Origin of the sequence: Morganella sp. BCCO 40_0007 (genome assembly GCF_032989665.1) — a bacterium.
Taxonomy (GTDB): domain Bacteria; phylum Pseudomonadota; class Gammaproteobacteria; order Enterobacterales; family Enterobacteriaceae; genus Morganella; species Morganella sibonii.
In genome coordinates this window covers 1-57671 of the sequence record NZ_JAVBIN010000009.1, presented here as the reverse complement: position 1 = coordinate 57671, position 57671 = coordinate 1, and the positions used below count along the sequence as shown (strand labels likewise).

Below are 57671 nucleotides of genomic sequence, written 5' to 3'. Positions count from 1 at the left end.
GTAGGTCATATAACGGAAAATGCCGCACGGTGAGGAACCGCGCGGCATTTTTGGTTGGATGGATAAAAGAGTGTTTTTTGTTACGGGTATTACATTGAACCTGGTACTTAAGGTACAACCGAAGCTGACTTACTACTTCATACTTACCGCTTTCTAACACTAAAACCGATCAACAAATCAATCAGTTAACACCATCAGTAAAGGGATCCTTTACTCTTCATCTTTCCTCCCTTTGTTGCCCTGAATTCTGCCGGACGCTGTGTGTTGTCCTTGTTCTTTCAGTATAGAAGAGAAAAATAATTTATCCCGGAAATACCCCGATTAATTTTCAATTTTCTCTGTATTCTTTATTTTTGCTGATCCCCGTCACGAATTTCAGGGGTATCCAGCATCAGCAGATGCTGAACCAGATCCACACATTCAAGAAAACGGGTGTCATAGTCCCCCGATGTCACATGGACAAACTTAATGCCGTTTTCCCGCAGCATACTGATAAGCAGATCCTGAAACGCTTTGCGGTCATTATCACTGCCGAGGCTGCGTAACCCGTCTGCCACCCACGGTGTGTTATTTTCCAGCAGGATCACCAGATCAAAGCGGTATTCCGCAATCAGCGCCTGCACAAACGGATGTTCTTTGCCTTCATACCGTTTGCAAAACGCCTGTGTCGTGACAAAATCCGTATCCACAAAAGCAACTTTATTCGCATATTTTACTGCAAAATCAATGTACTGTGCATGTCCCAGTGCGATTTTGTCATAATCGGAATATTGCAGCGCCATTTCATCGCCGCCCAGATGGGAAAACACGTAATCACGTCCGTATTCCCAGGCACTGGTGGTATTGAACATATTCGCCAGTTTATTGACGAGTGTGGATTTACCACTGGATTCCCCGCCGAGCACCGCCACAGTCCGCACAAAGAAAGGTTTTACCTCTGTCGGGATATAGTCCCAGTAGCGGAATGGCGCCTGACGGATCTGCCGTCCGCTGATATTCATAAAGGTGCGTTCCGGGTCGATAAGCACCGTTTCGATACCGAACGATTCACGGTAACGCGGCACATCCGCTTTCTCACCTGAATAAATAAAATCCGGCATGATCCCTTTTTCCCGCATAAACTGGCACACACCCTGACTCCAGTGTTCCCAGCCGTGCGGATACGGGTCATAAGCATGCTCATCAAATGAGTGAATACGGATATTTTTCTGATACTTAAACGTTTGCAGCAGCCAGCGCAGACGGTCACTGACTGTCGGCTGCTGAGACATAGAACTGTTGATAAATAACGCCTTATCACGCGGCTCGTCATGGCAGAGGATCACATGCAGCTCATCCACCTGGCTGCACGCACGCTGGATCAGGTAGATATGCCCGGTATGCAGCGGATAAAACTTGCCGAACACCACCCCGACGCTCTTTTTCTTCAGCGGATAATCCAGTCCCAGCGCGCTGTGCAGACTGGCCAGTTTCTGGCCGCCGGGACTTTTGATTTTGTTGTTAATCAGCTGACTGAGATACCCTTTGGTCACCCCGCACTGATCCGCCAGTTGCTGAAGTGTCACACCCGCCTGCTTAATCGCTTGTTTCAGATAGGAAAAATCCGTCATTCTCTGCTGCCTCACTTATTCCAGTTCATCCAGTACAGACAGGGCATCCGATAATTTTTTCACTCCAAACACCTGCATGCCCGGCGGCGGATTTTTCGGGCGGTTAGCATTCGGCACAATCGCCCGTTTGAAGCCGTGTTTGGCCGCTTCCGAGATCCGCTCCTGGCCGCTCGGTACCGGGCGGATCTCCCCCGCCAGTCCGACTTCACCGAAAATCACCACATCACGCGGGATCGGCCGGTCACGGAAACTGGACACCAGCGAGAGCAGCAATGCCAGATCCGCACTGGTTTCCGTCACTTTTACCCCGCCGACCACGTTGACGAACACATCCTGATCCGACATCTGCAATCCGCCGTGACGGTGCAGCACAGCCAGCAGGATCGCCAGCCGGTTCTGCTCCAGCCCGACCGCCACACGGCGCGGATTCGACATCATCGAGTGATCCACCAGCGCCTGGATTTCCACCAGCAGCGGACGCGTGCCTTCCCAGACCACCATCACTGAACTGCCGGACGTGATTTCATCCCCGCGGCTCAGGAAAATGGCAGACGGGTTGCTCACCTCGCGCAGCCCCTGCTCCGTCATGGCAAACACACCCAGCTCATTCACCGCACCAAAGCGGTTTTTATGGCTGCGCAGCGTACGGAAACGGGAATCGGCCTCGCCGTCGAGCATGACCGAGCAGTCAATACAGTGCTCAAGCACTTTCGGCCCGGCCAGAGAGCCGTCTTTGGTGACGTGACCGACCATAATGATCGCCACGCCGCGGGTTTTGGCAAAGCGGGTCAGATAAGCCGCGGTTTCCCGCACCTGTGCCACACTGCCCGGCGAAGACTGAATATCCGCCATGTGCATCACCTGGATGGAGTCGATCACCATCAGCTTCGGCTGTTCCTGCTCTGCGATCAGGCAAATCTGCTCAATCGCCGTTTCCGACAGCATATTGAGGTTGTCCATCGGCAGTCCGAGACGGTGCGCCCGCATCGCCACCTGCTGCAGGGATTCCTCCCCCGTGACATACAGGGTTTTCATCTGCGCGGCGAGCTGACACATAGTCTGTAACAGCAGAGTACTTTTCCCGGCGCCCGGATTACCGCCGATCAGAATGGCACTGCCCGGCACCACGCCGCCGCCCAGCACGCGATCAAATTCTTTGAAACCGGTGGAAAAACGCGGCAGTTCCTCAAGACTGATTTCCGACAGCTTCTGCACTTTGCTGATGCCGCTTTGTCCGGCATAACCGCTGAGACGGTCACTGCGCGCCGCCGGAGATGAAACGGAAGCCAGCCGGACTTCCGTGATGGTATTCCACGCCTGACACGCGGTACACTGCCCCTGCCAGCGGGGATAATCCGCCCCGCACTCATTACAGACAAAGGCGCGTTTTGCTGGTTTTGCCACTCGTGACCCCGTAATAACTGATAAATTAACGTTCTTCGTGTTTCAGACCACCGCTGAGGGTGCACATCACCCCCATCAGATCGGCGTGGCGGATAGCCACTTTCGCCCGTGCATAGACTTTCGGTTTGGCATGGAATGCAATGCCGAGACCGGCTTTTTTCAGCATTTTCAGGTCATTGGCACCATCACCGATAGCCACGGTCTGTTCTAACGGAATATTGAGAAATTCCGCCAGTTTCACCAGCGCCTGTGCTTTGTATTTGGCATCCACCACCGGGCCTTTGACTTTGCCGGTCAGTTTGCCGTCTTTAATTTCCAGCTGATTGGCATAGACGGCAATCAGGCGCAGGGAATCTTTTAAGTGATTGGCGTAGAAAGTAAATCCGCCGGAGGCAATCGCGACATGCCAGTCCATCGCCTGGAGTTTGCGTACCAGGCTGGTCAGCCCCGGCATCAGCGGCAGTGTATCCAGTACCTGCTGTAAAATAGCGGCATCCGCCCCGGCCAGCAGGCCGACACGCGCTTTGAGGCTTTCGCTGAAATCCAGCTCGCCCTGCATCGCTCTTTCTGTCACTTCCGCAACTTCATCACCGACCCCGGCCAGCCGGGCAATTTCATCGATACATTCGATTTGGATCGCAGTGGAATCCATATCCATCATCAATAATCCCGGAGAGCGCAATTTCGGAATATTTCCCAGCGGCACCACATCCATCTGAAATTCATCGGCCACACGCTTGATACGCCCGGTCAGGCTGCCCGCAATCCGGACCACCTGATAGTCATCAATCCGCCATGACGAGACCACCACAATTGCCGCTCCCAGACGGTGCTGGAAGTCGCTGATCCGTGCTTTATCCAGCCCGCGCCCGTACAGCAGCCAGCCGCTGTCGCCCGCCCGGTAATCCAGCGGCATGACCTCATCACCGCTCAGGGAAAGAGGAAGACCCGGCCATTTATGGATTTCATTCGGCAAATAACAGTAGGTCAGACTCGTCGACATCAACAGATACTCCTATAATCCCTGATAATATTCATGATGGTAGCAGATAAAAATTGCCGCTTCTGGCAATATGGTGGCGACAACGGAAAAACGGATAAACAATGGCCAAAACGAAGTTAACATTCCGGCTGCACAAAACAGCCATTATTCTGATTTGTCTCGCCCTGATGGTCTGTCTGTTACAGGGTGTGTCTTATTTCAGCCGCGTACACCAGCAGTCGTCAATGGATCAGTTTAATGAACTGGCCTATTCACTGGCACAGCAGGTGGCGTTTAACCTTTCCGATGCTATAGACGATAACGGGAAAGTGCTCAATAAGAAACAGATTACGGCAAATTTAGAGCAACTGACCACCAACAGCCGTATTCTCGATGCCACAGTATATCAGGATGACGGGGTGCAGATAGCAGGCAGCGGCGAGAGTATTACTGTCCGTGACCGGCTGGCGCTGGACGGACAAAAAGCCGGCAGTTACTTTAACCATCAGATTGTCGCCGCTATCCCCGGGAAAAAAGGCCCGAAAGGCTTTCTGCGTCTGACCATTGATACTCACCGGCTGGCCACGGAATCCACTCAGGTGGATAACACCACGAACCTGCTGCGGGTAATGTTACTTCTCGCTCTCGGCATCGGTTTTGTCCTGGCTAATAATCTGCTGCAACTGACCCCGAGCCGCTGGCAACAATCTCTGTATCTGCTGACCGCTAATCTGAAAAATGAAGATGAGAAGCAGGGAAGTAAAACGGAAGATAAAGAAAAGGGGGAATAATTTCCCCTTTCTTTTACCGGTGCTGCAATACCTGCCAGGTCAGCAGGCCGAGCCAGGTCATCAGCAGGGAACTGATGACATGCAGGGCGATTTCGGCCATGCCGTGGTGGATACGTCCGGCCTGAAAGGCCTGCACAATCTCCAGTGAGAACGTCGAGAATGTCGATAACGCACCGCAGAACCCGGTGACAATAAACAGCCGCCATTCCGCCGGGAGTGTCGGGTGCGAGGAGAAAAATGCCACGGCCAGACCGATAATATAACCGGCAATAATATTGGCGAGATACGTCCCCAATGGCATCATCGCCAGTACCGGGTTGAATTTATTACTCAACACCCAGCGGCCGAGGCCGCCGAGTACTGATCCTGCGGAAATGCTGAGGATCACATTTAACATAGAAAAACCTTACGCCATTTTTATTTCAATGTTTCTGTGTTTATGCGCATTTCTTTAAAATGTCAATCTGAACAAGCCCGCACACTTCATCCAGCAGCTTGATTACTTCCACACTCATCCCGACCATCATGGCATCCGCCGAATTACTTTCCGGCTGTGCATTGATCTTCTGATGCAGCTCATGTGTGCTGGCACGCAGTGCCTGAAGCTTCTCCATCGTGTCATCATCTTTTCCCTGCACAAAAATATCAGAGAGCAGTTTCATAATTTCACTGTTACTTTTCTGTAACTGCACAATGTAAGGATTCTCGGTATTCAGCGCGTGAGCGAAGTAGTTTTTACTGAAGGTGTCTGTCAGCAGTTCCAGTATCGCCACCAGCCGCCGGATGCGTCCGTGAATGGCCGTAAAAGTGGCTGCCGGGACATGAGTTTCTTTGACGGACGGTGCAATATAGGTATTACAGGCCAATAACGTCGATAACGTATCTTTCAGCTGATTATCCCATCGCTCCGGGTCTGTGCTGTTCAGTTTCATGATGTGCTCATCATATAATCTGGCGGTATCGCGCAGAATGGTACTGATATTCATCCGCCAGAACACAAACCCTTTCAGCGGCAGAATCGCCGAGAAGACCAGCGCCAGAATGGAGCCGCCCACAGTCTGCGCCGAACGGATAAGCGCGGAGTCCATATCCCCGACAGGTGCAGTGGCAACGATACTGATGGTCATCCCGATCAGCATCCCGACATACATGTTTTTGCCCAGCGCAATCAGGCCGCAGACAAACATTGCAATCGTTGCCAGCGCCAGCATCAGCGGAAAAGAGTGGGTTTCCGTGTACAGCAACAGCATCCCTATCAGTGAGCCGATAACGGTGCCGAGCGTGCGCTGCATTGAACGGATCAGCACATTTCCCCAGTACGGCATCGGCATCAGGATAGAGATAAGTGTCATGATAATGTAATCGAGCTTATCGCTGTGTAATTCCCGGAACACCATAAACGTCAGTGTAAATGCCAGTGCAATGCGGATGCCGTGCAGCTGTTTAAACCGGGAATAAAAGAATGACTGAGCCCGGGTGATCCCGTGGCTCAGATTTATTTTTTTTTCTTTATGCTTCACAACCGGCCCTGCTTATGGCGCTTTGGCTAATAAGATGTCAGCCATGACGCTGTTATTGATGTTCTCGCCGCACAGCATTTTCATCAGCACTTCACTGCCGAGTTGTGACAGGGAGAAGGTCATATCCGCATGCAGCAGGCGCATTTTGTCGCGGTTCTCTTCCTGATTCACCACCGTCACGGTTTTCACGCCCTCACCGGCCAGCTGTTTTACCGCCAGCAGGGCAAAGGTGTTATCCGCGTCATTATCACTGATGGCCATCACACAGCGGGCGTCTTTCACATTCGCTTCATTCAGGGTCACCGCATCCGCGCTGTCACCGGCAACGGCCACCGTACCATCAGGGAAATGCGTTTTTTCGTCATCAGAACAGATCACGACCACCTGCAAACCGCGTTTTTTCAGGCCCTTATAGATATTGACCGCCAGCGGATTCGCGCCGATAACAACATAATGCTCTTTCATGTGCAGCAACCTCTTTTTGACAATCTCGCGTGTGCCGCGCAGAACGACACCCACAATGTACACAATAGATGTGGTGAAAATAGTGATACCAAACACCACCACTGTCAGGGTAAACATCCGCGCTTCCACGCTGATCGGGATGATATCCCCGAAGCCGACGGTGGTCATACAGACCAGGGCAAAATAGAACGCTGCTGAGATGTCAGTAACATGCGGCTGGAACTCATTGCCGAGATACAGGGTGCCGAAAACGGAATACACCACCAGCAGGATAATACTGCTGACCGCCACCACGCCGGCACTGGTCAGGCTGTGATGCGGGAACTGCCGCCACAGACAGCCGCAGGCAATCAGCAGCGCCAGTGAGAACAGCCCCTGAAGTGTGTATTCATGTGCCAGCCCCAGATCCATCAGTACCATCGTGAGCAGGATAAACAGGGAGAACAGCCAGGCAATACGTGCACCTGTCATCATCAGCAGCGCCAGCAGCGCCAGCAGCAGCCCCAGCATAAAGCGGGGAATATCCAGTAATTTTATAAACCCGAGCGACTGTAACCACGCGGTGAAGCCGCCGTCCTGCCAGGCAATGTCTCCGGTATAGGAAAACAGAACCGGCGACAGGATCATCACCCCGTCAATAAACAGCAGCACCGACAGGATCACCCGCAGACTCAGTAATTTATGTAATCCTGTCTTCAGTAGATTACTCTGCATATCTCTCCCCTTTTACTGACGGTGTTCCGGCATGATGTCCTGATTCGGCACCAGGAACAGCCAGGAGGCCAGAACGAACGGCATGGTCAGTGTCGGAATGCCGAACGGCGATACCACCACATCCAGTGCGCCCTGGACAAACACCGTGAAAATCACACCCACAACGGTATACACCAGCACTTTAAAGCTCGGTTTGTTAAATGTGGAGCCCAGCGCAATCGCGGTTAACACGGCGCTGAATGAGTAAAGCCCCGTATGGACGCTGCCGAAATCGGCTTTCAGGAATGACGCCACACCAAAGGCCAGCAGTGAACCGAGCACCGCAAAGATCGCCGCCCATACAGAGCTGACCGCCAGACCGATCACAAACAGTATTCCGACAGTGATGCTGCTCAGCAGGAAGACTTCGGATACACCGCGGAATATATCCGGGATCAGATCGGAATACGGGATACCGGCGATCGGCGCCACATACTGATCCGGCAGTGCCGGTCCCGGCAGGCTGACACCCTTGATACCGAAGAAACTGTAGCTGGCCAGCAGGATAGTCCAGGTCACCAGCACGAAAGGCGCGGTCAGTGCTGCCACCTTCCAGTTTTTCAGAAAATCGGTCAGTGAGATGGTGGCGATCACTGCCACGATACTGCCGAGCACAATAGCCGCCCACATAAACGCTGAATTTTCCAGGAAAGTCGGCAGTGCAACACCGACCAGACAGCCGTTATAGCCGTACAGTCCGGCGCGCAGTGAGGTGACATCCATTTTGCTGACGTACGCGGTCAGCGTGGATACGACCGTACCGAGCAGACAGCCCCAGCCGACAGCCGGAATGCCTTCACTGTACGCACCAATAAAAATAGCCGCGAAGAAGAACAGCCCGGTCAGCGGGTTGTTCTGAAACATCACCTGTGCGCAGCCGCGCAGTGTGATATCAATAAAATGTATGACAGGATTGGATCCGGCCAGTTTATTCCAGCCGTTCTGACTGACTGTTGAAGTTGCCATTGTCTTTCCCTTGAAGGTGAACCAGACAAAGGGACTGATTATGCTGATAATAATCAGTCCCCTGAGTAACTACCGGTATCATCCTGCGGCGCATCAGCGCCACAGGAACGGTTTCTGCAATGTGATGCCGAGGATCTCTTCCCGGGCGATTTGCCAGAAATAACGAACAGCTTCTTTGGTTTTCGGGCTGTCGATTCCCAGCACTTTGAAGACCAGGCCGCACTCGTTCGGCAACTGCGTTGCGCCGAATGCAACCTCTTCATCCGTGTCATAACGGGCTTCCAGGCGTTCCAGAATACGGGCATGATGCTCTTTCGGTGTCAGTAAAATCACATTACCGAAGACATCAAAGCCTCCCATCACGCCGACGACATTCAAGGCTTCTTTTTTCGGTTCCAGAATGTATTTTTCAACAAATAATTCTTTCCCCTCACTGTCTTCCGCCCTGATCTTTGATGAGAAAATATCAAATCCGAATTGTTCGTCCGGATGGTGATATTTCCGTCCTGACATCAGGATCTCGGAATAGATCATCGTGGCCGTCGGATCAATCGTTATCTGTGTATCCGTTAAAAACCGAGCATTACGGTGCGGAATAATCGGGTCCGGCATAAACTCCAGATAACCGCCCGCTTCCACCACCACGTTCTGGTACTGCGTGGCGTAGTTCGCCTCCATCATGTGGATTTTGGTGGCAGACTGTGTGGTGACATGGGCACACGCCCCTTCTTCCACAATCAGATCCAGCGCCTGGCGGTCGCCCTGTAACAGGCAGCCGGAGGTGGAAATCATGGTGACACACGGCATTTGCGGCATCATTTCATCCCAGTACAGCGCGCGCTGCACCAGAGAGGGCACACGGCGCTCCATTTCCACCATTTCACTGCGGTATTCCCGTTTGGCAAACCGCAGTTTCAGATAGCCGCTTTTCCCGATGGCACCACTTTGCATCTGTTTTGGCTCATCCTGGTAAGGCGCCATTTCCGGCGCCTTTTCCCCTAAGAGATGAGCCCGGAGACGTGTCGGCGTCCCCGCAATCTCAGCCCTCAGTTGTGTCATGCTTTCGCTCCCGCCTGATGGGTGAACAGGAATTTATCCATGATCATATCCACCAGCTCAATCACACCTTCGCCGGTTTTGCAGTTGGTCATGACATACGGACGGTTACCGCGCACCACTTTGGTGTCACTTTCCATAACTTCCAGGCTCGCGCCGACGTACGGCGCCAGGTCGATTTTGTTGATCACCAGGATATCCGCCTGTACCAGGCCCGGTCCGTTTTTACGCGGAATTTTTTCCCCTTCCGCCACATCGATAACATAGATGTAGAAGTCAGCGAGTGCCGGGCTGAAGGTCAGTGTCAGGTTGTCGCCGCCGCTTTCGATCATGATGACGTCACTGTCCGGGAAGCGCTCTTCCATATCTTCCACAGCGGCAATGTTCATACTCGGATCTTCGCGTACCGCGGTGTGCGGACAGGCACCGGTTTCAACGCCGAGGATTTTCTCTTCGTCGAGGATACCTTTCAGGGTACGTTTGACCTGTTTCGCATCTTCGGTGGTCACGATGTCATTGGTGATGATTAACGGTTTGATCCCGCGTTCAATCAGGATCGGAGTGATCACCTCAATAATCGCCGTTTTACCTGAGCCAACAGGGCCGCCGATGCCGATCCGTGTCATTTTTTTCATCAATATACTCCCGGAAATAAGTCAGCCGCCTGTCAGTTCATAAACAGGCGGACAAAAGATTTGGTATGAACTGCCGCAAGAACATCGATCACCGGCACATAGGAAGACATCTGTTCAATGTCGCCGCAGGCTGCAATATCGCAGAAGGTTTCAATGTCGTTGTTCAGCTCAAATAAAATGTGCTGTGTTTCAAAGTGCGTAATCCGCATCAGGCGCATGGCGGCGCTGAGGATCGTCATCGCGATCCCGTACTGATGCATGACCACCACTTCGCGCTCGCCGATACCCTGTACCGCCATCACAATGGCCTGAGTCACAGGCTGTGTGCCGGGGGTATCCCCGCTTTTAATCTGCGCCAGCCACCAGGCCACGAGCGGATCGTCAAAAATATGGACGGAAATCTCCGCCAGCTTTTTCCCCATCCGCGTTGCCATCAGACGGGCTTCTTCATTCAGTTTGCGGTTATTCACCGCCCGATCGACCCGCAGGATGGCATCATTGTCACCCGCCAGTACAGCGCGGTGTGCCGCGACAACGGCAATACCGTCACCACTGGCCGCCTGTTTCAGCGCAGTGCGGACAAACCCTTTCAGGGTTTCTGCATCATGTACCACGCCCGTCTGAATCGCCGATTCCACACCGTTTGAGAAAGTAAAGGCGCCGACGGGAAGTGCCGAATCACCAAACTGCATGATCCGGATAAGATCAGCCGCTTTCATCACACGTTCTCCCGTTCCGGTCTGTCAGTGTTTGTGGTCATGGTCGTGATCATGGTGATGATCATGGCCGTGGTCGTGACTGTGGTCATGATCATGGCTGTGTCCGTGATCGTGGCCGTGTGAATGTGAGTGCCCGTGGTTATGTGCCACATGCACATGAGTATCGGTTTCTTCCGCGCCGCCGAACAGCAGACGGGATTCTGAGTTGGTCAGGATCGGCAGAATAGTTTCGCCTTTGACGAAGGCAAACGTATCGTTGCCGAAACCGTGGGTGCGCATCACCGATTCCATCACTTTTTCACTGACGGTCAGCGGGACATACACCTTGTTTTCTTTGATCACTGCTTTCCAGTGCTGGTTACCGAGCGCATGGCCCAGTTCAAAACTGATGCGGATCTGCTCTTCCGGCGTGCTGCCCTGAAGACGTTTAAGATCAACAACCATGACATCACGCAGATCGATCTGGACGACAACCATCGTATTGGTGGCGTCATCGGTATGGATCACATCTCCGTCAGACAACAGCACGTTGCGATCCAGCGCGATCCCGATATCCAGCCCGTTTTGGGTATGTTTGCGGCAGCGGCTTTTCTGGGCTTCCCGCTGATCGAGGATCAGCATATCCACCGTCATATCGTTCGCTTTATCAGCCCACGCCTGCTCTTTTCTGACGTTGCCGAGAATGTGCTCAATGAGGATCATGGAATTACCTTTTTGTTATGCCCGGCAGGCTGACTGCGCCCGCCGGGGAAGTCTGTTAATCCGGGACGTTCAGCCCCGGATTCTGTTAACCAAAGAAATAACGCTGGTTCATCGCCGCCACCGAGATTGGCTGGCAGGTCGCGTGTTCTCCGTTGACTTTCACCGCGAAGGTTTCCGGGTCCACTTCGATATCCGGCGTTTCGCCGTTACGGACCAGGTCACGTTTGGTGGTGGTGCGCATGCCCTGAACAGCAACAACCTGACGCTCCAGACCGGCTTTCTCTTTCACACCGTCTTCCAGTGCAGCCTGAGAAACGAAGGTCACACAGGTATCCTGGAGGGTTTTACCCATCGCACCAAACATCGGACGATAGAAGACCGGCTGCGGTGTCGGCAGGGAGGCGTTAGGATCACCCATCGCTGCCCAGTTGATCATGCCGCCTTTGATAACCAGTTTTGGTTTCGCACCGAAGAAACGCGGATCCCACAGGACCAGGTCCGCCATTTTGCCGACTTCGACTGAGCCGAGCACATGGCTGATCCCCTGGGCAATCGCCGGGTTGATGGTGATTTTTGCCACATAACGCAGAACACGGAAGTTATCGTTACCCGCCGCATCTTCCGGCAGTTTGCCGCGTGCCGCTTTCATCGCGTTAGCGGTCTGGATCACTCGCAGCCAGTTCTCACCGACACGTCCCATCGCCTGGGAGTCACTGGAGAACATGGAGATAGCACCCATATCATGCAGCACGTTTTCCGCTGCGATGGTTTCCGGACGCACGCGGCTTTCCGCGAAGGAAACGTCAGCCGGGACATTCGGGTTCAGGTTGTGACATACCATGATCATGTCGAACAGTTCTGCCTGGCTGTTGATACCGTACGGCAGGGTCGGGTTGGTGGAGCTCGGCAGTACGTTCGGCTGGCTGACCACTTTGATGATATCCGGCGCATGACCACCGCCCGCACCTTCGGTGTGGTATGTGTGGATAGTGCGGCCTTCAAAGGCTTCGATAGTATCTTCCACATAGCCGCCTTCGTTCAGACTGTCGGTGTGTACCGCAACCTGAATATCATAATCATCTGCCACACGCAGGGCATGACGGATGGCGTTGGAGGTTGCACCCCAGTCTTCGTGTACTTTCAGACCGGCAACACCGGCAATGATCTGTTCAACCAGCGGATCGCGGGCAAAAGAGTTACCTTTCCCGAGCATACCGACGTTAACCGGTAAACCTTCCAGTGAACGCAGCATCGCGCGGATATTCCACGGACCGGCAGTAACTGTTGTACCGTTGGTGCCGTCTGTCGGCCCGATACCACCGCCGAAGAAGGTGGTGACACCGTTAGACAGCGCCGCATAAGCCTGCTGTGGTGAAATCAGGTGGATGTGGGTATCAATACCCGCCGCTGTCAGGATCAGATGCTCACCGGAGATAGCATCAGTCGATACACCGGCAACCATTCCCGGGGTAATACCATCCTGCAGGTTCGGGTTACCGCTCTTACCGATACCGACGATTTTGCCGTCCTTCACACCCACGTCCGCTTTGATGACACCTAATTTGGCGTCCAGAATCGTAACGTTGGTGATAACCAGGTCGAGCACACCGTTATCGCTGGTCAGCGTGTTGTTCGCACCCATCCCGTCACGGAGGGATTTCCCGCCGCCGTAAACAGATTCTTCGCCGTAACCGCGTAAGTCTTTTTCAATTTCGATATAAAGATCAGTATCACCGAGACGGATTTTATCTCCGGTGGTCGGCCCGAACAGGCCGCAATATTCTTGTCTGGAAATCTGTGGCATAACGTGTTCCTTATTTCGTTCAGGATGCCTGAGCATCTCTGCCGGAAAATCGTATCAGGACGGAGAATTACTTCTTCGCTTCTGCTTTATGACTGAAACCGCGGGCAATCGCCTCATTCAGGGCAATCGCTTTTGCCGGACGTTCGCTGATGGCGACATTATTACCGGCCCAGCCGTCCACCAGGTTATTAAACCCGTACACTGTCTGTTTGCCGCCGTAAGGAATAAGAGAAACTTCCGTTTCATCACCCGGCTCAAAACGGATTGCGGTGGTGGATGAAATATTCAGACGTTTGCCGTAAGCCGCTTCACGGTCAAATTCCAGGGCATGGTTCACTTCAAAGAAGTGGAAATGCGAACCGATCTGAATCGGACGATCCCCGGTATTACGGACTTTAATTTTGGTTTCCGGCTTACCGGTATTAAATTCAATCGGGGTATCCGCAAAAATGACTCCGCCTAACGGCGTGGGTTGTTTTGTATTACTCATAATCAGAACCTCACCTTTTTGCTGTACGTTTATTTGATTGGGTTATGAACCGTCACCAGACGGCTGCCGTCTGTGAAAATAGCCTCAACCTGCACATTCGGGATTAAATCATCCACCCCTTCCATCACGTCGGCTTTGGTCAGCACAGTAGCGGCTTCTTTCATCACATCTTCCACTGTTTTGCCGTCACGGGCGCCTTCCAGCGCTGTCACCGTGATAATCGCGACCGCTTCCGGGTAGTTCAGTTTTACCCCTCTGTCACGGCGTCGCTGCGCGACATCCGCCAGGGTGTATATCATCAGCTTTTCAACTTCTCTCGGGGTTAATTGCATAACGCCTCCACAATTGGATGAAAACAGAGTCATCAGACAGCAACCCGGATTATGATGGTTTCCGGATCACCGTGATTTCAGTTTTTATTTCAGTGACGCATCTGCTGAACAGCATGCACAATACGCCACCGGCCACCGGACATGCGCAGACGCACACCCGGAAATACAAAGCGTGAAAAAATGTAAGTGGCTAATCAGCCATAAAAAAATAAATCATTCACCGCTGTTCTCCTGAATAAGAAAACGATGTTCAGATCCTTTGATGACTATGCTGTGTTTCCGTTACCGCATATAGATGAATTAATATCTGCTACTGTGTTTAAATATAAAATCAATCACCATACTGATTTTCAGTAAATAAATAATAAATACTCAGATAAGGACGAAATAAAGCAGATTATCATCTGAGTTTATTCTGCCCGGACAAAAAACGATGCTCCGGCAGTGCATCCCACAGTGACTGCAGCCACGGACTGCCTTCTCCGCTCAGCAATGCCTGTGATGTCAGTGTTTCCTGTAAAACCCCGTGGCGCAGCACCGCTATCCGGTCAGCAAAACGGGCCGCCATCGCCAGGTCATGCGTGACCCACAACACACCACGCCCGTCCGCACATAACACTTTCAGGTGCGCGAGTAATTGTGCGGCATGTTCATCATCCAGCCAGGATGTAATTTCATCCGCCAGGATATACTGCGCCCCGGTCAGGGTCGCCCCGCAGGTCAGCACCCGTTTTGCCATTCCGCCGGAGAGCCGGTTCGGAAAGGCGGCCGTCAGTTCCGGCCGGAGGTTATAACGTTGCAGCTGACGCGCCACATCATGCATTTTCACATGCATTCCGCTGAGTGTGGCTGCGCGTTCCAGCTGCTGCCCCACCCGCACCAGCGGATTGAGCGCACTGACCCCCTGCGGCACATAACACAGGGTATTGCCGCGATGCAGCTGTTTACTCTCTTCCGTCAGCGTTTCCCCCGCGAGCGAGATAGCACCGCGGCAGCGCATGTTGTCCGGCAGCAGGCCCAGCGCACTTTGCAGCAGCAGGCTTTTGCCTTCTCCGCTGCTGCCGACCAGTGCCACCAGTTCACCGGGCTGAACCGCCAGGGAAATATCCGTCAGCAGAGGCTGCCAGCGCTTTTTCCGCAGCCAGCCGAACTGCGCGACATCAATGGCAAGCCGGTCAAATTTCAGCATTATGCGATCCTCAGCCAGAGCTGTTGTAAGGCTTTCGCAAACTGATCAAACAGTAACACCAGTCCGACCAGCACCAGTCCCGGGAAAAATGCCAGCCACCAGGCGCCGGTACTGAGGTAACGCAGCGCATCTGACAGCAGTATCCCCAGAGATGCCTCATGCGGCGCAAGCCCGAAGCCCAGAAAACTGAGCGCCGCACTGTGCAGTACCGAATGCGGGAACATCAGCAGTGTGCCGACAATCCACTGCGGTAATAACATTGGCAGATAATGATGACGCCAGCAATACAACCGTGAATTTCCTATGCGCTGTGCCAGCATCACATAATCCGTTTCCCGTACCCGCAGAATTTCCGAGCGCAGGATCAGCGTCAGTTTCGGCCAGTGTGTCAGGGCTATCGCCCAGATCACGCCGGATTTTCCGCCGCCCAGGGTGAAACAGATTAAAATCAGCAGCAGCAGGTGCGGCAGTGCCAGCAGCGTATCAATCACCCCGCGCACCAGATAATCCGTCCCTTTGTTAATGGTGGATAACCCGGCCATGGTCAGTGCCACCAGCCCGCTGGTCAGGGCGGAAATCAGTCCGATTTGCAGACTGGTTGCCATGCCCTGAAAGGTGCGATCCCACAGATCACGCCCCAGGCTGTCAGTACCGAACCAGTGCGCGACAGAAGGTGCCTGCCGCCGCGCCAGGAAATCCATATCAATATCTGTGTGTGTGATCCAGATGGCATATACGCCCAGCAGGATCAGCATCAGTAATGTGCCCGTCAGTTTTAACAGAGCGCGGTTCGGGTTATATGTCATGACTCGCGGATCACTCCCTGATTCACGCGGCGCAGTAAAATATCCGCCGTGCTGTTACCGATAAAAATCAGGATCGCGCAAAACATCACAATACCCATCAGCAGCGGGATATCCCCCCGCAGCCCCGCGTCTATCGTCGCCTGTCCCAGGCCGGGATAGGCAAACACTTTCTCCGCCAGCAGTGAACCGCTCAGCAGTTCCCCCACCGAGGCAAACTGTAAACAGAGTGCCGGGGTAATGGCGTGACGCAGTACATGAAAATTAATCATCGGCCAGCCTTTATCCCCCTGCGCTCTGGCATAACGGATAAACTCTGTTCCCATCACTTCTGCCACTTTTGCCCGCGTATGCAGGGCAATGTTACCGACACCGAGTAATCCCAGTGCCAGCACCGGCAGGATCAGGTGATGAATTTTCTCACCGAACGTGGCAGTATCCGCATCCTCACCCATCGGCCAAGCACAGCAGATCGGTGCCCAGTTCAGGGTGACCGCAAACAGTGACAGCAACAGCAGCCCTATCCAGAATGTCGGTATCGAGGCCAGCAGATACGACAGCGCCGAAATTATTTTGTCCGGCCAGCGGTTCAGATACCGCCCTGCCACCAGCCCCAGCAGCAGCCCGGTAATTCCCGAGAAAAACCAGGCGCTGATAAGCAATGCCAGTGACGGCCCGAGCCGCGCCGAAATCACTTCTGAAACCGGCGCGTTATACAGCATGGAGTAGCCGAGATCACCGCGCAGCATCTGCGAGAACCAGATCCAGAACCGCTGCCACAGCGGCTGATCCAGTCCCCAGCGGGCGGCGATCGCCGGATACTGCTCCGGCGGTACATGCAGCAGATCATTTCCGATATAGGCTCTGATCGGGTCAACCGGCGAATAACTCAGGAGGATAAACACTCCCGCCGCCGTGACCGTCAGCAGACAAAAAAACCGCACGAAAAGGAACAGGGCACTGCGCATTATTTACAGGTCCAGGCCCAGTCATCCACACTGTTGAGCAGTGACCATGATCCGTGGATCTCCGGTGCGCCTTTGCCCAGGTCCACACAATCACTGACCACATAGGTATGCTGCACATTCAGCAGCCACGCCCAGGCGGCATCCCCTTTAATCCCCGTGCCGGTTTTACCGTTCCAGTCCACCTGCTGCCAGACCGGAATGGCCGCTTCCTGATCCGGCGCACTCACTGCTTTCTCAAGAATGGCATCCACCTGCGGATTTTTGTAATAGCCCGGGTTGTAGAACTCCACACCTGCCGCTTTGCTGCTGTAATGATGGACTAACTCCATCGGGTCAAGACTGCCCCAGCCGAACAGAGTCGGGTTGGCGTGCATATGGCGTTCGACGGTTTCCCAGCTGCCGGACTGTAAATCCAGTTCAATACCGATTGGTTTCAGGAATGCGCGGATAGCCTGTGCCAGGTCACGGCGGGTGGTATCCCCGCTGGTGTACCACAGCGTCAGTTTGGCGACTTTGCCGTCTTTCTCGCGCAGTCCGTCTTTATTCAGTTTCCAGCCTGCCTCTTCCAGGATCTTTTTGGCTTTTTCCGCATCACCATCTTTAAAAGCGGCTTCCGGATTGTTCCACGGCAGTCCGTGAACACCGGTAAAGGCTGGTACGGCATACCCTTCCATCACCTGCTCAGACAGTAATTTACGGTCAATTGCGTAGTTGATGGCTTTACGGACAGCCACATCGGAGGTGATATCGTTACCGATCGGGTTACCCTGTGCATCTTTTTCACCGGCTTTCGGAATCGGGAAGACAATACCGCGGTTTTCCACGCTGGCACGCTCTACCAGTTTCATCCCTTTGACATCACCGGCAGTCGCAGCGATCACCGGCGGAATACGGACAACTTCAAGCTGACGGCTTTGTGCGGCAGCAAAAGCGGCATCTTCATCCAGGAAGACAAACACCAGCTTGTTAAAGTCATTTTTTGGTCCGGCGTAATACGGGTTCGCCTCAACAATCAGCTGCTGGCCCGGCTGGAAAGCCACCAGGCGGTACGGCCCGGCACCCACCGGTTTTTGGGCATACTCTCTGGCATCATATTTATCGGCGGACACAATCCCGAGAGAGCCGAGTACGTTAATAAAGGTACTTTGCGGTTCGGACAGGGTCATTTTCACTGTCAGCGGGTCAATGACCTCCGCTTTGGCAAAATTCCCCATGTCGATTTTACCGCCGCCGGCAGCGGCATTGTTATAGGTGAAAGCAACGTCTTTGGCGGTCAGCGGGGAGCCGTCCGAGAATTTCAGATCTTTTTTCAGTTTCAGCGTCCACTCTTTGCCGTCGGCATTGTGGTCGTAACTGTCCAGCATATAGCTGTGCCAGGAAAGATCGGCCTTTTGTTTGAGCAGCGGGCTGTGCAGTAATAAGTAACTGCCGTGGCTCCAGCCGAGCATCGGGTCAAATCCCTCTGTCGGTTCTGCGCCGATAGCCAGCCGTAATGTATGACCGGTATTTTCTGCCGCAGCCAGCGCTGAAGCACTAATAGCTGTACCTAATAGCAAAGAGACGAGTGTTCTTGCAAAAACAGACTTTTTAGTCATCACTTACCCTTACCTAACTAAAATTTACGATGTTTAATTTTGAGTTAATCTGGTATTACGCAAAATCACCTATAAAAAATTAATCTATCAAAGAAAACAGAGTTTATATCACTAAAGTCACGTCCGAAAATGATGCATACTAATGAATAGTGATAAAAATCGGATTTCTTATATATTAAATTCTTTTATTCAATCCTGCTGCTGAATAATAACATTATTACATATTTTCCTGATAATTCACGGATGAAATATTTTGTAACAATCTACCCTTAAACAGACTAAAAATGATTATTTGCCAAGGCATTATATTATCCGTTTACCGGCGCTCTGCCACAGTAAACACTATCATCGCCCGCTGTTTTTTAGCAGTGTAACACACTCTTTTTGATAATCACCGCCGGATATCCGTTAGTAATATTTATTAATTAAATTAACTATTTTCATAATGGTACTTTTATTGTGGCGGGTAATAACAGAATTTTATCCGTGCCGGAACCGGCTTTACTGTGCTTGTTGCGATATGAGTGACTGAAACTCATTTAAATAAATTAAGAAAACCTATAGAAAAACCGAAATGTTAAGCAGGGAAAAAATAAACAAGGAAACAAAAAAGGGGGAAATACAGACAATTCCTGGTAATAAAAATGGTATTTCGGGAATTGTCTGCTGGTTACAGGTAAAAACCGATGGGAGTGACTATCTCAATATGGCCGTTTTTGCTGCGCTCCTGTGGCGGCAGCGGGAAAGGTGATGCCCGTTGTACTGTGGCAAGCGCTTCTTTATCCAGCAGCTTTGTGCCCGATGAATTAACCAGTTCGGCAGAGACAACATTTCCCTGCATATTCAGCGTTACTCTCACATGAGAAACACCGGTGGATTTATAGCGCAGCAGTGCCCGCGGATAGCGTTTATATTTCGCCAGATGCGAATGTACTGTGCTTTCCCAGCCGGTACTGCCGCTGACCGGCTGCGGCGCATGACTGGTGAAATCAGCACGGCTGGCAGAGCTGTCGCCCTGACGCGGTGCGGATGTGCTCTCGGCAAGTACCGGTGACGGATTGTCCGTTTCCGGCATTTTAATCTCCGTTAACGGCTTTTTCTCTGCTTTTTTCTTTGGTTTCTCCGCTTTTTTTGTCCAAGTGCCCTGATCAGATACCGCCAGTTTATCCACCGCAGATTCCCGCTCCGGTTCCGCCAGCGGCTGTGGTGCCGGTTGTGACATCACCTGCCTTACCCCTTCCGCTTTTTCCGGTGGTGCACTTTCCAGCTGATAAACTCCCGGCATCAGCACAAATGCCGGCGGCAGCATGCCTTTCGGTTCTTCCGCAGAAAACGTCAGCCAGCCCAGGAACAATGCCAGCAACAGTACGTGTGCGCCCACACTGGCAACCGTACCGCCGACTGAATAGCGCCTGTTCTGATAACAGGCCGCAGCCACATTCAACATCACTCAACTCTCTTTTTTAATCGTTATTCACGTATTTCAATTTGTAAAATTACAGGCATAATGATAACGCAAATGATATTGCTTTTTATTATTAAATAATAATTCAAATAACAACAATGAGATTTTTTAGCTTTTTCTAAGCAATGCGTAATGACTCCTTCAATTACGATGACTTCGATACACACCAGAAAAATGACAACTGAAAAATCGGTAAGCAGGCTTATCGCCGGGGCTTATCACTCAACCTACCATCAGCTTGTCCGCTTCTTCCATAAGCGGCTGGGCAACAGTCAGGATGCACGGGATCTATCGCAGGATGTGTTTGCCCGCTGGCTGAAAGGCGGCAACGATACGTCTGTGCAGGAAACCCGCGCGTTCCTGTTTAAGATCGCCAATAATGTGCTGACCGACCACTGGCGCTACAACCAGCGGAAGGGGCGTGACCGTGTCAGTGAGTGGGATGACTCGCTGACCGCGGAAGTGGCACAGGAGGAAGCCGATCCTCAGGTTCAGCTCGAACACCGCCAGCGGCTGGACAGGCTGTATCAGGTGCTGAATGAACTGCCGCCCCGTCAGCGGGAAGCTTTTGTGCTTTACCGGTTTGACGGACTTTCACAAAGTGACATTGCCGAGCGGATGGATATCACTGTCAGTATGGTGGAGAAACATATCGCCCGTGCCCTGCTGCAATGTAAACGCGCCATGAATACCGAAGAACAGAAGGACGGGGAATGACTGACCGGCGTGAACAGGATGAACGGGAAGAAGCCGCCGCACTGTGGTTTACACGCTGGCACAGCCAGAGTATGACGGCGCAGCAGCAGCGTGACTTGCAGTCATGGCTGGCGGAATCTCCGGAAAACCGCCGGGCATTTGATGAGATGGCGCAACTGTGGGGTGATATGTCGGCCCTGCCGCGTCCTGACGTCACAGCCCCGGCACCTGACCGGCCGTTTTCGGTATTGCGCCCGCTGCGCCATACCCTCGCCGGGCTGTTTATCCTGGTGATGCTGTTTTTACCCTACAGCCAGTTACCTGCTTTGCTGATGGATAACCTGACTCTCGCCACTGCCTCAGAGAGTAAATCCATGATCCTGCCGGACGGCAGCCGTATTTTTCTCAACCGTGACAGCGAAGCGGATATTGCCTATGAGCAGACACAACGCCGTATTACGCTGGTGCGCGGCAACGCTTTTTTTCAGGTGAAATCCAATCCGTGGCGGCCGTTTGTCATTCAGGCGGACGGCAGGGAGATAACGGTTGTCGGGACAGAATTTGATGTCAGCCGCCGGGGGACAGAAGTGGCCGTCTCTGTGGCGAACGGGATTGTCGCCCTGCGGGATGCCGCAGATAAAAAACCGGTTTATCTCCGTGCCGGGGATAATGCCGTCAGTCCGGCACCGGGGCACGCCCTGCTGCTCAGTCATATTCCGCCGGAACAGGCCGGGGAATGGCGTAACGGACAAATCACCCTCACAAATACCCCGCTGCATGATGTTGTTGCCCGCCTCGCACCTTACAGCAACCGCCCGGTGTCACTTGCCGCCAATGCGGCGGATCTGACCGTCTCCGGCCGGGTCACCCTTTCTGAAACAGATGCTTTTTTCACGGCTCTGCCGCTGCTGTTACCGGTTGAAGTCACCGAGCTGCATGACGGCAGCCTGCTGATTGTGAAGAAAAATAAAAATAAATGAAAAAAAGAATGATTATCAGGTGAGGATAATTCTCATTTCCGCGTCTTCTGATACAGGGGATAACTACGACACTTCCGGAAATGATAAAAATGACAATAACACCATCACCATTCAGCATCAGGGCGGTCAGTTCTGCCATTGTGCTGGCGCTCGGACTGACAGCGGCACCGGCAGGAGCGGCAGATCTCACTCTTGATCTGCCGGAACAGGCACTGAGCCGTTCACTGAATACTATCGCGCAACAGGGACAAATCCAGTTACTGTATGATGCCGGACAACTCGGCGCACTGCGTGCACCAGCACTTCACGGCAGCTATTCAGCACAGACCGCCATTCAGACACTGCTGGCAGGCTCCGGCCTGACACTGGTGCAGCAGGGCAGCAGTTATGTTATCCGCCCGCTGACCACCGAAGCGGAAACGATTTTCATCCCGGAAACGCGGGTTCAGGGCGAACTGGCTTACCATCCGGCCACCGATGTCATGTCTGCCCCGCAGTATATTACCGCGGAGGAGATCCGCCAGCGCAATACCGGTGACGGTAACGTCACGGAGCTGCTTCGCACCAACCCTGCCGTACAGTTTGCCGGTAATGACAGTTCGTCGCTCAACCAGGGCGAAATCAAACCGTCACGGATTTCCATTCACGGCGCCTCCAGTTTCCAGAACGCCTATAAACTCGACGGCATCAGTTTTAACAACGATTTCGACCCGGCAAAAGATACGCTGGGTGAAACCTCCACGCGACTGGACAGCGGCGATCAGGGAATGTACATCGACAGCCGCCTGATCGACAGCGTGACCGTTTACGATAACAACATTCCGGTGGAATTCGGCGGCTTTACCGGCGGCAGCGTGGATGTCACCAGCCGCCGCTGGAACGGCGAAAACAGCGGTCATATGTATTACCGCACCACCCGCTCCTCCTGGAATCATCTGTTTGAGGATTCTTCACAGCCGATTGATTCATCAAAAAATGATATCAGTCATCCGGCCCGTTTCCAGAATGAATATAACAAACACGATTTCGGCGGCTGGTTTGAAGTCGGTGTAACCGAAAACAGCGGCCTGACCGTATCGGCCTCCCGCCGCACCTCCACGATTCCTGCCAATACATCGGTACTGATGGCGGTGATGGAGGGTGAAGAGCTCGTCGGATATGAGTTTGATAAGCGCAAACGTAACCAGAAACGTACCTCGGACAACCTGTTTGTGAAGTATGCGATGGATCTTTCGCCGGTGACCACCGCCGATATTTCCCTGAATTACTCCGATTACAAGGCGCGTTTGTTTGCCTCCAATATTGCCAACTCCGGTTATGACAATAACCATAAAGGCTTAGGTGTGACCGGTGTACTGAAACACCAGACCAGCCTGGCCGATCTGGAATTCACTCTGGGTTATCAGAAACTGAAAGATAACCGTGTGAATGACGAACAGAATTTCTATGAAATGAAGGATAAGTTACCGGACGGCAAAACGATCGTTAACACCAAAATGGGCGGATTGGGTGATCTGCGGACAGAGCAGGACAATGTCACCACCAAAGCCGTCGCCCGTTTCCTGCCGTCAGAGGGCTTCGGGATCACACACCGCCCGACACTCGGGATGGAATCCACCCATACCAAAGGCCGCTATATCCGCGATAAGTCGCATTACCACACCAGCGAAGACTATGTCAGCTACGCGGAATGGGGGATTGAGGACCCGGTTGTCAATGTGCACCGCTTCCTGCCGGGAACCGCCTCGGTCAGTTATAACAACTACTCCCTGTTTGCCGATGACAATATTGAAATCGGCCGGCTGACACTGCGTCCGGGTGTCCGTGTTGACCGTGATGACTTTGTCCGGCAAACCAATATCGCCCCGCGTCTGGCCGCCACTTATGACCTGTTCGGTAATAAAGAGACATTACTGATTGCCGGTGCCAACCGCTATTACGGCCGCTCTATGCTGACTTACGCCCTGTACGGCGCGCAGAATGCCGGGCTGGAAAAATGTTATATGTGCGGCTTTATGGGAATGGAACCGACCTGGGATAAAACCAATGATTATGAAGGTCTGGATTCACTGAAAACCCCGTATAACGATGAGATTTCCCTTGGTCTGCAACAGGAAATCCTCAGCACCACCTGGCGTCTGACCTATGTTCACCGTGAAGGTTATGATGAAGTGCGCAGCCGCACCAAATATAACAACCTGACCGGGTCGGATAAATACTCCGATAAAGGCAAAATCCGTACCTTTGATAATGCCGGACGCAGCAAACATGACTCCGTCACCCTGGCCGTCAGCAACAGTCAGCCGTGGGAATGGGGACAGGCAAGCCATGTCTTTACCTCCTCAATCGTCTGGCAGGATACCAAAACCAACTTCCCGTCTGACCAGGGCTATGCCTTCTTTGAGCCGGGCAGTGCCATTAACTCCGACAAAGTAATGTACGGCGGCAAAGTGATCGATGTCAGTGATCTGCCTGCCAGCAACTTTAACTCACCGCTGAAACTGAATGTCGAGCTGACCAGTGACTGGGATAACTACAACATCTCCTGGTACAACCGCCTGCAATGGTGGGGAGCCCGTAATCAGGCTGTCCGTCATGACAATGAAGTGGTCCGTGATCCGCAGTACGGTGAATTACGTGTTTATCAGAAAGAGCATTTTGCATCCAAATTCACCTGGGACACCCGCGTGAACTGGAAACCGGAGTTTGCTTACGGCGCATCCGTTTCACTGGAAGTGAATAACGTTCTGAATAACAAAAATGTCGCGGATACCTTTATCTATGCCGGTAACAAGGTGATTGCCTATGATCCGGGCCGTCAGTTCTGGTTACAGCTGAATTACGATTTTTAATCTGAGCATGTGAGCAATGTCTCTTAACGTTATGAATAATCAATGAAAACAATAAAACAATTTATCTGGCTGGTGAAGCCGTTCTGGGGGCGGCGTGCCGCCCTGTTTTGCTGGTTCTTACTGTTGTTGTCTCTCGGGCTGACACTCTCTTCCGTCTGGTTCAATATCCGCATGAACCAGTGGAACGGGGATTTTTATAATGCATTACAGAAGCTGGACGGTGCGGCGCTGTATCAGCTGATCAAATTCTTTGTCGTGCTGGTCAGCGGACTGATTCTGGTGGTGGTGCTCGGCACCTGGTTCCGGCAGAAACTGGCTATCCGCTGGCGGGAGGGGATGACAGAACAGATCCTCAGCCGCTGGCTGTCGCCGCAAAGCCGCCATTATCTGCTGCGCCTGACCGCACAGGAACCGGATAACCCGGATCAGCGGATTGCCGAGGATGTCCGCCTGCTGGTGGAATCCACCCTCAGCCTGCTGATCACGTTCCTGCACTCGCTGCTGACCCTGATTTCTTTTGCCGCCATTCTCTGGCAGCTCTCCGGCAGTATTCTGCTCTCTGTTGCCGGGACAGACTGGCGGATCAACGGCTATATGTTCTGGGCCTGTATCGCTTACACCCTTGTCGGTATCGCGCTGACACAGCTTATCGGCGGGCCGCTGCGTAAACTGAATATGGAAAAACAGCAGCGCGAGGCGGATTACCGTGCGGCGCTGATCACCCGCAGACAGCATGGTGACGCCATCGCCGGACAGCGGGGAGAGTCGCAGGATAAACAGCAGTTGCTGACCCGTTTTGCCCGCGTGGCGGCCAACTGGAATCAGCTGATCCGCTGTGAGCGGAATCTGGCATTTTATACCGTGGGTTATCAGCAGGTTACGGCACTTGCGCCCATTCTGTTTGCACTGCCGAAATTCCTCGCCGGTGAACTGATGCTGGGCGGATTAATGCAGCTGCGTCAGGCATTTACCAGTGTTGCCACCTCTCTCGGCTGGTTTATTTTTGCCTATAAAGAAATTGCCGCCTGGCAGGCAACGGTAACCCGTCTGTACCATTTTGTCCGCCTTCTGGAAAATGATGCGGTGTCTGATGTCACTGAAACCCGTCAGTCCGCAGTACGCCTGGACGTTTCCGCCGATATTTTGCTGCCGGATAACCGCCCGCTGCTGGAAAATGTCTCTCTTTCCCTGCGTGCCGGGGAATTTGCCATTATCAGCGGCCGCTCCGGGCTGGGTAAATCCACCCTGCTGCGCGCACTCAGCGGCCACTGGCCTTACTACCGCGGCAATATCAGCCGCGAACAGGATGTGATGTGGGTTCCGCAATCACTCTATCTGCCGTCAGGGACACTGAAATCCCTGCTGGCGTATCCGCATGCCGCATCACAGTTCACGACGGACGATTACCGTGATGTCCTCGGTGCCACCGGGCTTGCCGTACTCGCACCACAGCTGGATACCGATGCCGACTGGCGTCAGCGTCTGTCCGGCGGCGAACAGCAGCGCCTGCTGATAGCCCGTCTGCTGCTCAGTCAGCCGAAACTGATGCTGCTCGATGAAATTACCTCGGCACTGGATGATGACAATGCTGTCCGCATGATCCGCCTGCTCCGCAGCCGTCTGCCCGGCAGCACACTTCTGCTGGTCAGTCACCAGCGTTTTCTTCAGCAGGAGGCTGACCGTGTGATCGCGCTGTCCGCCCCTGCCGCCACCTGCACATCAGGAGTCCGATATGCATTATAAACTGACCTTTGCCGGTGCGGTGCTGATCCTCACCGGCTGTACCGCAGCCGGCACCACGGGCACAGATAATCGTCCGCTGCCGCAGCGCAGTGATTTACAGCACATCCGCCTGGCAAACGGTATGAATGTGTATCTGCTGTCACGCCCGCAGCCCGGCGCGGAACTGCGGCTGCTGGTGGAAAGCGGCTCATTGCAGGAAACTGAGGAACAGCGCGGCCTCGCACATTTTACCGAGCACATGGCCTTTAAAGGCACCACCCATTTTCCGGATACACAGAGCTTTAAACAGCTGGAAAAACAGGGGCTGAACCTCGGCAGCCATGTCAATGCCGCCACCAGCCTCAATTCAACTGTCTATAAACTGTCACTGCCGCAGGCCACGCCGGAACAAATCCGGACCGGTTTACAGGTTCTCGCCGACTGGGCACAGGGCATGACCTTTGACCCGGATGCCTTTGATAAAGAACGCTCTGTCATTATTGAGGAATGGCGGCTGCGCCAGGGTATCGGCTTCCGTATCAATAATGCCCTTGAGCAGCTGCGCTATGCAGGCAGTCTCTATGCGGAACGTGACCCGATCGGGTTATTGGATGTGATCCGCCACGCGCCGGTCAGCACGGCAAAAGACTACTATCAGACCTGGTATCAGCCGCAGCGTATGAGCCTGGTGGTTATCGGGCAGTTTAACCGCCACGATGTCAGTAATCTGGCGGAAGCGTATTTTAATCAGCCTGCCAAAAAAGACGCCGCACAGGATGATCCGGCCCGTCAGCGTTTTGCCCCTCAGCCGGGTCTGCTGGTAAAGCCGGTCTTTGATAAGGAGCAGGGACAGCGCATTATGCAGTTCGCGCTTCAGAGAGATATCCGTGCCCCGCTCAACACCCGTGACGGACAGTATGACGACCTGCTGGATAATCTCTGGGTGACAATTCTCAATCAGCGCCTGACTGCACTGGTGGATAACGGACAGCTGCCTGCCGCCAGTATCAACCCGCAGGGAGCTATGCTGGACAGCCGTCGTCTTCAGCAACTGATGATAGTGCATCCGCAGGGCGGCGATTATCTCGGCAGCATCACCCTGTTGTGGACAGAGATTCAGCGCCTGGCGACACAGCCGGTCACACAGGCAGAGCTGGATGATGCACGACAGAGTCTGCTGGCAAAACTCAGTCAGCAGGCCGCCGGGGAATCCCGCTACGGCCATGATTATCTCGCGGATACCATCACCACTGCGCTGGAATACCGGATGCCGGTTCAGGACAAACGTCAGCAGCTCACTACTGCCTGGGAATTACTCAAACCGGTTACGCCGGATACGCTGAAAACGCATGTGTCCGGATTCCTGAATCAGGCATCACCGCGTCTGGCGCTGCTCGGGCCGGACAGCGAACAGACACGTTTTACGGAAAAAGCCTTTACTGACCGCTGGCAGCAAATCCGCCAATCAGCCCCGGGACCGTTCTCCCTGACCGTACGGCAGGTGGCGCTGAATGTCGCCCCGGCTGCCACCGGTACCATCGTGCAGGAACAATCACTGTCGCTGCCGTCCACGGAGTCGTGGCAGTTATCCAATGGTCTGCGGGTGATTGTGCATCAGGATAAAAATCTGAAAGACAATATTCAGATCAACCTGCGCATCCCGGGCGGCCGTTCACTGGAACCCGCCGGACAGGAAGGACTGACCGACTGGGCACTGAAACTGCCGGAAAGCAGCGGTTATGGCGAACTGAGTGCCCGTGAGCTGACATTATTCAGTAAGCAGCACAGCCTCACACTGCGGCCGTACAGTGAACTGCTGAATCACGGCTTCCGTGGTGAGGCACCGCCGGAAGAGCTGGATACGCTGCTGAAACTGCTGCATCTGAAGATCACACAGCCGCAGTTCAGCGGTGAGAAACTCCTCCGCAATCAGCAACTGACGCTGGAAAGCCTGAGCAGTACCCCGGTGGAGCGCCGTTTCCTGGATGCCATCAACCGCGAAAGCCATACTAACGGCGATCGTCTGGTGATCAGTGAAAACGGTGGCTGGCGTCAGTTTACGGCCGCACAGTTACAGAGCAACCACCGGCTTCTGCTCAGCCCGGTACAGGACATGACGTTAGTGATCAGTGGTGCGGCAGATAAGAAACAGATAAAACAGGCTGTTGAGAAATGGATTGCCACCCTGCCCGCTTCCGGGCAGCACCTGCAATGGCGGGACCCGGCCATTGCGCCGAAAATGACGTCTTTCAGCCGGACTTACCCGATCGCCAGTTCTGACAAGACCATGGTAAGTATTCAGTATGCCGCACCAGCACGGTGGTCACATAAAGAGAGCCTGACCCTGCAACTGGCTGACAGCATCATCAGTAAACAGCTGCGCACCGCACTGCGTGAACAGGCCGGCGGTATTTATGCCCTGAGTTTCTCCTCTATGCTGGCAAAACTGCCGGCACCGTACTACAGCGCCCGGCTGAATTTCACCACCGATCCTCAGCGCGCCGCAGAAATGACGGCTCTCAGCCGGAATGTGCTGAAAAAACTGAAAGCAGAAGGTATCAGTGAAAATGCGCTGAAAGAAGCCAAAGCCAACTGGTTACTGGAAAAACAGCAGGTTTATCAGAGTGCTGCATTCTGGACAGAATCACTGGCTCAGATTGCCGGGGATGATAATGAATTTACCCGCATAATAACGGAAGAGGCGTTAATCAATCAGATTACCGCAGAAGATATTAACCGCGCATTATCCCGTTACAGCGGTGAGAATGAAAAATTATTTATGCTCACTCCGCCATAATAATATAAAGCCGCTTAATAGCGGCTTTATTATTTCCGCTAACTGACAAAAATAATAATCATTGTATTAACGGATAGTGAGACTAATATTTTGTGATATATCTCCGTATTATCCCCCGAACGGGTTAGAGATAAAGAGAAATACAGTTGTTATATTTTCTGCGGGTGCCTGATTCTGTCCGGATCAGGCTATATATTCCCTGTTCCTGATAGAAGAAAGCCCCGATTACGTTTTTCAACATAAACCGGGGCCGAATCCCTACCAGACAATAGGGATTTTGCCTCCTTAAATTAAAGGAGTCAAGAGAAATGACCGAAAGATCAATAACAACATTAGCCATAGTTGCAGTGGTATTAATAATCGCTCTTACAATTTCTGATGTTGTAAATTCGTTACTCAATAATCATCGGGTATCCGATTTTTCATTGAAAGGCGGAGATATGCTGGTTGACGCAACATTGTCCTGTAGTGATAAATGATGCTGAGGGGGGAGAAATCCCCCCGTTTCTCTCTGTTGCAGGTAGCGGTTAATCAGGCACCTTATTTTACTTTCTTATTAACTTACTTATGTGTTCTTTTAATATGATAAAAATACCAGAATTACCCATAATTATTTTTAATTTTATAATATCCGCCGCAAGAATAATCAGCTTATCCTTTATGGTAGTATTATTGACGTTAATTATATTCATAGCCTATGCCAAAGTTCTCAATAAAACCTGTGATTTTAGTTTTAAAATTGCGATAGGAAATGGTGTTTCAGAAATTCATACCGGACCTGATAACAGTAAATAATAAAAAAACCGCTGCCGGAGAATAATACCGGCAGCGGTTTTTATAATGACTGAAATAAATTACTTCTTATCGCCCAGTAAAACAGATTCCAGTGCAATAGTGATCATTTCATTAAAAGTAGTCTGACGTTCCTCTGCCGGTAAGTTTTCACCGGTACGGATATGGTCAGAAACAGTACAGATAGTCAGCGCTTTCGCTCCGAATTCCGCCGCTACGCCATAAATACCGGCAGCTTCCATTTCCACGCCCAGGATGCCGTATTTTTCCATCACGTCAAACATTTGCGGGTCCGGCGTATAGAATAAATCGGCAGAGAAGATATTACCGACACGCGCCGGAATACCGGCAGTTTCAGCAGCTTCAACAGCATTGCGTACCAGGCCGAAATCCGCGATAGCCGCGAAATCGTTATCTTTGAAACGCAGACGGTTCACTTTGGAATCCGTACTCGCCCCCATCCCGATAACCACATCACGCAGTTTGACATCACGGCTGATAGCCCCGCAGGAGCCGACACGGATAATGGTTTTCACATCAAATTCGGTGATCAGCTCTTTGGCATAAATGGAGCAGGACGGGATACCCATACCGTGGCCCATCACGGAAATACGGCGGCCTTTATAGGTTCCGGTAAAACCCAGCATGCCACGCACATTGTTAACCTGTTTAATATCTTCCAGAAAATTTTCTGCAATGTATTTTGCACGCAGCGGGTCGCCGGGCATCAGAACAACATCAGCAAAATCACCACATTCAGCATTAATGTGAGGGGTAGCCATAAAAAAATCCTTTCAGTCAATCCAAAGGGAAAGGGCAGACTGACTGTCTGCCCGAAAAAAGAAACACATTACAGCATGTTTTTGCCGTAATCCATCGGGGATAAATTAAAATAGGACGCAACTGTCTGTCCGATATCCGCAAATGTTTCACGGTAACCCAGTGAGCCCGGCTTGACGTTCGGTCCGTAAACCAATACCGGAATATGCTCGCGGGTATGATCAGTGCCCGGCCAGGTCGGATCACAACCGTGATCGGCGGTCAGGATCAGAACATCATCCTCTTTCACCAGCTTCAGCATTTCCGGCAGACGGCGGTCAAATAACTCCAGCGCTGCGGCATAACCGGCCACATCACGGCGGTGGCCGTAAGAGGAATCGAAATCAACGAAGTTGGTAAAGACGATAGTGTTATCGCCCGCCAGTTTCATCTCTTCCAGCGATGCGTCAAACAGCGCATCAATCCCGGTTGCTTTCACTTTTTTGGTGATACCGACATGGGCATAAATATCCGCGATTTTACCGATAGAGACCACTTCCCCCTGCTTTTCCTCCACCAGCTTTTGCAGCATGGTGGCTGACGGCGGCTCAACCGCGTAGTCGTGACGGTTGCCGGTACGTTCAAATGAACCGGCTTTTTCGCCGGTAAACGGACGCGCAATCACACGGCCGATGTTGTAACCGCCTTTGGTCAGTTCTTCACGGGCAATTTCACACAGCTCATACAGTTTTTCCAGGCCGTATGTTTCTTCGTGGCAGGCAATCTGGAAAACGGAGTCCGCAGAGGTATAGAAAATCGGTTTGCCGGTTTTCATATGCTCTTCGCCGAGCTGATCCAGAATCACGGTGCCGGATGAGTGGCAGTTACCGAGATAGCCCGGCAGATTGGCGCGTTTTACGAGAATATCCAGTAATTCCTGCGGGAAGCTGTTTTCATGATCGCTGAAATAACCCCAGTCAAACAGAACCGGTACACCGGCAATTTCCCAGTGACCGGATGGGGTATCTTTACCGGAAGATAATTCCCCGGCGTAGCCGTATGCGCCGATGATCTCTGCATCTTTATCCAGACCTTCCGGGAAATGCCCGGTGGATTCTTCTGCGGCTTTACCCAGTCCCAGACGGGACAGATTCGGCAGATGCAGCGGCCCTTTACGGCCTTTGTCTGCTTCACCGCGGGCACAGGCCTGTGCGATATGACCTAACGTGTCAGCACCGGTGTCGCCGAAATCAGCGGCATCATGTGCGGCGCCGATACCGAATGAATCCAGCACCATAATAAATGTACGTTTCATACTTCTCTCCTGTGTCAGATCACGTCAGGATGCAGGGCTCCGCGTGAATAACAAAATTGTTCTTATTCGCTGATCCGGCGGTAAATCAGCGGGGTATCAGTAACCGGGTGTTCACTCAGTGTGATGGCCTGACGTACTGCCTGAGCCGCTTCATTCCACGCATCTTCATTATTGGCATGGATCATCGCCAGCGGCATCTGTCCGTCCGCAATACTGTTGATCGGCGCAATATCACTTAACCCGACGCTGTAGTCAATCGGATCGCTGGCTTTACGGCGTCCGCCGCCCAGTGCGACAACTGCCATACCCAGTGCGCGGGTATCCATCGCGGTGACAATGCCTTCAGTTTCAGCATAGACCGGTTTGCTGAGTACTGCCGATGGCAGATAGTGCGAATAGCGTTCGATAAAATCAGCCGGTCCGCTCTGTGCGGCTACCATCCGGCCGAAAATTTCCGCTGCTTTGCCATTATCCAGCACACGCTGCAGTTTTTCTTCCGCCTCTGTGCGGTCAGCCGCCAGTCCGCCGGAGACCAGCATCTCTTTGCACAGTGCCATGGTAACGTCATACAGACGCGGATTGCGGTACTCACCGGTCAGGAAACGCACCGCTTCACGTACTTCCACCGCATTACCGGCACTGGAGGCCAGCACCTGATTCATGTCAGTCAGCAGTGCGGTCGTCCGGCAGCCCGCGCCGTTGGCAACCTGTACGATCGCCTGCGCCAGCTGCTCTGATAATTCATATGTCGGCATAAATGCCCCGGAGCCCACTTTCACATCCATCACCAGCGCATCCAGGCCTTCAGCCAGTTTTTTGCCGAGGATAGAGGCGGTGATAAGCGGGATTGAATCTACGGTTGCCGTAATATCGCGGGTCGCATAGAAACGCTTGTCCGCCGGTGCCAGAGAGTTGGTCTGGCCGATAATCGCCACACCGGTCTCTTTGATGATGCGGCGGAAGGTTTCATCATCCGGGAAAATGTCAAAACCGGGAATCGCTTCCAGTTTGTCGAGCGTACCGCCGGTATGCCCCAGGCCGCGGCCGGAGATCATCGGGATATAGCCGCCGCAGGCAGCGACCATCGGCCCGAGCATCAGAGAGGTTACATCCCCGACACCACCGGTGGAATGTTTATCCACAACCGGTCCCGGTAAATTAAGGTGTTTCCAGTCCAGAACCGAGCCGGAGTCCCGCATCGCCAGTGTCAGCGAGACGCGCTCCTGCGGGTTCATATCATGGAAATAAATAGTCATCGCCAGCGCCGCAATTTGTCCCTCAGAGACTGAATTATCACGTACCCCGTTAATAAAGAAACGAATTTCCTCATCAGAGAGCGGATGTCCGTCCCGTTTTTTGCGGATAATTTCCTGAGCCAGAAACACGGTGTTCTCCTTAAAAATACCGGGTCCGTCCCGGTACCTGAGGTGCCGGGTTAATCAAAAAACCGGACTGCAAAAGCAGCCCGGTAAACGTGATTAATACTTGCTGTCAGATTTGGCGTCTGCATAGCCCAGCGTATTAAGCAGGCTGGCCAACAGGCTGGATGCACCAAAGCGGAAGTGGCGGGAGTCGGCCCAGCCTTCCCCCATGATGCGGTCAGCCATCGCCAGATACTGCGCGGCTTCTTCCGCAGTGCGGACACCACCGGCCGGTTTGAAACCAACGGTTTTACCAACACCCATATCATGGATCACTGTCATCATGATTTCCGCGGTTTCCGGCGTGGCGTTGACCGGAACTTTACCGGTGGAGGTTTTAATAAAGTCAGCACCGGCTTTGATGGAGATTTCAGATGCCTGGCGAATTAATGCCGGATCTTTCAGCTCACCGCTTTCGATGATCACTTTCAGCAGTACATTGTGTTTGGCACAGGCTTCTTTGCAGGCTTTTACCATATCAAAACCAACCTGCGTATTACCGGCCATCAGAGCACGGTACGGGAATACCACATCCACATCATCTGCGCCGTAAGCAATCGCGGCATTGGTTTCCGCCAGCGCGATTTCAATATCATCATTACCGTGCGGGAAATTGGTGACAGTTGCGATACGCACTTCCGGTGTACCCTGCTCACGCAGAACTTTACGGGCTAACGGGATAAAACGCGGATAAATACAGACAGCCGCAGTCTGGCCTGCCGGGCTTTTCGCCTGATGACACAACGCAGTGACTTTCGCGTCAGTATCATCATCATTCAGGGTGGTTAAATCCATTAAAGACAACGCGCGCTGCGCTGCGGCGGTTAAATCGGTCATAAAACTCTCCAACGTATGTCTGCGCCATGAGCGGGCAGACGCAATATCTGAACGATGCAAAATGTGTTGGCGAGCGGGACTTGGTTCCGTGAAGACGTTGCCTCTCTTGTGATAAGAGTTAACGCTGAGGTCCTTCTCACCGCGCTGTAATACAGGTGACTGTAAACAGAACACCGAATCCGTTATAAGGTATCCATGCCTTATTGGAGCATGTCTTGGCACTATAATACGTGCCTTTCATCACGTTTATATAACGGCATTTACATCAATACATACAGTTATGTGATAAAAATCACAATAACAGCCTGATATGCACAAAATAACAGCACATATTCACAGCATAGTATAGCGCAGGAAACAGATAGACAGGGAGAGACAGAAAGACAAGTACACCGAATCAGTAAAACGCACAGGTGAACCGGGTTCACCTGTGCGGGAGGAGCAGTTACAGTGCCAGGAAGAAACCGGCGATGGTTGCACTCATCAGGTTGGAGAGTGTACCGGCCATTACCGCTTTCATACCCAGACGTGCCACGTCTTTACGGCGGTTAGGCGCCATACCGCCCAGACCACCCAGCAGGATCGCAACTGAAGACAGGTTGGCAAAGCCGCACAATGCAAAGGAGATAATCGCTTTGGTGTGATCAGACAGCGGCTGTAAACCGGCAGCAATAACCTGTGCATCCGGCTTCATGTATTCACCGAAGTTCATGAAGGCAACAAATTCGTTGACCACCACTTTTTGTCCGATAAACGAACCGGCAGTCATCGCTTCATTCCACGGTACACCGATCAGGAAAGCAATTGGTGAGAAGAGCCAGCCGAGGATCAGTTCCAGTGACAGCTGCGGATAGTCAAACCAGCCGCCGACACCGCCTAAGATCCCGTTGATTAACGCGATCAGCGCGATAAACGCCAGCAGCATTGCACCTACGTTCAGCGCCAGTTGCATACCGGAAGAGGCACCGCTTGCCGCCGCATCAATGATGTTGGCAGGGCGCTCTTCTTCCGCCATACCGGCCATGGCTTCGGTACGGTCATCAAAGTGCTCGGTCTCAGGTACCATCAGTTTCGCAAACAGCAGACCACCCGGTGCCGCCATAAAGGATGCTGCGATCAGGTACTCCAGCGGAACGCCCATCTGCGCATACCCTGCTAGAACAGAACCGGCCACGGATGCCAGACCACCACACATTACCGCGAACAGTTCGGAATTGGTCATCCCGGAGATATACGGACGCACCACCAGCGGGGCTTCTGTTTGTCCCACAAAGATGTTGGCTGTCGCGGACAGGGATTCGGTACGGGATGTGCCCAGCAGTTTCTGTAAGCCGCCGCCGAGAATTTTAATCACAAACTGCATAATACCGAGGTAATACAGAACAGCAATCAGCGAGGAGAAGAACACAATAACCGGCAGAACACGCAGGGCAAAGACGAAACCACCGCCACCGAATACCTCAAACATTTTGTCAGAGACCAGGCCGCCGAAAATGAAGTCCATCCCTTTCTGGCCGTAGCCGATAACGCTGGCGACACCGTCAGACATTGCAAGGAGGATTTTGCGTCCCATCGGGACATAAAGAACCAGCGCGCCGATCAGCACCTGAATAATAAAGGCACCGATAACAGTCCGCAGTTTGATTGCCCGGCGATCACTGGAAAACAGTACTGCGATAAAGATCAGCACTGCCATCCCGACCAGACTCATAAGGAGTTGCATGGAAGTATCCCTGTTCACGATAATGAAGATTAATAGTCCTGTTCCGCATGCAGCTCAGAGCAGGACCCTGTGGCGCTGATTATACCCGGTCAGTCCGGTTAACAATCAACTTGCGTCACAAATAACGACTGAAAAAAGTAACAAAAAATACGAAAACATGATGACAATCACATTATTCAACTGTTTTTCTCTGAAAAATCCCTGAGGAACCGGGAATTGACGGATATTTAATCAGATAACTAACATGAAATAACATCTGTTTACAATTGTAGGTGATTTCAGGTGTTTTGGCACACGGAATACCGGCTGCAACAGAACAAAATCGGGGGAAAATCGATTCAGGAATCTTAATCAGATGATTGCAGGGAAAAAAGTGTACAGCTATTGCGATAAATCTGAGCAGCAATCTCCTCCGGAGATTCACTGCGCAGTGAACAGAGCACCTCAAACGTGCGGACAATCCGCTCCGGGCGGTTCGGTTCGCCCTGAAAACCACTGAGCGGCATATCCGGGGCATCCGTTTCCAGCAATAACGCAGAAAGCGGGAGCTGTGCGATTGCCCGCCGGGTTTTCTGCGCCCGCTCATAAGTAATCGTACCGCCGACGCCGATGTAATACCCCAGTTTCACAAACGCATCCGCCTGGGCAAAACTGCCTGCAAAACCGTGAACTACACCACTGCGGGGAACCAGATGGCGGCGCAGAACTGCCGCCAGCGTGTCATGGGTTTTACGGGAATGCAGAATAACCGGTTTATCCGCCCGCGCAGCTAACTTCAGCTGAGCGATAAAAAAATCAAGCTGCTTATCCCACTGCGGATCATCCATATAGCGATCCAGACCGATCTCCCCGACCGCTACGCATTCTGCGCCGCTTTCGCTGATCAGCGACTCAAGCTGTTCCAGATGCGCTGGTGTATGTTCCGCAATATAAAGCGGATGCAGGCCGAATGCGGCATGCAGGCGGGGAAGCTCACTGCCGGATGAGCGGCACAACCCGGCCACCGTACCGAGATTCCAATGACTGACCGCCGGGATAATAATATCAGTCAGCCCGGCCTGTGCCGCTGCGGCTTTATGACGGGCAAGGTTATCCGTAAAAAACGGAAAATCAAAATGGCAGTGAGTATCAATAAATTGCATTTATTCAGTCCGCCGGCTTTTCTGGTGAGTGTCCCGGTGAATATTCCGGTGAGTGTAATACTGCTGCGGAGCCGTCAGTAACCGGTAATTGTGTATCATTATCGTTAGAAGCAGGCGGAACGCGCAGTACAGATGTCCGTACCGGCTCATAAGCCGCCCAGCGGTTACCGAGTGTCGCGAGAAAATAGCGTCCGCTGCGGCGGCCCAGGCGGTAATCCTGCATCAGGGTTTTTACCCGGCTGCCGAGTGCATTGCTCGCCAGTGGCGCATTCGGATAAATTTCAGCAATTTCAACACCCGGCGGCGGTGACTGAATAAACTTTTGTGTCCGGTAATAGCTTTTGGCGTGCTGCTTCATCATCGCCACCATCCGCTTCAGATGACTTTTTTCCAGCCAGCGCTCCATCCGTTTCACCCACTCCGGCGTGTAATAGAGCTGTGACGGGACAGTCCGGATCACCACAATCCGGGTAGCACCCCGCCGCCACGCCTCAATAACCGGCACGGCATCGCTGATCCCCCCGTCATGATATGTAATGCCGTCAATCTCCACCCCTTCGCGGTAAAACCCGGGGATGGCGCTGGACGCTTTGATATATTCCAGCCAGTCTCCGGCCCGCGGACTAAAATAGGCGGCATCCAGGTTATCCGCCCGGCTGGCACACATATAAAACTCCTGCCCCTGTTCAAAACGCCGTAAGGCATGTGCGATATCCAGCGGACATTCAGCCGACGTCGTGTTAATCAGCCAGTCGAGATCAATAAGATTTCCGCCGCGGATAAAACGCAGCGGATTAAAGAATTGTTTATCCGTGGTGTAACGGGTAATGATGTGACGGGCATACCCGCGCTGGCCGCACAGATATGCTGACAGGTTTTGCGCACCGGCAGATGTCCCTATCAGTAAATCAAACGGGTTAAACCCGGCTTTAAGGAATTCATCCAGCACACCGGCTGTAAAGATCCCGCGCTGTCCGCCGCCTTCGCAGACCAGCGCCAGTTTTCCGGTTGCCTGAAGCGGATCAGGCAACCAGGCCAGTGGTGCGATTTTCCCGGGTGTCACCGGGATATACGTTCCCATTCTCTCATCCCCCGGCACGAACAGCCGGCCGGTTATTTATACTGCCCGATGCTGACTTCCACCGCACGGACGCCGGGAATATCTTTGGCAATATTAATAATCTGTGTGCGCTGAGCCTCTGTGGTGACAAACCCGGAGAGATACACAGTACCATTAATGGTTTTCACCGCGATATCATTACTGTCAATGCCATCAGCGCTTAACAGCTGACCGCGGATTTTGGCGGTGATCGTGCTGTCATCCACCAGCAGTGAAGCATCGTTTACCGCACCGTCAAATTTCTGCTCCGCTTGTTTACCCAGATCTTCTGCAGACTGAGAAGCACTGTCCCACGCCTGACCGGCTTTCTGACTCAGGGATTCTTCCGCCATTGCGGATGCACTGAACAGCGCGCCGCTGACCAGCAGGACGGCCAGTGATTTCATGGTATTGCGCATTATCTTATCCTTCTTCATTTTCATGATGAACATCATCTGTCCGTCAGTGTATCTTAACTCCGGCATAAAAAAAACGCGCCCGGAGGCGCGCTGAGATTGCTGACAAAGCAGGATAAAACGCGGTTTTTCCTGCTTTGTGTTATCAGCCGAAAATCAACAGGTTGATTTTCCTGATTTATTTTTACAACCTCTGGCGGTCGTCGCCAACCCCTGCGGGTTTGTCAGCGGCCTGAACGCGCCCGGAGGAGCGTTATTTTTCTGTCAGTGCTCACGGGTTTTGTGGAAACTCACATCCGGATAGCGTTCTGCGGTGAGATTCAGGTTCACCATAGTCGGTGCGATATAAGAAAGGTTATCGCCGCCGTCGAGTGCCAGATGCAGTTCGTTTTTGCGTTTGAACTCTTCCAGTTTTTTCGCATCGTCACATTCCACCCAGCGGGCGGTAGAGACGTTAACCGCCTCATAAATAGCTTCGACGTTGTACTCGCTTTTCAGACGGGCAACCACCACATCAAACTGAAGCACACCCACCGCCCCGACAATCAGGTCGTTGTTTGCCAGCGGACGGAAGACCTGTACCGCGCCTTCTTCAGACAACTGAACCAGCCCTTTGAGCAGCTGTTTCTGTTTCAGCGGATCGCGCAGACGGATACGGCGGAACAGTTCCGGTGCAAAGTTCGGGATACCGGTGAATTTCAGAATCTCGCCCTGTGTGAAGGTATCACCAATCTGAATAGTACCGTGGTTATGCAACCCGATGATATCGCCGGGATACGCGCAATCCACATGGGCACGGTCACCGGCCATAAAGGTCAGCGCATCAGAAATCACGACATCTTTTTTGAGACGCACCTGATGCAGTTTCATGCCTTTTTCATACACACCGGACACAATGCGCAGGAACGCCACACGGTCACGGTGTTTAGGATCCATATTGGCCTGAATTTTAAACACAAATCCGGTGAATTTATCTTCTTTCGCCGTCACTTCACGGACATCGGTCTGACGCGGCATCGGTGCCGGTGCCCAGGAAACCAGGCCGTCCAGCATATGATCCACCCCGAAGTTCCCCAGTGCGGTGCCGAAGAAGACCGGTGTCAGTTCACCGGCGAGGAACAGCTCCTCATCGAATTCATGGGATGCGCCCTGCACCAGTTCCAATTCATCACGCAGCTGCGCCGCCAGCTCTTCACCGACAGCGGCATCCAGATCCGGGTTATTCAGCCCTTTTACGGTGCGGACTTCCTGAATGGTGTGCCCCTGGCCGGTCTGATACAGATAAGTTTCATCGCGGTACAGGTGATAGACCCCTTTGAACAGCTTACCGCAGCCGATAGGCCAGGTGATTGGTGAGCAGGCAATTTTCAGCTCGTTTTCCACCTCATCCAGTAACTCCATCGGGTCACGGATATCGCGGTCAAGTTTGTTCATAAAGGTCAGGATTGGCGTATCACGCAGACGGGTAACTTCCATCAGCTTACGGGTACGATCTTCGACCCCTTTTGCCGCATCGATAACCATCAGACAGCAGTCAACCGCCGTCAGGGTACGGTAGGTATCTTCGGAGAAGTCTTCATGCCCCGGGGTATCCAGCAGGTTTACCAGTGCATCGTGATACGGGAACTGCATCACCGATGTGGTGATAGAGATCCCGCGCTGTTTTTCCATCTCCATCCAGTCAGATTTGGCGTGCTGGTTAGAACCGCGGCCTTTGACTGTACCGGCTTTCTGGATTGCCTGTCCGAACAGCAGGACTTTTTCGGTAATAGTGGTTTTACCGGCATCGGGGTGCGAAATGATCGCAAAGGTGCGGCGCTTGGCCACTTCCTGTAAAAATGCATTATTTGACATCTGAGTGTTCTTCTGGGGCTGCGGGGCGGAAACACGCGGTTCCCGCCTCTGATTTCTCATTAATGGCGCTTATTTTCGCCCGGATTGCCCCGTGAGACAACAAAAGCCTGAAAAATGCCCCGGGTTCAGTTATCAAGCAGGCAGATACAGGCGAGTGCGTCGCTCATCTGACAACGATCCATCAGTGCCAGTAAGTCTGTATTAATATCACCCATATGCATTTTCAGTGAGAAATACGCCCCCATCAGAAGCTGAATATCTGACTCTTTCAGTGGCCGTTTTTCCGTTGCCGCCAGTGCCGCCAGATTGGTGCGCAGATAGAAATAATCCATCACCAGCAGACTGAAATGAGACAGGGCATTACGGGTCCCGGTAACCTCACCGGCGAAATTATCCGCGTGCGGAAACTGGCTGTGATACAGCAGATAAGAAAACAGGTTGCGCAATGTATACGATTCATTCAGACAACTGTTCTGCTGCTGCACTTTCCATTCGGCCCGAAGACGCGCCATATTTTCTTCTGTGCGTTCTGCCGTCTGCTGTTCGTCCATTCCGAGTTGTGTGAGCGTATTGATATAAGTCGAAAGTAAAAAACTGCCGCTGCGGGACAGTTTCGGAATAAATTTGCCGTAAATACTCAGCGCCGCCGTCTGAAAACTGACCGGATGCGGCAGTGCTCTGCGTTCTGCTGTCAGTTCACCGTTTTCCGTTGCATTGAGCAGAAATTCATACACACCCTGAATACGGTCGAAATTCGCCTCAATGTCATAACTGAGTTTGCTGATAAACGTCAGCAATTGCATGACCGCATAGAGGTTATCCTCAAATTCCGGTGAAGGCGCCTGCACCAGGTTCAGACACCAGAGATAGACCAGGTATTGCGGATCGGTCAGCGCCGCACTCTGCGGTGCATTTTTCAGGTACTGATCTTCTTCTGTCAGTTGCATCGCATCGGCGGAAAACAACAATTGCCGGACAACTTCCGGGCAGGAGAGGGATAAACGTTTAAAGGTTGCATTCTGATATTTCACTTCACTTCGCGGATACTCACGGCAGGTATCACTCATCGCTGAAGGCCCGAGTTTGCTGTAGATCCCGCACAACCGTTTTTCCGTCAGAAACGGGCACTGTTTATCATCAGTCAGCCGGATATAGGCATATGCATCGGTGCGCTCCGATTTAAGCACATGATCCTGAGAAATCTGTTTAATTTCAATGCTGTCAGCACTGTGATATTTTTTATAGGTTTTCTTATCAATACTGATAAACCAATCCTGACAGCAGTGCGAAAGGCACTCAGAACCGGCGCATTCAAAGCGCCGGACAAACATCGGTGTGATAATTTTATGGATAAACATGAGGAGACGTACCTGTGATGGATATATACCATCACGGTAGCACGCAGAAAATTACCGAAAAGGATAAAAAACCGCCGTTTTATCCGGTTTATCGCACTATTACATTCCGAAACTCAGATAAAGCGCCATAATCAGCGCATCTTCTTTGCCCTGCGCCGCCGGATAATAATTTTTCCGGACAGAGACCTCATTAAAACCGAGGGATTCATACAGTGCAATCGCCGGCTTGTTTGACGCCCTGACTTCCAGCCAGAGTGTCGCAATCCCTTTTGCGGTCAGATCCTCAATCACTTTTTCCAGTAACTGACGGCCATAACCTTTTCCCTGATGTTCAGGCGAAACCGCAATATTAAACAGTGTCGCTTCATCCAGCACGGTCTGATTGATAGCGAATCCGGCCAGTTCCCCGTCTGTTTCCAGCTTCAGGTTATGGTAGCGTTCGCCGTGATTACTGCGGAATGTGGCGTCACTCCAGGGATAAGCGTGAGCGGCCTGCTCAATACGGAATGCGGCGGCAAAATCAGCGGGAAGCAGCGGTGACAGCGTGATCATAATGATAAATTTGTGTCCATAAACCACGTTTTGCCTGCGCATCCTGATACAGATCGGCAATACGGGGTGAGTGTAATGAAGGCAGTGAATCCGGCAGTTCAGCTTCCGTTCCCGGCAGCCAGCACAGGCAATTTGTCTGCGCCGGGATACTCTGCACATTATCCGGCGTGATGCAGTAAACATCTTCTGCCGTGATATTCAGGCTGCGAAATATATCGCTGAGTAAATCACAGGTGAGATCTGCCTGCTCATCGGTTATGATCAGCAGACGTGCCGAAGCCGGGATCTGTACAGACAGCTCCCCTTTCAGGCGCTGCGGCTGACGCAGCGTCCATTGGGTGATCCCCATCTGAGCCAGCATTCTGTCTCGTCGCGTCATAATGTATCCCTGAAATAACAAACGACACTATCTTAGCAAAGCGCGCTGCCCGCGCCAATGCTGCCGAATTATGATTTACAGGAGTTAACGGATGTCCATGCTTACCCCGGCCAGTGAAGTGATTTTACGTCATGCAGACGAATTTACCGGGAGCCGTGTCCTGCTTGCCGGGGACATTCAGGATCCCCTTGCCGCACAGCTTTCCGCACAGTCAGTGTATGTCAGCACCAGTCAGTATCATCAGTGGCAGGCTTTACGTGCACCGCTGGGCGATCGTGCTGCCTTTGCACTGACCGTCAGCCCGGAAGCGGCCGCACAGTGCGACACACTGATCTATTTCTGGCCGAAGAGTAAACAGGAAGCCCTGTTCCAGCTGACCCAGATTTTTTCCTGTCTGCCGGTTGGCAGCAATATTTTTATTGTCGGTGAAAACCGCAGTGGTGTCCGCAGTGCGGAAAAAATGACAGAGCCGTTCACGGCACTCCGTAAAATCGACAGCGCGCGCCGCTGCGGCCTCTATTACGGCGAACTGACCACGCCGGCACACTTTGCCCTGAAAGAGTGGTTCGGCAGTTATACCGCAGAAGGCGCGCAAATCGTGACGCTGCCGGGTGTATTCAGTCAGGATAATATTGATGTCGGCAGTGCGCTGCTGCTGGAATCACTGAACCAGCCGGTGACCGGCTCACTGCTGGATATCGCCTGCGGCAGTGGTGTTATTGCGACCGTACTGGCCAAACGTAATCCGGGACTGACCCTGACGCTCAGTGATGTCTCAGCCGCCGCTCTTGAAGCCGGACGCGAAACGCTGGCACACAATCAGCTGGAAGGCCGTGTTATCGCCAGTGATGTGTATTCGGATATCAGTGACCGCTATGACTGGATTGTCGCTAACCCGCCGTTCCACGACGGACTGAACACCAGTTACAGTGCGGCACAACGCCTTATTTCCGGTGCCAAAGCCCGCCTGAACCGCGGCGGAAAACTCTGCATCGTGGCGAACGCCTTTTTGCCGTACCCGGATCTGCTGGACAGCACGTTTGGTCAGCATAAGGTGCTGGCGCAAACCGGCAAATTTAAGATCTACCTGGCCACAAATGCCTAATAATTAAGCGAAGTCACCAATTTTGATAAAAAATTATTGACGGCGCGGATAAAACCGCTAAAATCCGCCTCCATGCTATCAGTAACAGGATAGTTCTGAATTGCGAGGGTGGCGGAATTGGTAGACGCGCTAGCTTCAGGTGTTAGTGTCCTTACGGACGTGGGGGTTCAAGTCCCCCCCTTCGCACCAATCAGATCTTATCACACACAACTGACAGCAGATTGAATGACAGTACCTGCGAGGGTGGCGGAATTGGTAGACGCGCTAGCTTCAGGTGTTAGTGTTCTTACGGACGTGGGGGTTCAAGTCCCCCCCTTCGCACCACTGTTATGACAATCTTCTGCAATAATTTTACTTCCGGATATCACATCCTCAGATGCTCAAACCAGAGCAGACTTCCCAGAACAAATGCAATACCTGCCGGAATCAGCAGGAAATGGCGCAATACGCGGTTATACAGCATCGGCATTGTCAGCAGAATCACCACCGCTAATGCAATGCGGGCGGCTTCCTGTTCATGTCCCTGTGATAAAAACAACACGACCGGTATCAGCGCCAGCATCATGCCACCGACTCCGGTTAACTGCTGCCAGAAAAACGATGAAAGCGGGTGTTTGATTTGCATCACAGCCACTCCTTACAATAACGAAATGAGAATCATTCCTGTTATCATAAATAATCTGCTGCCCGTTGCAACCGCTTTTTCACATAAAATGCAAAAAAGGTGCATGATTATATACCTTAAAATCATACACCTATAATTAATGCGTCTATAAATTAACCGGATATTAATGTGTTAAATGATTAGTCACGGAAAAAATACACGAAATGGATATCTTCCGGTTCAAGGGCAAACAGCGCCGGGTCCGGCTTTGCAATCAGTTCGCATCCCGGGTGCTGATAAAAATGCACGGTATTTTCTGACGGAATGGATGAAATATAAAACCCTTTCGCGCCCATCCCTTTTGCCGCTGTTTCACTGCGATCAAAACTGTCCGGTCAATTGACCAGACCTCCTGAATCTCCCGGCGTTCAAGCTGTCTCGTGAGAAGTGTCATCATTTGTTGTCTCTGGTTTTATCTCTGCGACACCTTCTAACACATGATAGGCCACAGAGCAAAACAGAGAGTTCAGACGCTTCATATCCCCCAGCAGCCCTATATGTAAGCGGCTGCTGCCGATACTCTGCAGATTATTGACATGCAGCCGTTCCACATGAGCAAAAGAATAACGCTGATTCAGCAGACGGAACCGGTGTTTTGCCCGGCGCAGCCGCCGCGCATTATCCACATCCCCGGACACAAACACTGACATCGCCAGATTAAGGTTATTTTGCAACCGCGACATCATGGTGGTCAGTTCACTGTAGCCGTCTTTTGAGAAGATGCGCTGCGGATCAGCGGTCTGATTCGCCACATCGTGCGACATCCGCCCGATAATCAGGGAAGACTGCTGAAGCGACATCGCGGTATCAATCACCTCCGCCCAGCGCCGGGAATCACTCTCTCCCAGCTCAGTCTGCTGCAACTGCGCCAGATAGAGTTTGATGCTGCTGTGCAGCAGTTCCGCTTCCTCTTCCAGATGGCCGATCAGCCGTTTCTGTTCACCTTTTCCCGCCAGCTGGCTGTCAAAGCGCTGTAACATCTGCTCAATGACATCCCCCAGCCGCAGGGTTTCCCGTACCGCATTGGCGAGTGCGAGAGACGGTGTATCCAGTGCGCTCTGATCCAGATAACGGGGCGCTGCCGTATCCTCCGCCGCCTCCGGTTCAGCGACCAGCCGCTGACACAACCGTGCCATCGGTTTTACCAGTGCCAGCATCAGCACACAGCGGGCCAGGTTATACACAACATGGAACCAGATAACCACTTCCGCCGCCGGCAGATTGTACTGGCCGATCCAGAGTGCCAGCGGTTTTACCCACGGCAGTACCAGCACACAGCCAATCAGCTTGAAAAACAGGCTGCCGAGCATGACCTGACGGGCAACAGCATTCTGGCCCCGGCTGCTCATCAGCGCCAGAAAACCGCTGCCGAGATTGGAACCGATCACTATCGCCAGACTGATATGCAGCGGCACCAGACCGGTGGCACTCAGAGTGGCTGTCAGCAGAACCGCCGCCAGGCTGGAATAACTGACCATGGCGAACAGCGCGCCCACCAGCAGAGCCAGCACCGCATCCCCGCTCAGTGAAGTAAAAACGGCCTGAACCGCAGAAGCCTGTGTAATCGGCTCTGCGGAGGTAACGATCAGCTGAAGTGCCAGAAGAATCAGACCCAGCCCGATACCAACACGCCCGAGCTGCCCTGTCCGGCTCTTTTTCTGACTGAGAAACGTGCTGACCCCCGCCAGAATCAGCAGTGGTGATAACCAGGAGAGGTCAAACGTCAGTACCCGCGCCATCAGCGCCGTTCCGACATCAGCCCCCAGCATAATCACCAGTGCGGGCGGCAGCGCAATCATACCCTGCGCCACAAATGAGATCACCAGCAATGCGGTGGCGTTACTGCTCTGTACCAGTGCGGTCACACCCAGACCGGCCAGAAACGCCCGTGATGTTTTCCGGATGCTTTTTCCGAGCAGACTCCGCAAATCCGCACCAAAAACGCGCATAATCCCGGTCCGGACAATGTGTGTCCCCCAGACCAGCAGCGCAACGGATGAAAGAAGATGGAGTAATGTCAGCATAATGTTTTCGTCAGCCTGGTGTTGTCATTAGTATGGTGTTCCCGTTAAAACGATCAGATCAACGGTATATCACACGATCACCGTGTCACAATGTGATAATAGTAATAAACACCGCCGCCATCAGAAGAAAAAAATCGCATAAAACACACAGTTTTACGGAATACAGGATGTCTGTCCCCGGGCGGAGACATCGGATAAGTATACCTTATGGTAAATATATTTCAAAAATCATCATGTTACAAAAGATAATAAAAAAACCGCCGGCACAGAGTACCGGCGGCAGCCACTGCTGAAATCAGCAAAATAATACTATCAACGTAATACCATCAACGTAATACCATCAACGTAATACCATCAACGTAAAACTATCAACATGAAGAAAAGCATTTCAGAACATTGTGAATATCAGGTACCGCAGATTACTTCAGTTCCATCGCATCCCGCATGGTGAAGAATAAATCTGTCTGATCCGTCAGACCCACCACATTCGCCGCCCCCGGACCGTATGCCGCCACACGCAGCTGGGCACCGGTATGCTCCTGCGAATCTGATTCCGAGTTGCCGTAGTTGACTGCCATCACGCTGCCGTCTTTGGTCAGCAGTGCCTGAGTTAGCCCCGGTGATACCACATCGGCTTCAATAATCTGGCTGGAATGGGCATGGTCAGCGGTCACAATCACCAGCGTATCTCCATGCTTTTTCGCGTATTCCATACCGATTTGTACTGCTTCATCCAGTGCAACGGTTTCGCCAATCTGACCACAGGCATTTGCAGCGTGATCCTGTTTATCGATAGATGCGCTTTCCACCTGTAAGAAGAAACCGTTTTCGTGATCTTTCAGCAGATCAATGGCTTTTTCCGTCATCTGAGCCAGTGTCGGTGCATCCGGGTCAAGTTTTGAATTTGGTTTGCACTCCACAACAGGTTTGTCGAGGTTGCCGCGGTAGGACGCTTTCGGGCCTTCCCACGCGACTTCCATATTGCCGTCACTGAATAAACCAAGCACCGGTTTATCCTGATTTGCCGCTTTTACATCCGCCAGTGATTTGACATCTTTGACGACCAGATAACCCCGTGCCGCTGCCTGCTCTTCCAGCGTTTTCCCGGCATAGTCCCCGGCTTTCGCTGTCTGACGGAAACTCTTCGCCCCGCCGCCGAGTGTGACATCCGCGCGGGCATTCAGCAGCTGCTCACTGATAGAGCCCAATCCGCCGTTTTCCAGGGCATCGGTACTGCAACGCTCTGCCGTTTCTTCCGGACCGTAGCATTTACGCTGGCTGATATGAGATATCAGGGCTGCCGGCGTGGCATCCTGAATTTCAGAAGTGGTGACATTCCCGGTCGCTTTGCCGTTTTTCTTTGCCAGTTCGAGAATAGTGGTGTGCGGTTTGCCGGTGACATCAATGCCCAGCGCACCATTATAGGTTTTCACGCCGGACGCCCAGGCTGTCGCGGACGCGGCGGAGTCAGTAACATAATTCGGTTTCTGTGTTTTTTTATCGAGCGCATATGTGGTGTACTGACCAGTCAGCGGCAGGGCATCAATCCCTTTAAACACGCCGCCTGCACCCTCTGCGTAGTTACGCGCCACGGTAATTTCGGAATCACCCATCCCGTCGCCGATAAACAGAATCACATTTTTTGCTTTGGTCTGACCGATAGCTGCTTTCAGCGCCTCAGTCTGATCGGACGACAGGCGGCGTGCACCGCCGAACTCCGTGATATTGCCTTTGGCGGCACGATCCTGTGCCAGAATGGCATCTGCATTCCCCGCGGCAACCGCCGGTAATGCAGAACCTGTCAGCAGTGCCAGAACGGCGGCCGCAACCCGTGTTTTCATCGTCGCATGAAGCATCAGCAGAATCCTTGTCATTAATAAAATTATCAGTTATCAACGCAGGACAGCCTAATCCGCTCTTATGACATCAGCGTGACACTATTGTGACCCCTTTGTGTCAGTCAGGTGTATCAGTCCGGACTGCAGCGTTTCACACCATGAAACATAATCATGCCCGCCCGGACGCTCCTCACGGACAACATCATAGCCTTTTTCCTGTAACACCTGATGCAGTGCCCGGTTGTTATGTAAAATTCCGCCGGCGCCGGCACGGGTTTCAAAAACACCGGCCTCCAGGAAAAACCGCAACGGAAGTTTGTGAGTACCTGCAAACTCGCGAATCAGCCATTCCGGCGGTTCCCCTTCTGGTGACCACCAGTAAGAGCCGGACATACTCAGTACATTACCGAAACGATGGGGTAATTTCATGGCATTCCAGGAGGAAGCCAGACCGCCGTAACTGCTGCCGGAGATAATTGTCCGCCCGGCAGGGATATCAATCCCCTGCTGTACGAGCCACGGCATCAGTTCTTTATCCAGAAACTGCGGAAACAGCTCATTCGGCGGCAGTTCTTTGCCGCGCTGCTCACTGCTGATACTGTCCACCATCACCACATACAACGGCGGAATTTCCCCGCGGGTCAGCCATTGATCAATAAATGTGACGATATGATAGTTCTTGCGGTATATCTGCCCGTCAAACAACACCAGCAGCCAGGGCTCTTTTCCCGGAGCCGCCGGTGTGTAAACGGCAATTTCCCGCTGATTATTCAGGATCTGACTGTGCAGTGAATGTAATGCCACCGTACCGGAAACCGGTTGCTGCCCGGCCGTCCGGAAATCACATACGCGGTTGTTATCCAAAGCAATGATAGCGTGACGGTTAAACTCGTCAGCCCCGTCAGCCCCCGTGCTCAGCGGATTACGCGGATCGGCCTGTGCAGTACTCAGCAGTGCTTTACGGCGGGCGCCCTCAACAGAACCGTCAAGCGACGGAATATCGGGGGCAATTTTATACTGGCTGAATGTCCCGGCAGGGACAATATAGGAACGATACCAGATATCAGTATCATTCAGTCTGGCCATCGGATCATGCTGCCCGGAAGGTGCACCAAGTATGTAAGTATTCACTTTTGCGCCACGCCAGAGGAAAGTGATGCGCTTGTGGTGTTCATCATACTCCTCCACCAGCGGCGTTTCCGTCACTGCCTGCCAGAATGCAGAGGTATCACGCCCGTTGATCAGGGTGATCAGCTGCTGTAAACGCACGCTGTCCACCGGCAGAGAGATATTTTCAGCCACCGGCTGATATGAATAGTTTGTAAGTGCTAACTTCCATTCTGAACCGGGTACCCCCTGCGGCGCCAGCGTCCATGTGTCATCAAACGGTAACGTGAATGACACAGATTGCATTTCGGTGACAGGATTGTCCGTAATCAGTGTCCGGCGGGGTGTCATCTGACTGTCATAGAGTGACAAATCACGGATATTCTCACTTTCCGCGATCACAACCTGCTTTTCAGACAGCGGCACCTGCACACACGCCTGCCCGTTGTGATCAAAAGTCCCGGTGACAATTATCGTCTGTTTCTCATCCGGAACAGACAATGACTGGCAGGAAGAGGAGGCCTGCGCGGAAAATGCGGAAAATGCCGCGCAGCAGAGCAGAGTTTTTTTCACGTCGCTGATCCTTCAAAATCAGTAATAATTATCATTATTATTTATCAGCTTCGTATTTTTATGTTACCGGCCGGAAAAGTCAAACCGCCAAATCAGGTAATTGCATGCCTTCCTGTTCCCCGGCAACCCAAACTGACGTGCATACCTTCTCCAGTAACGCTTTATTATGACTGAACACCACCAGCCCGAGCGGCCGCTTTTCCGATTCTTCAATCAGTACCTGCCAGACCTGCGCCTGAATATGTGCGTCCAGCTGAGCGGTTACCTCATCGGCGATCAGAAAGCGGGTACGCGGATCTAATGCCCGCAGCAGTGCAATTCTTGCCAGCTCTCCGCCGGACAGTTCATCCGGACGCCGTTCCAGCCAGTGAGACTCAATACAGAGCTTTTCCAGCCATTCCGCATCCGGTTTCCAGGCATCGTATAACCCGGCACCGGTTGTGCGGTACGGATTAAAACACTTCTCCGGATGCTGGGGCACCAGCTGTACCGGACAATAGCCATTTTCCGGCACCGGCTTTCCGTCCAGCAGCAGTTCACCGGAATGCGGCTGCTGCCACTGTGCCAGAATCCGCCCCAGCGTTGTTTTACCAAACCCGCTGGGTGCTGAGATCCCCAGACGCTCCCCGGCATTCAGCCGGAAAGAAAAGCCATCCCACAATGTTTTCCCGCCCTGAATAACCTGTAAATCACGGACTTCAAACATACGCGTACCTCTCTGCTGATTCATCCCGTTATCATAACAATTAATTTCCCGCGGACACACGGCTTTCCGTCAGCAGTCCGATACACTCCTGTGCGCCACGTTTCAGCACATCCCCTTTCCGGCTGACGATATGCACCGGCAGCACCAGACCATTGCGGGTATTGCGGAATGACAGCACTTTCAGTGTACCGGCCGCCACATCTTCCCGGATCATGGATTCCGGCAGATTCCCCCAGCCGATACCGGCTTTAACCAACCCCAGCGCCATCATAAAATTATCGGTCTGCCAGGTTTTCGTCGCCATCTGTGAACGCACGTCACTGAGAGAATGGTGAAGGCTGGCAATAACAATTTGTTTCGCCTGCACTAAATCCTCAATATAAACAGATTGTTGCTGAGAAAGAGAAGGATGTGCGGCAGAAATCGTGGCCACCAGGGCTTCATGGCCGATACAGTGAAACTGCTCAAGCGGGTCCACATACAGCCCGCCGAAGACCAGTGCCAGCTGGATACGCCCCTGATGCAGCAGCGGCAGAATGTCGTCCTGTGATCCGGATAAAATTTCCGTCTTCAGCAACGGATAACGCTGATTCAGTATCTGTAATGCAGAAAACAGGCAATGCGGATTCACACAGGTTGCGACACCCACCGCCAGCGTACTCTCCACATCCTGTGTCAGTTCGCGGGTAAACACATTCAGCTGATGAATTTTATCGGTTATTTCTCTGGCATACGGCGCCAGCGCCATCGCCCTTTCAGTCGGAACCGGTGCCCGCCCTGATCGTTCAAATAACGCAAATCCCAGTTCCGCCTCCAGATTACTGACAGCCATACTGACAGCAGACGGCACACGGTGCAACGCTCTCGCGGCGGCTGAAAATGATCCCTTTTCCAGTACCGTCAGAAAGAGCTGTAAATTATCACTGTTAAACGGCATATCCCCTCCCGCCTGTCAGAAAATCTGATAGTAGCTGACTTTTATTATCATCTCTATTGATTTACTTTTGCCGAATTCTTTACAGTAAACAGCAGCAGGATATAACTATGCAGGGTTTAAAACGAAAACTGGTCTTTATCACCACCTATGAACTCATCGGCTGGGCTATTTCATCAGTAGCACTGGCAGTCCTTTCCGGTAATTCCGCCGGTGTTACCGGGCCGCTGGCACTGGCCATTACCACCATCGCCGTCAGCTGGAATTTTATTTTTAATACCCTGTTTGAATTCTGGGAATCCCGGCAGATCTCCCGTATCCGGACATTCCGCCGCAGACTGGTACACGCCGTTTTATTTCAGCTGACACTGGTGGTTTTCCTTATTCCGCTGATTGCATGGTGGTTATCGGTAAGTTTAATTCAGGCTTTCCTGCTCGATTTTGCCCTGATTATTTTTATCCCGATCTACACGTTTTTCTTTAACTGGGCATTTGACAAACTCTTCGGGGTACCAGCTTCCGCATTACCCCGGGAAGAAAGTACCACGCATTAATACAATGAAAACAGCCATACCGGTGACACGGTATGGCTGTTTGTTTTATCAGCATAAAAATTAAAAACTGACTTTCAATCCGATATAAGCATTAATAGGTGATTCATTTTTATCACCATGGCGATAACCCAGGCTGCCGGTTATCCGGGTATCCGGCGTTAACGCAATAGTTGCGCCCACCTGATATTTACCTGTTGTAGTTTCATTTCTGGCTGAAAAATCTTTTTTATTCAGTGTCACTTTATTGTTTTTCACAAACTCATGTGAAACACCGATATTCATAAAAGGACTTATTTTAATATCATCAATTTGTGTATCCATACTCAGACGTGAGCCAATTTCACCATTCACACTGTCGCTGTTATGTTCATGAATATCCATCCCGTTAGATAACTGATATTTCGCCTCACTGAAACGACTGTAATCTATCCGGCCATAAGGCGTTAAACTGATCTCCGGTGTAATATTCAGTTTTTTACCCGCTTCCGCACTGACAGTCAGTGCATTTTGCTTAAAGGAACCGCTGACCGCTGCCCCTCCGCTGCTTTGTGTATCCAGCCGGTTTTTAAAATGGGAGCCTTTCAGCATCCCGGAGGTATACCAGTCCTGATATTGCCAATGGGTATATCCCCCGATAGCGAAGCTGTCGGTATTTCCCTGTCCCGGTGTATAATCAAATGTCGATTTGGTTTTTCCTGCACTGGTAAATAAACCGAATACAATATCGCCATAACGCGCTTTATTGATTTTATCGTAGCCAACCTCCAGAATATTCAGACTATTTCTGAATGCCCGGCTTTCACTGTCACTGAACTTTGTATTGTCATAGCGGTAATTTGCCCAGGCACCATATTTCTTGTCTGATAATTCATCCGTAATATGACGACGTGACGGACCAGTCATATTTTCGCTGCGCAGTATCTGGCGATTTACTGACGTCATTGATAACCCGGCCAGTGCGCTGTTAGATAACATATCCCGGAGTTCAGGTGTGCTGATATCATCAGTGACATCTTTTCCGGTTTCCGCATCAATTTCCTGAACATACTCATCGTTTTCATCGATATCGGGTACACCCTGGGTTTCGCCTCCCGGATCAATATCCGGATACGGAATATGATCCGCTTTAGTAGCTAAATACCAGGTTGATTTTCCGTTACTCTTTATGCCTTTAATAAGATGGTATTTATAAATACCAAGATCAACCACGCCATTATTCCCGGCAAGTTTAAATTCCGCATCACCTTTGTTAATTTCAATAAGTTCAACGGTTTCATCCGGATCGGAAATATCTTTTCCTGTATCATAAACATTAACCTTAAAATCGCCGGTTGCATTATTGGTTACTACCAATTTATCACTGATATCATCCGCGATCTGAGAATGGAATGAAAATGTTCCCTGTCCGCTGAGATCTTTTACAACCAGTTCATTAAATATCGCATTCGTGCCATTTATTTTGGGCTTCAGACTGACAGAACCATGGTCTAAATGAAGACTATCAATATTTGCGACCTGAAAATAGCTTATCGGATCAATGCTGATATTACGGCCTTCCCATTCTATATTAAAATCTTTATTGTCTCTCTCTGTTCTCATATCCTGAATTAAGAGATTACCCGCAAGATTAACTTTTTCTATTAAAGTATTTTTTCCGGTACTATCAAAATTATCATTATCCAGAATGAGAAATGCCTGCCGCTCAACATTCAGATCATCCCGGCTTTCCCCGCCGACATGAAAACGCAGAACCCCCATCTCTTTTACTGATGTATTACTGACAAGCGCATTTTCATAAACGTTAACGATTCCCTTACCAATAATTTGTGTATCCGTTGCCTTTCCGCCGCCAAATATACGGACTTCCCCGTCAAGATTGGTCGGCTCATATAAATTCTGGCGACTTCCGTTGTTCAGCTCAGCGGCTGTTCTCGGGGCACCCACTTTAGCTTTATCCAGTATGCCACCGTCATCCACCTCAACTGTACCGCGATCAAAAATCCAGCTATTGACTGACTTTCCGCCCCGGCCAATAACCTGCTTCCCATCGTAATAAGGATCACCCGGTCGCAGATTCGGATTCATACCGACCTGATTATCATAAACAGTTCGTCCGGTAACATCCTTTTCATATTTATACGTTATGGCCGCAGAAGCTGTGATTGAATTCAGTAATAACACACCACAGATAGCACGAGCCAATGCTGTTTTTTTCATCATTTTTTGATTTCCTTATTTATCCGTTATATCCTGCTGACAAACGGAAATTAGAGCAAAAATCCGGCAAACCGGGCTATCAGCATAAAAGGAATTATTAGCGGTCTGATTAATAAGAAAATAAAAAATTCCGGTGAAAATAAACAACAGAAATAACATCATGAAAAGGATGTCAATGTGAAAAAAAGTATACTGTTATTTATATCATTGCTGCATTTTCAGCTGGCAGCGGCCCCGCTGATACCACAGGAACTTGAAAAACTCAGATATAATCCTGAACAGAGCGCTGAATATATTGTTTCCGGAATGAGTCAGACAGAAAAAATCGGTCAGTTGATGATACTCGACTTTCGCTATTGGGATATATTCCGAAGCCCTGTTCCTGTTCCGGTTATTAATATAAATGATGATATTAAAAATATTATTTTTCATTACAGATTAGGTGGCGTTATATTATTCCGTGAAAATTTGATTGATACACCACAGACGGTACAGTTAATTAATGACATTCAGTCCTCCCGTTACAAACTGCCTTTATTTATCAGCACAGATCAGGAAGGTGGGTATATCACCCGGTTACGGGTCGGTACTGAAATGCCGGGCAATATGGCCCTCGGTGCAGCCAGAGATCCGGAATTAGCAAAACTGACAGGCGATATTCATGGCAGTGAGTTATCTGCTTTGGGATTTAACATGAATTTTGGCCCGGTCGCAGATATCAACAATAATCAAAATAATCCGGTTATCGGGGTACGGGCTTATTCTGACAGAAAAGAACTGACAAAAATTCTGTCAGCAGCCTATATCCGCGGAATTCATCAGCACGGCATTATCACCGCATTAAAACATTTTCCCGGGCACGGCAATGTCTCGGCAGACTCACATGTTGCTCTCCCCGTTGTCACATCAGATGAAAAAAGCTGGCGGCAAACAGAATTACCCCCCTTTACTTACGCGTTACAGCACGGGGCAGATGCTGTTATGACAGCCCATATTATTGTCCCTGCCCTGGACGATACAAAAATAATAACCCGTGACGGATCAAAAGCCGGTACACCGGCGACATTATCCAAACCCATCCTGACCGGTATATTACGTGATGAGCTTCATTTTCAGGGGCTGATCATTACAGATGCCATGGATATGAAAGCTATCACCGATAATTTTGATCTCAATTTCGCCGTGGAGCGCGCACTGACCGCAGGTGCTGATATTATTCTGATGCCGGTGAAAATGTGGGACGAGGATGCCGTTAAACGCCTTGATAATCTGTACCGTTATCTGGATGAGCAGGCACAAAAGAACCCGGAACTACAGCAGCGTATCGATGAATCAGCAAAGCGGGTTGTTCTGATGAAGCTGAATAAGACGATCACCGGATCACCGGCGGATTCGCTGAAAGCACAGCATATTGTTGCTTCAGAACAGCATAAAAATCAGGAAAACTACGTGTCAGAACAAGCGGTTACTGTCATAAAAAATGACGGTATTCTGCCTTACCATCTGAAACCGAATAACCGGATTTTGGTTATTTCTGATGAACATCCCCGTAATCTGTTAATTAAGAAACACTTAGATGATATCGCGCGGGAAACAGAAACTCATATTCATGTCAGCACACAAAAAATAAAAACGGATAAAAAAAGACTCTCAGAAAAAAAGATCAACAACATGATCAGCGGACAGGATCTGATTTTACTGGTTACCTACAATCTGAAAAACCGGAATACTGATGCACAATTTATTATTGATTCTGCCAATAGTACCGGTATTCCTGTAGTCGTGATATCTGCACGTGATCCATATGATATTGCGTATCTGAATAATGTAAAAGCCAATATCGCCATCTATGGTATTACCGGTTTTGATATTACAAATGGTCAGCGTAACGCACTGGAAACTAATATCCGCAGTGGCCTGAGGACACTATTCTCCGGAAAAAATAGTACCCCGCTTAACTCTCCTGCCGGACGTTTACCCGTAGATATTAAAGATCCGGAAAGTGGCATTGTTTTATATCCTTATGGTACGGGAGAAACCTATGACAAACAGAATACTCAATAACAAAACAGCACAAACAGCCATGTCAGCCGGCACAGGTATTATATTATTTTTATATTCTGTTTTAGACGTGTTTTCATGGAATGCTTCCCGGAATAAATCTATAAACCGGGAGCTTCTCCGGCAATAACGAATATGAAATAAGGAGCAAGAATGCATTTATCCCGTATAGCAGTAATTGCAGGCGTTATCAGTATGAGTATTGGTTTTTCTGCTGTAAGCGCTGCAGAGGAAAAAAAAGCTGATCCACTGGCGGAGTGCTATCAGACTATCGGAGATATGCCACGGACAAAACTTGCAGGCTGTCTCGATGAAAAACTGAATACTGCTGATACGCAGCTGAATACTGTTCTGCTACAGAAAAAACAGGAAATTACATCACTCAATTCTGCCGGAAGCGAAGAAGCTATCCGCTCGCTGAATTCATCACAATCTGCCTTTATTACTTTCCGTGATTCTGAATGCCGGTATCGCTATGATGCAACCTTTGGCGGTAGCGGTGCGGGCGATATAATGAAAGCCTGCCAGATTGAACTGACTAAATGGCGGACGCAGCAGTTACAGGAAAATTAATTTTAAGGAATCGCAGCAGATAGTTTTATCCATCCGCCTTCTGCTGCTTTTTCAACTCATTTTACCGGCAAACTATCCTGTCAGTTCACACCTGTCGCACCGCATCCGGCGGAAAACAGTAACTCCCGTAAATGATGACAACCTTCCTATTACTTTCTGTATTATTCAGATAGTCCGGCGACTTCTGTGGGTTCAGCGAAACAGAAAGTATGAAAGTATGAAAGTATGAAAGTATGAGAGCAGTATGTCAGAAATGTGTTTCGTTCCGGCGGCTTACAGATAGGTGTATTTTTCTTTTCGCCCAAACGCAAAAAAGCCACCCAATGGGTGGCTTCTTCACTTAATAATAACCTGGCGGTTCCCTACTCTCAC

General features: G+C 51.5%; 50 protein-coding genes, 2 tRNA genes and 1 pseudogene (1 of these 53 running past the window's edge). 14 read left to right on the top strand and 39 right to left on the bottom strand.

Features of this window, described 5'->3' with window-relative positions:
• On the top strand, positions 1–4 hold the 3' portion of the coding sequence (ettA, locus tag R5268_RS12115; protein ID WP_317419445.1) for an energy-dependent translational throttle protein EttA. Its footprint begins 1664 nt before the window's first position; 4 of the gene's 1668 nt are visible here — the last part of the coding sequence; the start codon falls outside the window, past its left edge; its stop codon occupies positions 2–4.
• Between the two features lie 343 nt (positions 5–347).
• Here the strand turns inward: ettA and nadR are convergent, their stop codons facing one another.
• From nadR to serB, 3 genes are read right to left on the bottom strand one after another with little or no spacing between them, the layout of a single operon-like run.
• Positions 348–1610, bottom strand: a complete 1263-nt coding sequence (gene nadR, locus R5268_RS12110; protein ID WP_317419446.1) for a multifunctional transcriptional regulator/nicotinamide-nucleotide adenylyltransferase/ribosylnicotinamide kinase NadR — start codon at positions 1608–1610, stop codon at positions 348–350.
• 15 nt (positions 1611–1625) lie between these two features.
• Complete coding sequence (gene radA / locus R5268_RS12105; RefSeq protein WP_317419447.1) at positions 1626–3014, bottom strand: DNA repair protein RadA; 1389 nt, start codon at positions 3012–3014, stop codon at positions 1626–1628.
• 25 nt (positions 3015–3039) lie between these two features.
• Positions 3040–4017 carry a phosphoserine phosphatase gene (gene serB / locus R5268_RS12100; RefSeq protein ID WP_004242106.1) on the bottom strand — a complete coding sequence of 326 codons (978 nt, stop codon included), beginning with the start codon at positions 4015–4017 and terminating at the stop codon, positions 3040–3042.
• A gap of 101 nt (positions 4018–4118) precedes the next feature.
• Here serB and R5268_RS12095 point away from each other — a divergent pair, with 101 nt between their 5' ends.
• The gene (locus tag R5268_RS12095) at positions 4119–4787 is read left to right on the top strand and encodes a YtjB family periplasmic protein (RefSeq protein ID WP_166706941.1); all 669 of its coding nucleotides are present in this window, start codon (positions 4119–4121) and stop codon (positions 4785–4787) included.
• 13 nt (positions 4788–4800) lie between these two features.
• Here R5268_RS12095 and crcB read toward each other — a convergent pair whose 3' ends face one another.
• From crcB to R5268_RS12040, 11 genes are all read right to left on the bottom strand, one after another.
• Positions 4801–5184, bottom strand: a complete 384-nt coding sequence (gene crcB / locus R5268_RS12090; protein WP_046894047.1) for a fluoride efflux transporter CrcB — start codon at positions 5182–5184, stop codon at positions 4801–4803.
• Between the two features lie 40 nt (positions 5185–5224).
• Positions 5225–6307, bottom strand: a complete 1083-nt coding sequence (locus R5268_RS12085; RefSeq protein WP_166706940.1) for an FUSC family protein — start codon at positions 6305–6307, stop codon at positions 5225–5227.
• A 12-nt stretch (positions 6308–6319) separates the two neighbouring features.
• Positions 6320–7486 (bottom strand): NAD-binding protein, encoded by a 1167-nt coding sequence (locus R5268_RS12080; RefSeq protein ID WP_046894046.1) that lies wholly within the window; start codon positions 7484–7486, stop codon positions 6320–6322.
• A 12-nt stretch (positions 7487–7498) separates the two neighbouring features.
• Positions 7499–8491 (bottom strand): urea transporter, encoded by a 993-nt coding sequence (gene yut / locus R5268_RS12075; RefSeq protein WP_046894045.1) that lies wholly within the window; start codon positions 8489–8491, stop codon positions 7499–7501.
• Between the two features lie 93 nt (positions 8492–8584).
• Positions 8585–9550 carry an urease accessory protein UreD gene (locus R5268_RS12070; RefSeq protein ID WP_052926007.1) on the bottom strand — a complete coding sequence of 322 codons (966 nt, stop codon included), beginning with the start codon at positions 9548–9550 and terminating at the stop codon, positions 8585–8587.
• On the bottom strand, positions 9547–10182 hold the full coding sequence (ureG, locus tag R5268_RS12065) for an urease accessory protein UreG (protein WP_046894043.1): 636 nt from the start codon (positions 10180–10182) through the stop codon (positions 9547–9549). Before ureG ends, R5268_RS12070 begins: the two co-directional genes overlap by 4 nt.
• 32 nt (positions 10183–10214) lie before the next feature.
• On the bottom strand, positions 10215–10901 hold the full coding sequence (locus tag R5268_RS12060) for an urease accessory protein UreF (RefSeq protein ID WP_004237086.1): 687 nt from the start codon (positions 10899–10901) through the stop codon (positions 10215–10217).
• A gap of 24 nt (positions 10902–10925) precedes the next feature.
• Positions 10926–11603, bottom strand: coding sequence for an urease accessory protein UreE (gene ureE, locus R5268_RS12055; protein WP_052926008.1), 678 nt, complete (start codon positions 11601–11603; stop codon positions 10926–10928).
• Between the two features lie 85 nt (positions 11604–11688).
• On the bottom strand, positions 11689–13407 hold the full coding sequence (locus R5268_RS12050) for an urease subunit alpha (protein WP_182106431.1): 1719 nt from the start codon (positions 13405–13407) through the stop codon (positions 11689–11691).
• Positions 13408–13474: 67 nt separating this feature from the next.
• On the bottom strand, positions 13475–13897 hold the full coding sequence (locus tag R5268_RS12045) for an urease subunit beta (RefSeq protein ID WP_080948011.1): 423 nt from the start codon (positions 13895–13897) through the stop codon (positions 13475–13477).
• 29 nt (positions 13898–13926) lie between these two features.
• Complete coding sequence (locus R5268_RS12040) at positions 13927–14229, bottom strand: urease subunit gamma (protein ID WP_025153862.1); 303 nt, start codon at positions 14227–14229, stop codon at positions 13927–13929.
• 17 nt (positions 14230–14246) lie between these two features.
• Here R5268_RS12040 and R5268_RS12035 point away from each other — a divergent pair, with 17 nt between their 5' ends.
• Positions 14247–14405, top strand: a complete 159-nt coding sequence (locus R5268_RS12035; protein WP_264997916.1) for a hypothetical protein — start codon at positions 14247–14249, stop codon at positions 14403–14405.
• A gap of 224 nt (positions 14406–14629) precedes the next feature.
• Here the strand turns inward: R5268_RS12035 and R5268_RS12030 are convergent, their stop codons facing one another.
• The 5 genes from R5268_RS12030 to R5268_RS12010 form a co-directional block, all read right to left on the bottom strand.
• On the bottom strand, positions 14630–15418 hold the full coding sequence (locus tag R5268_RS12030; RefSeq protein WP_317419449.1) for an ATP-binding cassette domain-containing protein: 789 nt from the start codon (positions 15416–15418) through the stop codon (positions 14630–14632).
• Positions 15418–16224: an ABC transporter permease gene (locus R5268_RS12025; protein WP_107680484.1), complete on the bottom strand. Its 807-nt coding sequence runs from the start codon at positions 16222–16224 to the stop codon at positions 15418–15420. The genes R5268_RS12030 and R5268_RS12025 overlap by 1 nt, the downstream gene beginning before the upstream one ends.
• Entirely contained in the window at positions 16221–17189 is a 969-nt protein-coding gene (locus tag R5268_RS12020; RefSeq protein WP_112549986.1) for an ABC transporter permease, read from the bottom strand. The genes R5268_RS12025 and R5268_RS12020 overlap by 4 nt, the downstream gene beginning before the upstream one ends.
• Positions 17189–18784, bottom strand: a complete 1596-nt coding sequence (locus R5268_RS12015) for an ABC transporter substrate-binding protein (protein WP_317419450.1) — start codon at positions 18782–18784, stop codon at positions 17189–17191. The genes R5268_RS12020 and R5268_RS12015 overlap by 1 nt, the downstream gene beginning before the upstream one ends.
• Positions 18785–19454: 670 nt before the next feature.
• Positions 19455–20231, bottom strand: coding sequence for an energy transducer TonB (locus R5268_RS12010; protein ID WP_166708902.1), 777 nt, complete (start codon positions 20229–20231; stop codon positions 19455–19457).
• Between the two features lie 192 nt (positions 20232–20423).
• Between R5268_RS12010 and R5268_RS12005 the strand changes: the two genes are divergently transcribed.
• From R5268_RS12005 to R5268_RS11985, 5 genes are all read left to right on the top strand, one after another.
• Positions 20424–20966: an RNA polymerase sigma factor gene (locus R5268_RS12005; protein ID WP_046894033.1), complete on the top strand. Its 543-nt coding sequence runs from the start codon at positions 20424–20426 to the stop codon at positions 20964–20966.
• Positions 20963–21925, top strand: coding sequence for a FecR family protein (locus tag R5268_RS12000; RefSeq protein ID WP_317419451.1), 963 nt, complete (start codon positions 20963–20965; stop codon positions 21923–21925). Before R5268_RS12005 ends, R5268_RS12000 begins: the two co-directional genes overlap by 4 nt.
• Positions 21926–22014: 89 nt before the next feature.
• Positions 22015–24777, top strand: a complete 2763-nt coding sequence (locus R5268_RS11995) for a secretin and TonB N-terminal domain-containing protein (RefSeq protein ID WP_317419452.1) — start codon at positions 22015–22017, stop codon at positions 24775–24777.
• 42 nt (positions 24778–24819) lie between these two features.
• Entirely contained in the window at positions 24820–26520 is a 1701-nt protein-coding gene (locus tag R5268_RS11990; protein WP_218454974.1) for an ABC transporter ATP-binding protein/permease, read from the top strand.
• Positions 26510–29296 (top strand): insulinase family protein, encoded by a 2787-nt coding sequence (locus tag R5268_RS11985; protein WP_317419453.1) that lies wholly within the window; start codon positions 26510–26512, stop codon positions 29294–29296. The genes R5268_RS11990 and R5268_RS11985 overlap by 11 nt, the downstream gene beginning before the upstream one ends.
• A gap of 854 nt (positions 29297–30150) precedes the next feature.
• On the opposite strand, the gene deoD is transcribed toward R5268_RS11985, so the two are convergent.
• The 12 genes from deoD to R5268_RS11925 all read right to left on the bottom strand — a co-directional run bounded on the left by deoD (position 30151) and on the right by R5268_RS11925 (position 42943).
• Positions 30151–30870, bottom strand: a complete 720-nt coding sequence (gene deoD, locus R5268_RS11980) for a purine-nucleoside phosphorylase (RefSeq protein ID WP_186749597.1) — start codon at positions 30868–30870, stop codon at positions 30151–30153.
• Between the two features lie 68 nt (positions 30871–30938).
• A complete protein-coding gene (gene deoB / locus R5268_RS11975) occupies positions 30939–32162 on the bottom strand; it encodes a phosphopentomutase (protein WP_218454972.1) in 1224 nt (407 codons plus the stop codon).
• A gap of 62 nt (positions 32163–32224) precedes the next feature.
• Complete coding sequence (deoA, locus tag R5268_RS11970; protein ID WP_317419454.1) at positions 32225–33547, bottom strand: thymidine phosphorylase; 1323 nt, start codon at positions 33545–33547, stop codon at positions 32225–32227.
• A gap of 93 nt (positions 33548–33640) precedes the next feature.
• Positions 33641–34420, bottom strand: coding sequence for a deoxyribose-phosphate aldolase (gene deoC / locus R5268_RS11965; protein WP_317419455.1), 780 nt, complete (start codon positions 34418–34420; stop codon positions 33641–33643).
• 445 nt (positions 34421–34865) lie between these two features.
• The gene (locus R5268_RS11960) at positions 34866–36131 is read right to left on the bottom strand and encodes a NupC/NupG family nucleoside CNT transporter (RefSeq protein ID WP_181257668.1); all 1266 of its coding nucleotides are present in this window, start codon (positions 36129–36131) and stop codon (positions 34866–34868) included.
• A 359-nt stretch (positions 36132–36490) separates the two neighbouring features.
• On the bottom strand, positions 36491–37285 hold the full coding sequence (locus tag R5268_RS11955) for a TatD family hydrolase (RefSeq protein WP_317419456.1): 795 nt from the start codon (positions 37283–37285) through the stop codon (positions 36491–36493).
• Positions 37286–37289: 4 nt separating this feature from the next.
• The gene (locus tag R5268_RS11950; protein WP_317419457.1) at positions 37290–38366 is read right to left on the bottom strand and encodes a patatin family protein; all 1077 of its coding nucleotides are present in this window, start codon (positions 38364–38366) and stop codon (positions 37290–37292) included.
• A gap of 32 nt (positions 38367–38398) precedes the next feature.
• Positions 38399–38827 (bottom strand): BON domain-containing protein, encoded by a 429-nt coding sequence (locus tag R5268_RS11945; protein ID WP_317423102.1) that lies wholly within the window; start codon positions 38825–38827, stop codon positions 38399–38401.
• Between the two features lie 237 nt (positions 38828–39064).
• A complete protein-coding gene (gene prfC, locus R5268_RS11940) occupies positions 39065–40654 on the bottom strand; it encodes a peptide chain release factor 3 (RefSeq protein ID WP_046894183.1) in 1590 nt (529 codons plus the stop codon).
• A 125-nt stretch (positions 40655–40779) separates the two neighbouring features.
• Positions 40780–42012, bottom strand: a complete 1233-nt coding sequence (fliB, locus tag R5268_RS11935) for a flagellin lysine-N-methylase (RefSeq protein ID WP_317419458.1) — start codon at positions 42010–42012, stop codon at positions 40780–40782.
• 99 nt (positions 42013–42111) lie between these two features.
• Positions 42112–42564: a ribosomal protein S18-alanine N-acetyltransferase gene (gene rimI / locus R5268_RS11930; RefSeq protein WP_182106401.1), complete on the bottom strand. Its 453-nt coding sequence runs from the start codon at positions 42562–42564 to the stop codon at positions 42112–42114.
• Positions 42533–42943: a DNA polymerase III subunit psi gene (locus R5268_RS11925; protein ID WP_046894021.1), complete on the bottom strand. Its 411-nt coding sequence runs from the start codon at positions 42941–42943 to the stop codon at positions 42533–42535. The genes rimI and R5268_RS11925 overlap by 32 nt, the downstream gene beginning before the upstream one ends.
• Positions 42944–43034: 91 nt before the next feature.
• Between R5268_RS11925 and rsmC the strand changes: the two genes are divergently transcribed.
• The 3 genes from rsmC to R5268_RS11910 all read left to right on the top strand — a co-directional run bounded on the left by rsmC (position 43035) and on the right by R5268_RS11910 (position 44372).
• A complete protein-coding gene (gene rsmC, locus R5268_RS11920) occupies positions 43035–44048 on the top strand; it encodes a 16S rRNA (guanine(1207)-N(2))-methyltransferase RsmC (RefSeq protein WP_046894020.1) in 1014 nt (337 codons plus the stop codon).
• 102 nt (positions 44049–44150) lie between these two features.
• Positions 44151–44237, top strand: a tRNA-Leu gene (locus R5268_RS11915).
• 48 nt (positions 44238–44285) lie between these two features.
• A tRNA-Leu gene (locus R5268_RS11910) sits at positions 44286–44372 on the top strand.
• Between the two features lie 40 nt (positions 44373–44412).
• Here R5268_RS11910 and R5268_RS11905 read toward each other — a convergent pair.
• The 7 genes and pseudogenes from R5268_RS11905 to R5268_RS11875 form a co-directional block, all read right to left on the bottom strand.
• Positions 44413–44673, bottom strand: a complete 261-nt coding sequence (locus R5268_RS11905; protein WP_046894019.1) for a DUF1435 family protein — start codon at positions 44671–44673, stop codon at positions 44413–44415.
• 179 nt (positions 44674–44852) lie between these two features.
• A pseudogene (locus R5268_RS11900) lies at positions 44853–45008 on the bottom strand (GNAT family N-acetyltransferase); the annotation flags it as partial.
• Positions 45009–45080: 72 nt separating this feature from the next.
• A complete protein-coding gene (locus tag R5268_RS11895; protein ID WP_107680469.1) occupies positions 45081–46736 on the bottom strand; it encodes a Na/Pi cotransporter family protein in 1656 nt (551 codons plus the stop codon).
• A 419-nt stretch (positions 46737–47155) separates the two neighbouring features.
• Positions 47156–48592 carry an alkaline phosphatase gene (gene phoA / locus R5268_RS11890; protein WP_317419460.1) on the bottom strand — a complete coding sequence of 479 codons (1437 nt, stop codon included), beginning with the start codon at positions 48590–48592 and terminating at the stop codon, positions 47156–47158.
• Between the two features lie 81 nt (positions 48593–48673).
• Positions 48674–50254, bottom strand: coding sequence for an alpha/beta hydrolase-fold protein (locus tag R5268_RS11885; RefSeq protein ID WP_317419462.1), 1581 nt, complete (start codon positions 50252–50254; stop codon positions 48674–48676).
• A gap of 79 nt (positions 50255–50333) precedes the next feature.
• Complete coding sequence (locus tag R5268_RS11880) at positions 50334–50960, bottom strand: ATP-binding cassette domain-containing protein (protein ID WP_218411139.1); 627 nt, start codon at positions 50958–50960, stop codon at positions 50334–50336.
• Between the two features lie 40 nt (positions 50961–51000).
• On the bottom strand, positions 51001–51897 hold the full coding sequence (locus R5268_RS11875) for a LysR family transcriptional regulator (protein WP_046894015.1): 897 nt from the start codon (positions 51895–51897) through the stop codon (positions 51001–51003).
• Between the two features lie 107 nt (positions 51898–52004).
• Here R5268_RS11875 and R5268_RS11870 point away from each other — a divergent pair, with 107 nt between their 5' ends.
• Positions 52005–52448 carry a PACE efflux transporter gene (locus R5268_RS11870; protein ID WP_052926022.1) on the top strand — a complete coding sequence of 148 codons (444 nt, stop codon included), beginning with the start codon at positions 52005–52007 and terminating at the stop codon, positions 52446–52448.
• 60 nt (positions 52449–52508) lie between these two features.
• Here the strand turns inward: R5268_RS11870 and R5268_RS11865 are convergent, their stop codons facing one another.
• Positions 52509–54668 carry an autotransporter outer membrane beta-barrel domain-containing protein gene (locus R5268_RS11865; RefSeq protein WP_317419467.1) on the bottom strand — a complete coding sequence of 720 codons (2160 nt, stop codon included), beginning with the start codon at positions 54666–54668 and terminating at the stop codon, positions 52509–52511.
• Between the two features lie 174 nt (positions 54669–54842).
• Here R5268_RS11865 and R5268_RS11860 point away from each other — a divergent pair, with 174 nt between their 5' ends.
• Both R5268_RS11860 and R5268_RS11855 read left to right on the top strand, forming a co-directional pair.
• Positions 54843–56729, top strand: a complete 1887-nt coding sequence (locus tag R5268_RS11860) for a glycoside hydrolase family 3 protein (RefSeq protein ID WP_317419469.1) — start codon at positions 54843–54845, stop codon at positions 56727–56729.
• Between the two features lie 192 nt (positions 56730–56921).
• Positions 56922–57299, top strand: a complete 378-nt coding sequence (locus R5268_RS11855; RefSeq protein WP_317419471.1) for a lysozyme inhibitor LprI family protein — start codon at positions 56922–56924, stop codon at positions 57297–57299.
• Positions 57300–57671: the final 372 nt, after the last annotated feature.

Bases quoted from the DNA above. Each gene is read 5' to 3' on its own strand.
- R5268_RS12060 (WP_004237086.1), bottom strand. From the start codon at position 10,901: ATGAAAGCGGCTGATCTTATCCGGATCATGCAGTTTGGTGATTCGGCA.
- R5268_RS11880 (WP_218411139.1), bottom strand. From the start codon at position 50,960: ATGTTTGAAGTCCGTGATTTACAGGTTATTCAGGGCGGGAAAACATTG.
- yut (WP_046894045.1), bottom strand. From the start codon at position 8,491: ATGGCAACTTCAACAGTCAGTCAGAACGGCTGGAATAAACTGGCCGGA.
- R5268_RS11995 (WP_317419452.1), top strand. From the start codon at position 22,015: ATGACAATAACACCATCACCATTCAGCATCAGGGCGGTCAGTTCTGCC.
- serB (WP_004242106.1), bottom strand. From the start codon at position 4,017: ATGTCGACGAGTCTGACCTACTGTTATTTGCCGAATGAAATCCATAAA.
- R5268_RS11990 (WP_218454974.1), top strand. From the start codon at position 24,820: ATGAAAACAATAAAACAATTTATCTGGCTGGTGAAGCCGTTCTGGGGG.
- R5268_RS12015 (WP_317419450.1), bottom strand. From the start codon at position 18,784: ATGACTAAAAAGTCTGTTTTTGCAAGAACACTCGTCTCTTTGCTATTA.
- rimI (WP_182106401.1), bottom strand. From the start codon at position 42,564: ATGATCACGCTGTCACCGCTGCTTCCCGCTGATTTTGCCGCCGCATTC.
- R5268_RS11985 (WP_317419453.1), top strand. From the start codon at position 26,510: ATGCATTATAAACTGACCTTTGCCGGTGCGGTGCTGATCCTCACCGGC.
- R5268_RS11870 (WP_052926022.1), top strand. From the start codon at position 52,005: ATGCAGGGTTTAAAACGAAAACTGGTCTTTATCACCACCTATGAACTC.
- phoA (WP_317419460.1), bottom strand. From the start codon at position 48,592: ATGCTTCATGCGACGATGAAAACACGGGTTGCGGCCGCCGTTCTGGCA.
- R5268_RS12045 (WP_080948011.1), bottom strand. From the start codon at position 13,897: ATGAGTAATACAAAACAACCCACGCCGTTAGGCGGAGTCATTTTTGCG.
- R5268_RS11945 (WP_317423102.1), bottom strand. From the start codon at position 38,827: ATGAAAATGAAGAAGGATAAGATAATGCGCAATACCATGAAATCACTG.
- R5268_RS12010 (WP_166708902.1), bottom strand. From the start codon at position 20,231: ATGTTGAATGTGGCTGCGGCCTGTTATCAGAACAGGCGCTATTCAGTC.
- R5268_RS11950 (WP_317419457.1), bottom strand. From the start codon at position 38,366: ATGGGAACGTATATCCCGGTGACACCCGGGAAAATCGCACCACTGGCC.
- R5268_RS12030 (WP_317419449.1), bottom strand. From the start codon at position 15,418: ATGCTGAAATTTGACCGGCTTGCCATTGATGTCGCGCAGTTCGGCTGG.
- R5268_RS11905 (WP_046894019.1), bottom strand. From the start codon at position 44,673: ATGCAAATCAAACACCCGCTTTCATCGTTTTTCTGGCAGCAGTTAACC.
- fliB (WP_317419458.1), bottom strand. From the start codon at position 42,012: ATGTTTATCCATAAAATTATCACACCGATGTTTGTCCGGCGCTTTGAA.
- R5268_RS12020 (WP_112549986.1), bottom strand. From the start codon at position 17,189: ATGCGCAGTGCCCTGTTCCTTTTCGTGCGGTTTTTTTGTCTGCTGACG.
- deoB (WP_218454972.1), bottom strand. From the start codon at position 32,162: ATGAAACGTACATTTATTATGGTGCTGGATTCATTCGGTATCGGCGCC.
- R5268_RS12050 (WP_182106431.1), bottom strand. From the start codon at position 13,407: ATGCCACAGATTTCCAGACAAGAATATTGCGGCCTGTTCGGGCCGACC.
- rsmC (WP_046894020.1), top strand. From the start codon at position 43,035: ATGTCCATGCTTACCCCGGCCAGTGAAGTGATTTTACGTCATGCAGAC.
- R5268_RS12080 (WP_046894046.1), bottom strand. From the start codon at position 7,486: ATGCAGAGTAATCTACTGAAGACAGGATTACATAAATTACTGAGTCTG.
- R5268_RS11955 (WP_317419456.1), bottom strand. From the start codon at position 37,285: ATGCAATTTATTGATACTCACTGCCATTTTGATTTTCCGTTTTTTACG.
- ureE (WP_052926008.1), bottom strand. From the start codon at position 11,603: ATGATCCTCATTGAGCACATTCTCGGCAACGTCAGAAAAGAGCAGGCG.
- R5268_RS11895 (WP_107680469.1), bottom strand. From the start codon at position 46,736: ATGCTGACATTACTCCATCTTCTTTCATCCGTTGCGCTGCTGGTCTGG.
- R5268_RS12070 (WP_052926007.1), bottom strand. From the start codon at position 9,550: ATGACACAACTGAGGGCTGAGATTGCGGGGACGCCGACACGTCTCCGG.
- R5268_RS12000 (WP_317419451.1), top strand. From the start codon at position 20,963: ATGACTGACCGGCGTGAACAGGATGAACGGGAAGAAGCCGCCGCACTG.
- R5268_RS11960 (WP_181257668.1), bottom strand. From the start codon at position 36,131: ATGAGTCTGGTCGGGATGGCAGTGCTGATCTTTATCGCAGTACTGTTT.
- R5268_RS11875 (WP_046894015.1), bottom strand. From the start codon at position 51,897: ATGCCGTTTAACAGTGATAATTTACAGCTCTTTCTGACGGTACTGGAA.
- R5268_RS11865 (WP_317419467.1), bottom strand. From the start codon at position 54,668: ATGATGAAAAAAACAGCATTGGCTCGTGCTATCTGTGGTGTGTTATTA.
- R5268_RS12005 (WP_046894033.1), top strand. From the start codon at position 20,424: ATGACAACTGAAAAATCGGTAAGCAGGCTTATCGCCGGGGCTTATCAC.
- R5268_RS12025 (WP_107680484.1), bottom strand. From the start codon at position 16,224: ATGACATATAACCCGAACCGCGCTCTGTTAAAACTGACGGGCACATTA.
- R5268_RS11855 (WP_317419471.1), top strand. From the start codon at position 56,922: ATGAGTATTGGTTTTTCTGCTGTAAGCGCTGCAGAGGAAAAAAAAGCT.
- deoD (WP_186749597.1), bottom strand. From the start codon at position 30,870: ATGGCTACCCCTCACATTAATGCTGAATGTGGTGATTTTGCTGATGTT.
- R5268_RS12095 (WP_166706941.1), top strand. From the start codon at position 4,119: ATGGCCAAAACGAAGTTAACATTCCGGCTGCACAAAACAGCCATTATT.
- R5268_RS11925 (WP_046894021.1), bottom strand. From the start codon at position 42,943: ATGACGCGACGAGACAGAATGCTGGCTCAGATGGGGATCACCCAATGG.
- ureG (WP_046894043.1), bottom strand. From the start codon at position 10,182: ATGAAAAAAATGACACGGATCGGCATCGGCGGCCCTGTTGGCTCAGGT.
- R5268_RS12040 (WP_025153862.1), bottom strand. From the start codon at position 14,229: ATGCAATTAACCCCGAGAGAAGTTGAAAAGCTGATGATATACACCCTG.
- prfC (WP_046894183.1), bottom strand. From the start codon at position 40,654: ATGTCAAATAATGCATTTTTACAGGAAGTGGCCAAGCGCCGCACCTTT.
- deoC (WP_317419455.1), bottom strand. From the start codon at position 34,420: ATGACCGATTTAACCGCCGCAGCGCAGCGCGCGTTGTCTTTAATGGAT.
- R5268_RS12035 (WP_264997916.1), top strand. From the start codon at position 14,247: ATGAAAACAGAGTCATCAGACAGCAACCCGGATTATGATGGTTTCCGG.
- nadR (WP_317419446.1), bottom strand. From the start codon at position 1,610: ATGACGGATTTTTCCTATCTGAAACAAGCGATTAAGCAGGCGGGTGTG.
- crcB (WP_046894047.1), bottom strand. From the start codon at position 5,184: ATGTTAAATGTGATCCTCAGCATTTCCGCAGGATCAGTACTCGGCGGC.